At 66.3% G+C, this 54787-nt stretch carries 60 protein-coding genes (2 of these 60 cut by a window edge); 8 read left to right on the top strand and 52 right to left on the bottom strand.

Annotation, left to right across the window (positions count from 1 at the left end; all coding sequences use genetic code 11):
• The 5 genes in view from treZ to AC1ROX_RS16325 are tightly spaced (each overlapping or abutting the next) and all read right to left on the bottom strand, a layout consistent with a single transcriptional unit that may run on beyond the window.
• Window positions 1–1167, bottom strand: partial view of a malto-oligosyltrehalose trehalohydrolase gene (gene treZ / locus AC1ROX_RS16345; RefSeq protein ID WP_493126989.1) — the 5' portion only. 603 nt of this gene lie to the left of the window's left edge; 1167 of the gene's 1770 nt are visible here — the first part of the coding sequence; it begins with the start codon at window positions 1165–1167; its stop codon lies beyond the left edge, outside the window.
• A complete protein-coding gene (glgX, locus tag AC1ROX_RS16340; RefSeq protein WP_493126988.1) occupies window positions 1164–3272 on the bottom strand; it encodes a glycogen debranching protein GlgX in 2109 nt (702 codons plus the stop codon). The genes treZ and glgX overlap by 4 nt, the downstream gene beginning before the upstream one ends.
• Window positions 3273–5480, bottom strand: a complete 2208-nt coding sequence (gene glgB, locus AC1ROX_RS16335) for a 1,4-alpha-glucan branching protein GlgB (RefSeq protein WP_493126987.1) — start codon at window positions 5478–5480, stop codon at window positions 3273–3275. It lies immediately after the preceding gene.
• Entirely contained in the window at window positions 5477–8782 is a 3306-nt protein-coding gene (gene treS / locus AC1ROX_RS16330; protein WP_493126986.1) for a maltose alpha-D-glucosyltransferase, read from the bottom strand. Before treS ends, glgB begins: the two co-directional genes overlap by 4 nt.
• A complete protein-coding gene (locus AC1ROX_RS16325; RefSeq protein ID WP_493126985.1) occupies window positions 8779–11952 on the bottom strand; it encodes an alpha-1,4-glucan--maltose-1-phosphate maltosyltransferase in 3174 nt (1057 codons plus the stop codon). The genes treS and AC1ROX_RS16325 overlap by 4 nt, the downstream gene beginning before the upstream one ends.
• A 97-nt stretch (window positions 11953–12049) precedes the next feature.
• Here AC1ROX_RS16325 and AC1ROX_RS16320 point away from each other — a divergent pair, with 97 nt between their 5' ends.
• A complete protein-coding gene (locus tag AC1ROX_RS16320; RefSeq protein ID WP_493126984.1) occupies window positions 12050–13303 on the top strand; it encodes a hypothetical protein in 1254 nt (417 codons plus the stop codon).
• Here AC1ROX_RS16320 and AC1ROX_RS16315 read toward each other — a convergent pair.
• Entirely contained in the window at window positions 13295–13807 is a 513-nt protein-coding gene (locus AC1ROX_RS16315; RefSeq protein ID WP_493126983.1) for a gluconokinase, read from the bottom strand. The two genes, AC1ROX_RS16320 and AC1ROX_RS16315, sit on opposite strands and share 9 nt — an antisense overlap.
• Window positions 13808–13859: 52 nt before the next feature.
• Between AC1ROX_RS16315 and gnd the strand changes: the two genes are divergently transcribed.
• Window positions 13860–14837, top strand: a complete 978-nt coding sequence (gene gnd / locus AC1ROX_RS16310; protein WP_493126982.1) for a phosphogluconate dehydrogenase (NAD(+)-dependent, decarboxylating) — start codon at window positions 13860–13862, stop codon at window positions 14835–14837.
• On the opposite strand, the gene AC1ROX_RS16305 is transcribed toward gnd, so the two are convergent.
• From AC1ROX_RS16305 to AC1ROX_RS16295, 3 genes are read right to left on the bottom strand one after another with little or no spacing between them, the layout of a single operon-like run.
• The gene (locus AC1ROX_RS16305; RefSeq protein ID WP_493126981.1) at window positions 14838–15431 is read right to left on the bottom strand and encodes a glutathione S-transferase family protein; all 594 of its coding nucleotides are present in this window, start codon (window positions 15429–15431) and stop codon (window positions 14838–14840) included.
• Entirely contained in the window at window positions 15431–16162 is a 732-nt protein-coding gene (locus tag AC1ROX_RS16300; protein WP_493126980.1) for an SDR family NAD(P)-dependent oxidoreductase, read from the bottom strand. Before AC1ROX_RS16300 ends, AC1ROX_RS16305 begins: the two co-directional genes overlap by 1 nt.
• Before the next feature lie 3 nt (window positions 16163–16165).
• On the bottom strand, window positions 16166–17011 hold the full coding sequence (locus AC1ROX_RS16295) for an SDR family NAD(P)-dependent oxidoreductase (protein ID WP_493126979.1): 846 nt from the start codon (window positions 17009–17011) through the stop codon (window positions 16166–16168).
• Between the two features lie 57 nt (window positions 17012–17068).
• On the opposite strand from AC1ROX_RS16295, the gene AC1ROX_RS16290 reads away from it, so the two are divergent.
• Window positions 17069–17941, top strand: coding sequence for an S-methyl-5'-thioadenosine phosphorylase (locus tag AC1ROX_RS16290; RefSeq protein WP_493126978.1), 873 nt, complete (start codon window positions 17069–17071; stop codon window positions 17939–17941).
• A 3-nt stretch (window positions 17942–17944) separates the two neighbouring features.
• Here the strand turns inward: AC1ROX_RS16290 and AC1ROX_RS16285 are convergent, their stop codons facing one another.
• Genes AC1ROX_RS16285 through AC1ROX_RS16275 form a run of 3 tightly spaced genes read right to left on the bottom strand, consistent with a single transcriptional unit; the run spans window position 17945 to window position 20810 of the window.
• Complete coding sequence (locus AC1ROX_RS16285; RefSeq protein WP_493126977.1) at window positions 17945–18700, bottom strand: IclR family transcriptional regulator; 756 nt, start codon at window positions 18698–18700, stop codon at window positions 17945–17947.
• Between the two features lie 14 nt (window positions 18701–18714).
• Window positions 18715–19698, bottom strand: coding sequence for a Bug family tripartite tricarboxylate transporter substrate binding protein (locus tag AC1ROX_RS16280; RefSeq protein WP_493126976.1), 984 nt, complete (start codon window positions 19696–19698; stop codon window positions 18715–18717).
• Between the two features lie 32 nt (window positions 19699–19730).
• Window positions 19731–20810, bottom strand: a complete 1080-nt coding sequence (locus tag AC1ROX_RS16275) for an LLM class flavin-dependent oxidoreductase (protein WP_493126975.1) — start codon at window positions 20808–20810, stop codon at window positions 19731–19733.
• A 103-nt stretch (window positions 20811–20913) separates the two neighbouring features.
• Here AC1ROX_RS16275 and cysQ point away from each other — a divergent pair, with 103 nt between their 5' ends.
• The 4 genes from cysQ to AC1ROX_RS16255 are packed head-to-tail and all read left to right on the top strand — an operon-like array spanning window position 20914 to window position 25644.
• The gene (gene cysQ, locus AC1ROX_RS16270; protein WP_493126974.1) at window positions 20914–21711 is read left to right on the top strand and encodes a 3'(2'),5'-bisphosphate nucleotidase CysQ; all 798 of its coding nucleotides are present in this window, start codon (window positions 20914–20916) and stop codon (window positions 21709–21711) included.
• A complete protein-coding gene (locus tag AC1ROX_RS16265; RefSeq protein ID WP_493126973.1) occupies window positions 21708–22685 on the top strand; it encodes an L-threonylcarbamoyladenylate synthase in 978 nt (325 codons plus the stop codon). Before cysQ ends, AC1ROX_RS16265 begins: the two co-directional genes overlap by 4 nt.
• 24 nt (window positions 22686–22709) lie before the next feature.
• A complete protein-coding gene (locus AC1ROX_RS16260; RefSeq protein WP_493126972.1) occupies window positions 22710–24179 on the top strand; it encodes an FAD-binding oxidoreductase in 1470 nt (489 codons plus the stop codon).
• A complete protein-coding gene (locus AC1ROX_RS16255; RefSeq protein WP_493126971.1) occupies window positions 24172–25644 on the top strand; it encodes an FAD-binding oxidoreductase in 1473 nt (490 codons plus the stop codon). Before AC1ROX_RS16260 ends, AC1ROX_RS16255 begins: the two co-directional genes overlap by 8 nt.
• 43 nt (window positions 25645–25687) lie before the next feature.
• Here the strand turns inward: AC1ROX_RS16255 and AC1ROX_RS16250 are convergent, their stop codons facing one another.
• The 6 genes from AC1ROX_RS16250 to AC1ROX_RS16225 all read right to left on the bottom strand — a co-directional run bounded on the left by AC1ROX_RS16250 (window position 25688) and on the right by AC1ROX_RS16225 (window position 31245).
• Entirely contained in the window at window positions 25688–25984 is a 297-nt protein-coding gene (locus AC1ROX_RS16250) for a hypothetical protein (RefSeq protein ID WP_493126970.1), read from the bottom strand.
• Window positions 25981–26847, bottom strand: a complete 867-nt coding sequence (locus tag AC1ROX_RS16245) for an isocitrate lyase/PEP mutase family protein (RefSeq protein WP_493126969.1) — start codon at window positions 26845–26847, stop codon at window positions 25981–25983. Before AC1ROX_RS16245 ends, AC1ROX_RS16250 begins: the two co-directional genes overlap by 4 nt.
• 115 nt (window positions 26848–26962) lie before the next feature.
• Window positions 26963–27514, bottom strand: a complete 552-nt coding sequence (locus AC1ROX_RS16240) for a YMGG-like glycine zipper-containing protein (protein ID WP_493126968.1) — start codon at window positions 27512–27514, stop codon at window positions 26963–26965.
• Window positions 27511–29415: a serine/threonine protein kinase gene (locus tag AC1ROX_RS16235; RefSeq protein ID WP_493126967.1), complete on the bottom strand. Its 1905-nt coding sequence runs from the start codon at window positions 29413–29415 to the stop codon at window positions 27511–27513. The genes AC1ROX_RS16240 and AC1ROX_RS16235 overlap by 4 nt, the downstream gene beginning before the upstream one ends.
• Window positions 29416–29430: 15 nt before the next feature.
• Window positions 29431–30315: an FHA domain-containing protein gene (locus AC1ROX_RS16230; protein WP_493126966.1), complete on the bottom strand. Its 885-nt coding sequence runs from the start codon at window positions 30313–30315 to the stop codon at window positions 29431–29433.
• A gap of 159 nt (window positions 30316–30474) precedes the next feature.
• Complete coding sequence (locus AC1ROX_RS16225; protein ID WP_493126965.1) at window positions 30475–31245, bottom strand: enoyl-CoA hydratase/isomerase family protein; 771 nt, start codon at window positions 31243–31245, stop codon at window positions 30475–30477.
• A gap of 73 nt (window positions 31246–31318) precedes the next feature.
• Here AC1ROX_RS16225 and AC1ROX_RS16220 point away from each other — a divergent pair, with 73 nt between their 5' ends.
• Window positions 31319–33109 (top strand): acyl-CoA dehydrogenase, encoded by a 1791-nt coding sequence (locus tag AC1ROX_RS16220; RefSeq protein ID WP_493126964.1) that lies wholly within the window; start codon window positions 31319–31321, stop codon window positions 33107–33109.
• On the opposite strand, the gene AC1ROX_RS16215 is transcribed toward AC1ROX_RS16220, so the two are convergent.
• The 34 genes from AC1ROX_RS16215 to rpoC all read right to left on the bottom strand — a co-directional run.
• A complete protein-coding gene (locus tag AC1ROX_RS16215) occupies window positions 33060–34217 on the bottom strand; it encodes an MFS transporter (RefSeq protein ID WP_493126963.1) in 1158 nt (385 codons plus the stop codon). The two genes, AC1ROX_RS16220 and AC1ROX_RS16215, sit on opposite strands and share 50 nt — an antisense overlap.
• Before the next feature lie 76 nt (window positions 34218–34293).
• Window positions 34294–34758, bottom strand: a complete 465-nt coding sequence (locus tag AC1ROX_RS16210) for a GNAT family N-acetyltransferase (RefSeq protein ID WP_493126962.1) — start codon at window positions 34756–34758, stop codon at window positions 34294–34296.
• Window positions 34759–34909: 151 nt separating this feature from the next.
• Window positions 34910–35332: a 50S ribosomal protein L17 gene (gene rplQ / locus AC1ROX_RS16205; RefSeq protein WP_296323143.1), complete on the bottom strand. Its 423-nt coding sequence runs from the start codon at window positions 35330–35332 to the stop codon at window positions 34910–34912.
• 21 nt (window positions 35333–35353) lie between these two features.
• Complete coding sequence (locus tag AC1ROX_RS16200) at window positions 35354–36370, bottom strand: DNA-directed RNA polymerase subunit alpha (RefSeq protein ID WP_493126961.1); 1017 nt, start codon at window positions 36368–36370, stop codon at window positions 35354–35356.
• A 98-nt stretch (window positions 36371–36468) separates the two neighbouring features.
• Window positions 36469–36870 carry a 30S ribosomal protein S11 gene (gene rpsK / locus AC1ROX_RS16195; RefSeq protein WP_068188031.1) on the bottom strand — a complete coding sequence of 134 codons (402 nt, stop codon included), beginning with the start codon at window positions 36868–36870 and terminating at the stop codon, window positions 36469–36471.
• Between the two features lie 15 nt (window positions 36871–36885).
• Window positions 36886–37263, bottom strand: a complete 378-nt coding sequence (gene rpsM, locus AC1ROX_RS16190) for a 30S ribosomal protein S13 (RefSeq protein ID WP_493114580.1) — start codon at window positions 37261–37263, stop codon at window positions 36886–36888.
• A gap of 121 nt (window positions 37264–37384) precedes the next feature.
• Complete coding sequence (locus AC1ROX_RS16185; protein ID WP_493126960.1) at window positions 37385–38035, bottom strand: adenylate kinase; 651 nt, start codon at window positions 38033–38035, stop codon at window positions 37385–37387.
• On the bottom strand, window positions 38032–39378 hold the full coding sequence (gene secY, locus AC1ROX_RS16180) for a preprotein translocase subunit SecY (RefSeq protein WP_493126959.1): 1347 nt from the start codon (window positions 39376–39378) through the stop codon (window positions 38032–38034). Before secY ends, AC1ROX_RS16185 begins: the two co-directional genes overlap by 4 nt.
• 59 nt (window positions 39379–39437) lie before the next feature.
• Window positions 39438–39917, bottom strand: a complete 480-nt coding sequence (gene rplO, locus AC1ROX_RS16175; protein WP_493126958.1) for a 50S ribosomal protein L15 — start codon at window positions 39915–39917, stop codon at window positions 39438–39440.
• 33 nt (window positions 39918–39950) lie between these two features.
• Complete coding sequence (rpmD, locus tag AC1ROX_RS16170) at window positions 39951–40139, bottom strand: 50S ribosomal protein L30 (protein WP_493126957.1); 189 nt, start codon at window positions 40137–40139, stop codon at window positions 39951–39953.
• 11 nt (window positions 40140–40150) lie between these two features.
• The gene (rpsE, locus tag AC1ROX_RS16165; protein WP_295135295.1) at window positions 40151–40741 is read right to left on the bottom strand and encodes a 30S ribosomal protein S5; all 591 of its coding nucleotides are present in this window, start codon (window positions 40739–40741) and stop codon (window positions 40151–40153) included.
• 14 nt (window positions 40742–40755) lie between these two features.
• Entirely contained in the window at window positions 40756–41118 is a 363-nt protein-coding gene (gene rplR, locus AC1ROX_RS16160; RefSeq protein WP_493126956.1) for a 50S ribosomal protein L18, read from the bottom strand.
• 13 nt (window positions 41119–41131) lie between these two features.
• Window positions 41132–41665 (bottom strand): 50S ribosomal protein L6, encoded by a 534-nt coding sequence (rplF, locus tag AC1ROX_RS16155; protein WP_493126955.1) that lies wholly within the window; start codon window positions 41663–41665, stop codon window positions 41132–41134.
• Window positions 41666–41667: 2 nt separating this feature from the next.
• Window positions 41668–42066 carry a 30S ribosomal protein S8 gene (rpsH, locus tag AC1ROX_RS16150; protein ID WP_068188017.1) on the bottom strand — a complete coding sequence of 133 codons (399 nt, stop codon included), beginning with the start codon at window positions 42064–42066 and terminating at the stop codon, window positions 41668–41670.
• Window positions 42067–42082: 16 nt separating this feature from the next.
• Window positions 42083–42388, bottom strand: coding sequence for a 30S ribosomal protein S14 (gene rpsN / locus AC1ROX_RS16145; protein WP_493126954.1), 306 nt, complete (start codon window positions 42386–42388; stop codon window positions 42083–42085).
• Between the two features lie 14 nt (window positions 42389–42402).
• Window positions 42403–42945 carry a 50S ribosomal protein L5 gene (gene rplE / locus AC1ROX_RS16140; RefSeq protein WP_493126953.1) on the bottom strand — a complete coding sequence of 181 codons (543 nt, stop codon included), beginning with the start codon at window positions 42943–42945 and terminating at the stop codon, window positions 42403–42405.
• Window positions 42946–42956: 11 nt separating this feature from the next.
• Entirely contained in the window at window positions 42957–43280 is a 324-nt protein-coding gene (rplX, locus tag AC1ROX_RS16135) for a 50S ribosomal protein L24 (protein WP_295135278.1), read from the bottom strand.
• 2 nt (window positions 43281–43282) lie between these two features.
• Window positions 43283–43651 carry a 50S ribosomal protein L14 gene (gene rplN, locus AC1ROX_RS16130; protein WP_068188012.1) on the bottom strand — a complete coding sequence of 123 codons (369 nt, stop codon included), beginning with the start codon at window positions 43649–43651 and terminating at the stop codon, window positions 43283–43285.
• Between the two features lie 18 nt (window positions 43652–43669).
• Entirely contained in the window at window positions 43670–43918 is a 249-nt protein-coding gene (gene rpsQ / locus AC1ROX_RS16125; protein WP_298313447.1) for a 30S ribosomal protein S17, read from the bottom strand.
• Window positions 43919–43928: 10 nt separating this feature from the next.
• Window positions 43929–44120 (bottom strand): 50S ribosomal protein L29, encoded by a 192-nt coding sequence (gene rpmC / locus AC1ROX_RS16120; protein ID WP_493114597.1) that lies wholly within the window; start codon window positions 44118–44120, stop codon window positions 43929–43931.
• 11 nt (window positions 44121–44131) lie between these two features.
• Complete coding sequence (gene rplP, locus AC1ROX_RS16115) at window positions 44132–44551, bottom strand: 50S ribosomal protein L16 (protein WP_216961714.1); 420 nt, start codon at window positions 44549–44551, stop codon at window positions 44132–44134.
• A 6-nt stretch (window positions 44552–44557) separates the two neighbouring features.
• Window positions 44558–45277, bottom strand: a complete 720-nt coding sequence (gene rpsC, locus AC1ROX_RS16110; RefSeq protein ID WP_493126952.1) for a 30S ribosomal protein S3 — start codon at window positions 45275–45277, stop codon at window positions 44558–44560.
• A complete protein-coding gene (gene rplV / locus AC1ROX_RS16105; RefSeq protein WP_020695011.1) occupies window positions 45277–45663 on the bottom strand; it encodes a 50S ribosomal protein L22 in 387 nt (128 codons plus the stop codon). The genes rpsC and rplV overlap by 1 nt, the downstream gene beginning before the upstream one ends.
• Window positions 45664–45669: 6 nt before the next feature.
• Window positions 45670–45948, bottom strand: coding sequence for a 30S ribosomal protein S19 (gene rpsS / locus AC1ROX_RS16100; protein ID WP_304847675.1), 279 nt, complete (start codon window positions 45946–45948; stop codon window positions 45670–45672).
• A gap of 10 nt (window positions 45949–45958) precedes the next feature.
• Window positions 45959–46789: a 50S ribosomal protein L2 gene (gene rplB, locus AC1ROX_RS16095; protein ID WP_493126951.1), complete on the bottom strand. Its 831-nt coding sequence runs from the start codon at window positions 46787–46789 to the stop codon at window positions 45959–45961.
• A 16-nt stretch (window positions 46790–46805) separates the two neighbouring features.
• On the bottom strand, window positions 46806–47129 hold the full coding sequence (locus tag AC1ROX_RS16090) for a 50S ribosomal protein L23 (RefSeq protein WP_493126950.1): 324 nt from the start codon (window positions 47127–47129) through the stop codon (window positions 46806–46808).
• Entirely contained in the window at window positions 47126–47746 is a 621-nt protein-coding gene (rplD, locus tag AC1ROX_RS16085) for a 50S ribosomal protein L4 (protein ID WP_493126949.1), read from the bottom strand. The genes AC1ROX_RS16090 and rplD overlap by 4 nt, the downstream gene beginning before the upstream one ends.
• A gap of 10 nt (window positions 47747–47756) precedes the next feature.
• On the bottom strand, window positions 47757–48479 hold the full coding sequence (gene rplC, locus AC1ROX_RS16080) for a 50S ribosomal protein L3 (RefSeq protein ID WP_295135244.1): 723 nt from the start codon (window positions 48477–48479) through the stop codon (window positions 47757–47759).
• Between the two features lie 29 nt (window positions 48480–48508).
• Entirely contained in the window at window positions 48509–48823 is a 315-nt protein-coding gene (gene rpsJ, locus AC1ROX_RS16075; RefSeq protein ID WP_068198221.1) for a 30S ribosomal protein S10, read from the bottom strand.
• A 34-nt stretch (window positions 48824–48857) separates the two neighbouring features.
• The gene (gene tuf, locus AC1ROX_RS16070) at window positions 48858–50048 is read right to left on the bottom strand and encodes an elongation factor Tu (RefSeq protein WP_493126941.1); all 1191 of its coding nucleotides are present in this window, start codon (window positions 50046–50048) and stop codon (window positions 48858–48860) included.
• Window positions 50049–50076: 28 nt separating this feature from the next.
• The gene (gene fusA / locus AC1ROX_RS16065; RefSeq protein WP_493126948.1) at window positions 50077–52182 is read right to left on the bottom strand and encodes an elongation factor G; all 2106 of its coding nucleotides are present in this window, start codon (window positions 52180–52182) and stop codon (window positions 50077–50079) included.
• Between the two features lie 35 nt (window positions 52183–52217).
• The gene (rpsG, locus tag AC1ROX_RS16060) at window positions 52218–52688 is read right to left on the bottom strand and encodes a 30S ribosomal protein S7 (RefSeq protein ID WP_425065024.1); all 471 of its coding nucleotides are present in this window, start codon (window positions 52686–52688) and stop codon (window positions 52218–52220) included.
• Between the two features lie 15 nt (window positions 52689–52703).
• Window positions 52704–53075 carry a 30S ribosomal protein S12 gene (gene rpsL / locus AC1ROX_RS16055; RefSeq protein WP_295145785.1) on the bottom strand — a complete coding sequence of 124 codons (372 nt, stop codon included), beginning with the start codon at window positions 53073–53075 and terminating at the stop codon, window positions 52704–52706.
• Window positions 53076–53506: 431 nt separating this feature from the next.
• Window positions 53507–54787, bottom strand: the final stretch of a protein-coding gene (gene rpoC, locus AC1ROX_RS16050; protein WP_493126947.1) for a DNA-directed RNA polymerase subunit beta'. Its footprint extends 2892 nt past the window's final position; the window shows 1281 of its 4173 coding nt (coding positions 2893–4173); its start codon lies beyond the right edge, outside the window; the stop codon is at window positions 53507–53509.

Below are 54787 nucleotides of genomic sequence, written 5' to 3'. Positions count from 1 at the left end.
CGGCCGGTTGCCGATCTGGTCGTGGTTCTGGAGGAAGAGCACGAAGGCGGTTGGCGGCAGATCGTTGCTGGGCGTTCCGCGCGCCTCGCCCTTGCGATAGGCCGAGGGATCGCCCTGGTAGACGAATCCCTCTGCAAGCGCCCGCGCCAGCCGGTGGGCTGGCCGGTCGGCATAGTCGGCGTAGTACCCGTCGTTCTCGCCCGTCAGCATTGCATGCAGGACGTGGTGGGCGTCGTCGTTCCATTGGGCATCGAAATCGCGCCGCAGGTGGTCGGCCACGTTGCCGTCATGCTCCAGCACGAGATGCACATGACGGCCGGGCTCGACTGAACGGCGGACTTCGGCCGCCATCTCGTCCAGCCAGTCAGCCTCGGAGATCGCATGCACGGCGTCGAAGCGCAGCCCGTCGAAGCGATATTCCTGCAGCCAGTAGAGGGCGTTCTCGGTGAAGTAGCGACGGACCTCGGGGCGGCGGAAGTCGATCGCGGCGCCCCACGGCGTCGCGATATCGTCGCGGAAGAACCGGGGCGCATAGGCCGAGAGATAGTTCCCGTCGGGCCCGAAGTGATTGTAGACGACGTCAAGGAACATCATCAGCCCGATGCCGTGCGCCGAATCGATCAGCGCCTTCAACTCGTCGGGCGTGCCGTAACTACGGTCGGGCGCGAACGGGAGCACGCCGTCATAGCCCCAGTTCCGCCGGCCCGGGAAATCGTTGATAGGCATCAATTCGATCGCCGTGACGCCGAGTTCGGCTAGGGCCGGCAGCGCCGCCTGGACGCCTGAAAAGCCGCCGAAGGCCCCGACATGCAACTCGTAGAGAACCGTCTCGTGCCACGGCCGGCCGCGCCAGCCAGCGTGCCGCCAGCTGTAGCCGCGAGGGTCCACGACGAGACTGGGCCCGTGCACATCCTCCGCCTGGGCGCGCGACGCCGGATCGGGGACAGCGAGCCCGTTTTCGAGGCGATAGCGATAACGGACGCCGGGACCGCAGGAGACTTCGGCCTCGAACCATCCGCCCTCGAGGGCTTTCATCGACACCGGTGAAAGGCCTTCGACCTCGACACTCACCTGCTTTTGCGCCGGCGCCCAAAATCGGAAGCGCGTCGCGCCGGACGGGAGCAACGCCGCGCCGAACGGGAGATCACGCACGAACCAGTTCTTCATTCCTTCGCCTTGGTGGCCAGTGCCAGCACGACGCTACGCGGTCCGACCACAATCTCTTCTTCCTCGAGGTCGCGCTCGGCCGCGTCGGGCACGGCGCTATCCAGCACAATGCGCGTCGGCCAGCGTGGTTCCGGCAGCAGGAAATGGCAGTCCGCGCTGCCTGAGTTGAAGAAGGCCGTCACCAGGGTCACGGAGCCATCGTCGTTGGGACCCGCGCGCCTCAAGGCAAGGCAGCGATCCTCGGCGTTGTTCCAGGATTCCTCCGAGATGATCTGGCCGGACGCATCGAACCAGGCGATGTCGGGAACGCCCTCGGCCGGGTACTCCCTTCCATGCAGGAAGTACGGAGACCGAAGCACGGGATGGCGATGGCGCAGCGCCACGAGCCGCGCGACGAAGTCCATGAGAGTCTTACCCTCAGGTTTGTCGAGCAGGCTCCAGTCGATCCATGAGGTCTCGTTGTCCTGGCAATAGGCGTTGCTGTTGCCGTTCTGTGTTCGGCCGAACTCGTCGCCACCCAATAGCATGGGCGTTCCCTGGGCCAGGAACAGCGTGGCCAGCATCGCGCGCTGTAGCCGCCGGCGCGTGTCGAGGATCAGAGGGTCCGTGCTCGGCCCCTCCTCGCCCCAGTTGCTCGAATAGTTCTCGCCGTGTCCGTCCTTGTTGTCCTCGCCATTGGCTTCGTTGTGCTTTTCGACGTAACTCACCGTGTCGAGCAGCGTGAAGCCGTCGTGACAGGCCACGTAATTGATCGATGCCCAGGGGCGCCGATGCCGGCGATCGAACAGGTCGCTCGATCCAGCGAGGCGCGCGGCGAAGTCGGCGCGCTGGCCCGGATCGCCGCGCCAGTAGCGTCTCACCCCGTCGCGGAACCGGTCGTTCCATTCGGCGAAGCCCGGCGGATGGTTGCCGACCTGGTAGCCGCCCGGCCCGATGTCCCATGGCTCGGAGATGAGCTTCACCTTCTGCAGCACCGGATCCTGCCGGATCGCGTCAAAGAAGCCCGATCCCGGATCGAAGCCATGCGCCTCGCGGCCCAGGGTCACGCCAAGATCGAAGCGGAAACCGTCGACATGGAACGCCGTCACCCAGTAGCGCAGCGAGTCCATGACCATCTGCAGGACGCGCGGCGTCGACAGGTTGAGCGTGTTACCGGTGCCGGTGTCGTTGATGTAGTGGCGCGGATTGTCCGGCAGCAGCCGGTAGTAGCTGGCATTGTCGAGGCCGCGAAACGACAGCGTCGGTCCCATCTCGTTGCCCTCAGCCGTATGGTTGTAGACGACATCGAGGATCAGCTCGAGTCCCGCCGCATGCAGGCGCCGCACGGCGATGCGCAACTCGTCCAGCGTGCCGTCGGAGAGATAGCGCGGCTCCGGCGCAAAGAAGGCGAGGCTGTTATAGCCCCAGTAGTTACGCAGCCCCTTTTCCAGCAGATAGCGATCCTGCACGAAGGCGTGGATCGGCAGCAGTTCGACCGTCGTGACGCCGAGGCGCCGCAGATGGTCGATGAACACCGGATCCCCCAGGGCTGCGAAGGTGCCGCGCTCGTTGGGCCGAAGGTCCTGACGCATGACGCTGAGGCCGCGGAGATGGGCCTCGTAGATCACGGTGTCCGACCACGGCACGGCCGGCGGCCGGTCGTCGGCCCAGTTGAAGCTCTCGTCGGCGACCACCGCCTTCATGACGCCCGGGGCACTGTCGCGCCGGTCGAATGACAGGTCGGCGCGCGGGGAGTTGATGCGATAGCCGTAAAGCGCATCGGCATTGCGCATCTCGCCGGTGAGGCGCCGCGCATAGGGGTCGATCAGCAGCTTGTGCGGATTGAAGCGATGGCCGGCCTGCGGCTCGTAGGGTCCATACGCGCGATAGCCGTAGGCCAGGCCCGCACGGGCGTTCGGCAGATAGCCGTGCCAGACCTCGTCGGTGCATTCCGGCAGATCGAAGCGGGCAAGCTGCCGACGGCCTGAGGGATCGAACAGGCAAAGCTCGATACGGGTCGCGTGCGCGGAGAAGACCGCGAAGTTGGTGCCGAGACCATCCCAGGTCGCGCCGAGCGGGTACGACGCGCCCGGCAACAGCCGATCGGGCCAGGGGGACGCCGCCACTTAGTCCTCGCCGCGTAGGATCACTGTCGCGAGCGGCGGCAAAGTGAGTTGAACCGACTGGGAATGCCCGTGCGACGGCGTGTCTACCGCCGTCACGCTTCCGTCGTTGCCGAGGTCGCTGCCGCCGTAGAAGCGTGAATCCGTGTTGGCCACCTCGCGCCAGCGGCCGGGCTTCGGAACGCCGATTCGATAGGCGTGACGCGGCACCGGCGTCATGTTGCAGACGACAAGCAGCGGCTTGGCCGTGCCGCATGTGCGGAGGAAGGCGTAGACCGAATTGGCGCGATCGTCGCCCACGATCCAGGCAAAGCCCGCCGGGTCGGTGTCGGAGCCATGCAGCGCCGGCTCGGCCGCGTAGAGATGGTTGAGATCGTGCACCAGCCGCTGGATGCCGGCATGAGCGCCGTCGTCGAGCAGGGACCAGTCCAACTCGGCATCATGGTTCCACTCGCGCTCCTGGGCGATCTCGCTGCCCATGAACAGGAGCTTCTTGCCGGGATGCGCCCACATGAAGCCGAAATAGGCGCGGAGGTTGGCGAAACGCTGCCAGCGGTCGCCCGGCATCTTGCCCAGCAGCGATCCCTTCCCGTGCACGACCTCATCGTGAGAGATCGGCAGCACGAAACGCTCGGAGAAGGCGTAGATCAGGCCGAAGGTCATCTGGTCGTGGTGATAGGCGCGATGGATCGGCTCGTGCTCGATGTACTGGAGCGTGTCGTGCATCCAGCCCATGTTCCATTTGAAGGAGAAACCGAGACCCTCCGGCAGCGGCGCCGAGACACCGGGCCAGGCCGTCGACTCCTCGGCGATCATGATCGCGCCGGGACAACGCTCGGCGACAACGGCATTCAGGTGGCGCAGGAAGCCGATCGCCTCGAGATTCTCGCGCCCGCCGTAAATGTTGGGGATCCACGCATCAGCCGGCCGGCTGTAGTCGCGATAGAGCATGGAAGCGACGGCATCGACCCTCAACCCGTCGACATGGAAGCGCTCCAGCCAGTGCAGCGCGCTGGCGATCAGGAAACCCTGCACCTCGCGCCGCCCGAAATTGTAGATGTAGGTGTTCCAGTCGTGATGGTAGCCCTCACGCGGATCGAGGTGCTCGTAGAGCGCCGTGCCGTCGAAGCGGGCCAGACCGTGAGTATCGGTCGGGAAATGCGCCGGCACCCAGTCGAGCAGCACGCCGATGCCCGCGCGATGCGCGGCATCGACGAAGCGCGCGAAGGATTCGGGCGGTCCAAAGATCGCGGCCGGCGCGAAGAGACCCAAAGGCTGGTAGCCCCAGGAGCCACCGAACGGATGCTCCGTCACCGGCAGCAACTCGACATGGGTGAAGCCCATCTCCTTGACGTAGGGGATCAGCCTCTCCGTCAGGAAATCCCAGAGGGGCCGGTCCCCTGCTCCGGTACCGTCCTTCTGCCGCATCCAGGAGCCGGCATGGACCTCGTAGATGGAAATCGCCGCCTTCGCCGACTGCCGCTCGGCACGGCCGGCCATCCAGGCTTCGTCATGCCAGCGCAGGTTCGCGGCGGGTGCCGCAACGATCGACGCCGTGGCGGGCGCCAGCTCCGCCTGCTGTGCAACAGGGTCGGCCTTGTCCGGTAGGCGCGCACCACCGGGTCCAACGATGTCGAACTTGTAGCGAGTCCCCGGGCCGAGGCGCGGGATGAAGATCTCCCACACGCCCGCCGCGGGCCGCAGGCGCATCGGGTGCCGTCGCCGGTCCCAGGAATTGAAATCACCGATCAACGCGACGCGCTGGGCATTCGGCGCCCAGACGGCGAAGCGCACGCCCTCTACGCCGTCCATCGACAGGACATTGGCACCCAGCGCTTCGGCCAATTCGAAGTGCCGCCCCTCGTTGAAGAGGTGCAGGTCGAGATCACCCAGCGCAGGACCAAAGGCGTAGGCGTCTTCCGTCTCCTGCACCGCGCCGGGCCACTGGATGCGCAGCAGGTAGGCACCCGATTGCTCGACGGGTCCCTCGAAGAGGCCGGCGGCGAGGCCGGGCGTCAGCGCGCCCCACGGCCGGCCGTCGTCGCGGCCGACTACCTCGACCGCCTGGGCGCCCGGCACGAAGACCCGAACGATGCGGCCGGCCTTGCTGTCATGCGGTCCCAATACGGCGAACGCGTCGAGCGGGCGGCCCGCCTCCAGCGCCTCGGCCGTCTCGCGATCGAGCCGGCCGGCAGGCGTCACCGCGTTCATGTGCTCTCCTGCGGCGGCGTTTCCCGCAGCAGCCGCGCCGTCAGCCGCGACAGGCCCGACAGCGGGATCGGCACCCAACTCGGCCGGTTCGCCGCCTCGTAGCAGATCTCGTATGCGGCCTTTTCCGCCAGGAAGAAGTCGAGCAGCTCGCCGTGGTCCATGCCGGGCATGCCGACCGTCGCCTCGCGATAGGTCTTGAGGAAAGCGCGCTGCGCGCCCTTGCGCAAGCGGGTCACGAGCGTGAGGCGGCGCACCGGCGGAATGCGGTTGACGATCAGGTTCTTGGGATCGAGCGTCGCGGCCGCCGCATAGTCGAGCGATCGCAGCAGGCCCGCCACATCACGCATCGGGCTGGCCTTGCGCCGCCGTTCCTCCATCGGCCGCGCCGGCTCGCCTTCGAAGTCGATGATGTAGGCGTCGGCGCTGGCAATCAGCACCTGGCCCAGATGGAAGTCGCCATGGATGCGCGACACGATCGAATCGAGGCCGCTCTGCGCGAGCTGTTGCAGTAGCGCGGTCAATGCCTCGCGCCGGTCGACCAGGCGCTTCGCGTCGGCGGCCGCAGCGTCGCTGTCCCAGCTCTTGATGCCGGCGATCGTATCGATTGCCCGCGAAAGCAGAGACGTCGCCCTTTCGGTCCAAGCGGCAATATCGTCGGGTGTAGCGCGACGCGGCGAGAAGGCTTCGTCCGAGGTCTCGCGCGCCAGGACCTGGTGCATGGCGCCGAGCTGGCGGCCGATCGTGCCGGCGAAGGCGTGATAATCCTCGATATCGTCGTCGCGCGACTCGGCCGTGGCCTCGCGGCTGGCGAGATTGTCTAGGGCGCGGTTGAACTGGCTCAGGGTCCAGGTCCAGGCATCGCCCTGGTTGCGCACGAAGGCCTGTGCCACAGCCAGCGCATGGCGCTCGCCGTTCGGCGCGATGCGGGTCACCTCGCCCAGCAAGGTCGGCGCATTGGCGAAGTTGTGGCTCGTGAGATAGCGGCTCATCTCCGCCTCGGGATGCTCGCCCGCCTGGATGCGGCGGAAGATCTTGAGCATCACCGCCTCGTCGACGACCAGCGAGCTGTTGGACTGCTCGGCCGACAGCCAGAAGACCTGCGAATCGGCCGGCCGCTGCAGCAGCTCGACCTTGTCCGCCGTCGGTTCGAAGACGATCTTGCCCTCCGGCCCTTCCAGCGTGACGCCCGCCGCCATCGCCGCCAGCATCTCGCGGGCGAACTCCGGCACAGCGAAGGCATCGGTCAGGAGACCGATCCGGCGCCCGCGTCGTACCCGCGCCAAGGCGAGCTGTGCTGGCAGCGCGGCGGCTTGCTCATCCTCCCAGCTCATCGACAGAGGCAGCAGCCAGCGGCTCGTCTCGTCGCCTGCCGTCACCTCGACCTCGCTCAGCAGCAGGTCTCGTGTGCCGCCCCCGGGGAGTCGCGCCAGATAGGCGAAGCGCGCCGTTTTCAGCACCTTGTCCTTGGCGCCGAACCAGCGGCGTTTGGCGAGGTACGGCGGCAACGACTCCCGCTCCAGCATCGGCGCCGAAGCCTGTACACCCTCGCCCAACGGTCCACGCAACACGACGGTGACATAGTCGGGCAGCGGCTCGGGCGCGGGCGTATGCCACGACGGCGCCTCGGTCTCGCTGGCCAGGATGAACCAGTAGAAGCCGTAGGGCGGCAGGGTCAGCAGGTAGGTCAGCTGTCCGACCGGTGGGAACAGCGAGCCGCCGTTCAGCTCGACCGGCACGCGGCCCGCGAACTCCGAGAGATCGAGTTCGACCGCCTGAGGCGTGCGCGAGACGTTGGCGACGCAGAGGATCACCTCGCCGTCGAGCTCGCGCAGATAGGCCAGCACCTTGCGGTTCTTTGGGTAGAGGAAGCGCAGCGTGCCGCGGCCGAAGGCGCCATGAGTGCGCCGCACCGCGATCATCTTCCGGGTCCAGTGCAGGATCGAATGGACATCGCGCGTCTGGGCCTCGACGTTCACCGTCTCGTAGCCGTAGAGCGCGTCCATGATCACCGGCAGCGCGAGTGCCGCGGGATCGGCACGCGAGAAGCCGCCATTGCGGTCGGGCGACCATTGCATCGGCGTGCGCACGCCGTCGCGGTCACCGAGGCGGATATTGTCGCCCATGCCGATCTCGTCGCCGTAGTAGATCACCGGCGCCCCCGGCATCGACAGAAGCAGGCAGTTCATCAGCTCAATACGGCGGCGATCGCGCTCCAGCAATGGTGCCAGACGACGGCGTATACCGAGGTTCAGCCGCGCGCGCCGGTCGGTGGCGTAGGTCTCCCACAGATAGTCGCGCTCGGAGTCCGTCACCATTTCGAGCGTCAGCTCGTCGTGATTGCGCAGGAAGATCGCCCACTGGCAATTGTCGGGAATCTGCGGCGTCTGGCGCATGATGTCGGTGATCGGAAAGCGATCCTCGCGCGCCAGCGCCATGTACATGCGCGGCATCAGGGGGAAGTGGAACGCCATGTGGCATTCGTCGCCCTGACCGAAATACTCCTTGGTGTCCTCGGGCCACTGGTTGGCCTCGGCCAGCAGCATGCGGCCAGGATAGGCGCGGTCGATCTCGGCGCGGATGCGCTTCAGCACCTGATGCGTCTCGGGCAGGTTCTCGTTGTTCGTGCCCTCGCGTTCGACCAGGTAGGGCACCGCGTCGAGCCGAAGCCCGTCGATGCCCATGTCGAGCCAGAAGTGCATCACGCCCAGCACCGCTTCGAGCACGGCGGGATTGTCGAAATTGAGGTCCGGCTGGTGCGAATAGAAGCGATGCCAGAAATAGGCCTTGGCCTCCGGGTCCCACGTCCAGTTGGAGCGGATGGAATCGATGAAGATGACGCGCGTGCCGTCGTATTTCTGGTCGGTGTCGGACCAGACATAGAAGTCGCGCTCGGGCGAACCCGGCGGCGCCAGCCGCGCGCGCTGGAACCAGGCATGCTGGTCCGATGTGTGGTTGATCACCAGCTCCGTGATGACGCGGATGCCGAGCTTGTGTGCCTCCTCGATCAGCCGCTTCACGTCGTCGAGCGTGCCGTATTCGGGATGCACCGCGGTGTATTCCGCGATGTCGTAGCCGTCGTCGCGGCGCGGAGACGGATAGAAGGGCAGCAGCCAGATCGTGTTGATGCCCAGCTCTGCGATATACGACAGCTTCGAGATCAGGCCGGGGAAATCGCCGATGCCGTCATTGTTCGAATCGAAGAACGACTTCACGTGCAGCTGATAGATGATCGCATCCTTGTACCACTGCGGATCGGTCGCGACCGGCAGGGTGGCGGGCGTCTCGGCGACGGGGGCGTTCATGCGGCGCTCCGGGGCGACAGGCGCCAGATGGCGAAGGGAAGGACGGACGGATCGAGGCGGAGATGCTGGTTCTTGCCGTGCCAGGTGAAGCGGTGACCGTCGACCAGGTCCTCGACCTCGATGGCACCGTCGTCGGGCAGCTTCCATTCCCACAACGGGATCTCGAAGCCGGTCTCCTGGGGATGGTGGGGATCGAGGCTGACCGCGACGAGCACCATGTCCTCGGCACCCGGCACCCGCTTGCCATAGACCAGCATCTGGTCGTTGCCAGCATTGTAGAAGGTGATGCCGAGATGGCTCTGCAGCGCGGGATGCGCCCGGCGCAGCCGGTTGAGCATCGTAACCTCTGCCACGATGTTGCCCGGCGCCGCGAAGTCGCGCGGCCTGATCTCGTACTTCTCCGAATCGAGATATTCCTCGCGTCCCGGCAGGGCCGCCGCCTCGCAGAGTTCGAAGCCGGAATAGACGCCCCACAGGCCCGAAAGGGTCGCGGCAAGCGCGGCGCGGATCAGGAAGCCGCCGCGGCCGGAGCTTTGCAGGAAGATCGGATTGATGTCGGGCGTATTGACGAAGAAGTTCGGCCGGAAATAGTCGGCGACCTCGGTCGTCGCCAGCTCGCGCATATAGTCCATGAGTTCCTGCTTGCCGTTGCGCCAGGTGAAGTAGGTGTAGGACTGCGAGAAACCGACCTTGGCCAGGCGGTACATCATCTTCGGCCGGGTGAAGGCCTCCGACAGGAACATCACGTCGGGATAGCGCCCGCGGATGTCGCCAATCATCCAGTGCCAAAATGGCAGCGGCTTGGTGTGGGGGTTGTCGACGCGGAAAATGCGGACGCCCTCTTCCACCCAGTGCAGCACGACGTCGCGCAACGCCAGCCAGAGCGCGGGTACGGCGCCTTTGGCGTAGAAGTCCACGTTGACGATGTCTTCGTATTTCTTGGGCGGATTCTCGGCGTACTTGATCGTCCCGTCGGGCCGCCGCTTGAACCAGTCCGGATGCTCGCGCAGCCAGGGATGGTCGAGCGAGCATTGGATGGCGAAGTCGAGCGCGATCTCCAGCCCCTGCTCTCGTGTCGCCGCCACCAGCCGGCGAAAATCCTCTGGCGTGCCGAGCTGGCTGTGGATGGCGTCGTGGCCGCCGCCCTCGCCGCCGATCGCGTAGGGGCTGCCGACATCGTCAGGTCCCGGCGTCAGCGTGTTGTTGCGGCCCTTGCGGTTCGTCTTGCCGATCGGGTGAATGGGCGGGAAATAGAGAACGTCGAAGCCCATTGCGCGCACGCGCGGCAGGGCGGCGATCACATCGTCGAATGTGCCGTGCTGTTTGGCATCGTCCGTCAGCGATCTCGGAAACAATTCGTACCAGGACGCGAACTCGGCCTGTGGCCGTTCTACATCCACCGCGAAGGGGCCCACATCGGTCCGGAAGCTGCGCTCGGCTGTGGCGGCAACCGTCGCGCGTGTGGCGGCCGACGTCAGCAGCGCGACCGCTGCCTCCACTTCCGGTGCCTTAGCCTCGGCCAGCAGGGCCTTGATCCGCGGCTCCTTCTCCAACTCCCCGAGGAAGATCGCCGCCTCGGTCAGCTCCACCGTCACGTCGATGCCGGCGCGATGCTTGACCTCGAGCCCGTGCGCCAGGCTGCCATACTCGTCACGCCACGCCTCGACCGAGAAGTAATGCCGCCCGATCCGGTCCGGCGTCACCGTCGCGCGCCAGCGATCGTTGGCGATATGCGTGAGCTTCGCGGCCTTGCGTTCGTCGTCGTCGGCCGACCACCACAGGACTTCCGCGCCCAGCAGGTCGTGTCCGTCGGCGAAGATGTCAGCCTCGATCACCAGCGGCCTTCCGACAATGTGCTTGGCAGCGAAGTCACCGCCGTTCACCGAAGGGCTCACCCTTTCGATGACGACGGGCGATTCTGCCGCCGCGGCATTGGCTTCGCGCTTGCCGGACTTCTTGCCGTTGCGTACGGGCTGGCTTGGCGTCACATCGAGCACGCGGACTTCTCCCGGTTCCAGGGTGGCGCACGACCCGGTACCCGTGACACCCAACGCGGCGCCTGCCGCGGGCGGCAGGATCGCGGGGTCGAAGGGCAGATCGCGTGCGCGAAAGGGATCAGTGTTGAGGGCGACGACCGCGCTTCGCCTGGCACTGCGGGCATCGGCTCCGTCCGTGCGCAGCAGGACGGTCACCGTCTCCGCGGGACTGGTGAGCGAGCGCAAGCCGCCGCCAACGCTCTTGCGGGCCATCTCCTCCGCCAGTGCCGCCGCAGACTGCAGTGAACTGTCGTCGCTCATCCCATGTGGCACGAAGAGGCCGTCTGAGGTGGCGGCGGCCAGCATCAAGGACCGGGCCGATACAGCCGGGGGTGCCGACTGAGCGTCGAACGGTATGCCGGCCACGCCAAGCACGGGCGCGATCCGCCGCAGCGATTCATGTTCGTCGATGAACCAGGAAGCCCGGCCGTCCCACCACGAGGTCGACGCAAAGACAGCCGAAAGATCCGCGCCCACAAGTTCGCCGTGCCGCGACCAGAGCAGTCCCGGGGTCCAGCCCCAGAACGCGCAGGCGGTCTTCGCCTTTGTGCGGTCGACGATCCGGCGCAACGCCTGTGGCGGCAGGTCGGCAAGACCAAGGAGACGAAAGCCCTGCGCTCCCGCCATGACCAGTTCAGAGAGACGTTCAGCCCACCAATGCGCGGCAGCTTCCTCGGCGCCGTTGCGGAGCAGAGCCGACGTCGCATCGCGCCGGGCGAGCCGGGGATCGAGCGGATTGAGGCCCGGCTGGCTGTCATAGACGCCGCCCAGCGCCTGCGCCGACGGGCCGCCCAAAGCGACGCGGTCGAGGACGATATCGACGAATAAGGCGAGCCCCGCCTTCTCGCAGGTCTGGCGCAAAACCTTGATCAGGTCCGACGGCATCCCGACGGAGGCCAGATTCGCAATCGAGCGATCGTGATTGGAAACGAGAAGAGGATCGGCGCCCTCACCGAGGTCGAAAACCGGTCCGACGCAGAGGTGATTGAACCCGGCAAGAGCCGCTTCATTCGCGATGTCTTCACACGCGGAAAGGTCGCGCAGTCGGCGCAGATCGACATGCAGCACCTTTATGGCACGGCCTTTCACCGTGGCCGGCACGACGGGCGCCGCCGAAATCGATCTCTCCCTCATGGGAATGAAACCCCGCACCTGCGAAGAGGTTGCACTGCGAAGGGGCCGGCCTGCTGCATCTCATGGAACAGTTATTGCCGATGCTCGTTCGACGCCCATGCACAAGCCCCCCTCGGAAATCCGGCACGACCGGCAGGACTTGCAATCACTTGCCGAACGGACGGGCATCGCCTGGCATCCCGACGCCCAGGACGATCTGGATGAGGCGGCACTCAATTTGCGCCGGGAATGGCTTGCCAAAGCCCACCGCCCAGCCGATGCGACGCTCAAGAGTCCCTGCGAAGGCGAAGTCTCACGCCTTCCCGATGGACAGGACATTCACTTCGGTTACGAGCGTGAACTCGACGCCGGCCTGCTGGAGGGCCGCCAGCCGCTTTGCTACCCGGTACCGCCTGGATGGCAGTCGCTGCGCGTCCTGTGCCGCAGCGGGCAGGCTGCCCTCTCGTCCCTTCTCCACCTCATCGCCCACAAAGCGTCTTCCCAACCGCTCACGATCCATCATGCCGGCCGCTATTTCGAAACGGCCGCGCTGATTGACCTCTGGCCCCGTCACGTTCTCGAACGATCGGATGCCGAGGCGCCACATGTAGATGTGCTGCTCGGCGAACCCGTTCACTGCGACGGCCAGTTCGGCCTCTCCGACCCAGCCGTCCTGCCCCGCGCTCGGCGGGCCTTGTTGCTCGACACGACCATGGTCGGCCTACGGGTCGACCTGGCGCCCTGGCTGGAGAGATGCGACGGGTTTGCCGCCATTTTCCGCTCCGGCCTGAAGCTCGACCAGGCGGGACTGGAACTGGCCAACGTCGGCATCGTGCAGCTTTTCACGCGGGAGGGCTCGGACAGTGACCCGGCATCACTGAAAGCGGAGCTGGAGCGCATCCGCGCACTCACGGGAGGCGGCCTCACCCTCGACGAACTCGCGGCCCTGTCCGCACCCTGGTTCCTCGATCGCGCCTATCTCGAGCAATACACAGGCCGCGTGTTCGCCAACAATGAAGCCCTTGCGCAGGCGATCGGCGTGGGTTCGAAGCTGTTCGATGACCGGTGTCATCCCTCCCTGCTTTCCTCTCAAGCCGTCGCTCCCTTCTGCGCGATTAGATTGCGGGACGGCGATGCGGCGGCTCACCGTCGCCTGCTGCGTCGCGTGGAAACGGAAATCGCCCGCCGCGGCCTGGCGCTCGCCAAGGGCGGCTCCTTTGGCTTTCGTGGCGACCGGTACGAGCTGATCGAACCCGATCCTCAGGCCGGCCGACCGTTCCTGCGCGTGGCGATGGGCTATCGCGGCGACGAAAACCGCCACCGCATCATCGGTCTCTTCCGCGAGCTTGCGGCCCTGCCGGCCCTAGCCTGAGCCCCGCACCGCCAGCCTGCACACGATCTCGCTCACGATCTGCGACGGCTCCGGACCGATATCGACGACGATCGGTCGTTCGTCTTCCCCCGGCTCCTGCAAGGCAGCGAACTGGCTGTCGAGCAGGCCAACCGGCATGAAATGCGAGGTCCGGGCCATGAGACGCCCGTGGATCAGCGCCTGCGTGCCCTTGAGGTAGACCAGAGCCACGTCGCGCCGCTCTCCGACGAGGATGTCGCGATAGATCCGCTTCAGTGACGAGCAGGTGACGACGCCCGCCTGTCCCCTCTCCCGCCAGGCATCGATGTGGCGGCCGATCGCCCGCAGCCACGGGAAGCGGTCGGCATCGGTGAGCGGGGTGCCGCTCCGCATCTTCTCGACATTCTCGGGCGGATGCAGGTCGTCGCCGTCCTGGAACGCGCAGCCGAGCCCGTCGGCCAGCAAGCTGGCGACGGTGGTCTTGCCCGATCCCGAGACGCCCATCACGACGACGATGGTCTTCATTGCCGTCCAGCTTATCATGCGGCCGGGATCAGGAAACGAACGGGAGAGACGGATGCAGCTCGGCATGATCGGCCTGGGACGGATGGGCGCCAACCTCGTGCGCCGGCTGGTGCGGCAGGGCCATGACTGCGTCGTCTTCGACCAGAACCCCGAAACGGTCGCGGGCCTCACCGGGCAGAGCATCACCGGTGGCGCCGATCTCGGCGATCTGGTCGCGAAGCTCAGCCCGCCGCGTAACGTCTGGGTCATGCTGCCGGCGGGCGAGATCACCGAACAGAACGTGGCCGAGCTGGGACGGCTCCTGGAGCCCGGCGACACGATCATCGACGGCGGCAATGCCTTCTTCCAGGACGATGTGCGCCGCGCCCGCGAGATGAAGGAAAAGGGCATCCACTATCTCGATTGCGGCACCAGCGGCGGCGTGTGGGGCCTGGAGCGCGGCTACTGCCTGATGATCGGCGGTGACAAGGAGGCCGTCGAACGGCTCGATCCGATCTTCAGCGCCCTCAGCCCGGGTGAAGGCACGATCCCGAAGACGCCCCGTCGCGAGACGCGCGATCCCAGGGTCGAGCGCGGCTACCTCCATTGCGGACCGAGCGGCGCCGGCCATTTCGTGAAGATGGTGCACAACGGCATCGAGTACGGGCTGATGCAGGCCTATGCCGAGGGATTCGAGATCCTGCGCAAGGTTTCCTCCGAGGCAGTTCCGGCGGAACGCCGCTACGACCTCGACCTCGCCGACATTGCCGAGGTCTGGCGGCGCGGCAGCGTCGTCAGCTCCTGGCTGCTCGACCTCACCTCCGCGGCGCTGGCCGAAGACCCGGCTCTCTCGAAGTATTCGGGCTTCGTCGAGGATTCCGGCGAAGGACGCTGGACTATCAACGCCGCCATCGAGGAGGCCGTACCAGCCGACGTCCTGTCCGCAGCGCTCTACGCCCGCTTCCGCTCCCGCGACCGCGAGGGCACGGCCAACAAGCTCCTGTCCGCCATGCGCCACGCCTTCGGCGGCCATGTCGAACCGAAGAAGTAATCAGGGAATACCGTTGCGGCCGTGCGTGAGGAACGCCGGCCTTTGGCTCAGCCGGTCGTAGTAGGCTGCGACGGCCGGAAAGACCGGCTTGTCCATCGGCGTCATGAACCAGCGGTTGACGCTGAGCCCGATGGGAATGTCCGCCAGGGTGAAGCCGTCGCCCGCGACATAGCGGTGCTTCGACAGCACCTGATCAAGGATGCCGACCATCCGCGCCCAGTCGGCCTTCGAACTCTCGATCCAACGACTATCGTTGAAAGCGGGGTTCTTGCGCACGAGTGCCGAGAAGGCATAGCGCCAAGCGGTGTTGAACTCCGTCGCCTGCCAGTCGATCCAGCGCTCCACCTCCGCCCGGGCTCGCGGCTCGGTCGGCAGCAGCGAGGTCGCGGCCCATTTGTTGGCGAGATAGCGGAGGATCGTGTTGCTTTCCCACAGCACGAAATCGCCATCGACGATCACCGGCACGAGCCCGTTGGGATTGCGCGCCATCTCCGGCGCGCTGTCCTCGCGCGTGTAGGAGATACCGATCTCCTCGCAGGCCCACAGGACCTTGCGCACGTTGATCGAGCTCGCCTTGCCAATGATCCTCAGCATCAGAGGAACGAGAGCCCCCCACTCAGAGCGACGGTCTGTCCTGTCATGTAGGCATTGCCGATGACCATGAGGACCGCCTGGGCGCATTCCTCCGACGTGCCGAACCGGCCGAGCGGAATGCGGTCGGGCGACGAAGCGACGCCGCCGCGCACCATGTCGGTCTCGATCAGCGAGGGCGCCACCGCGTTGACGGTGACGCCGTCCTTCACGACCCGCGCGGCATAGCCTCGCGTCAACCCTTCCATGCCGGCCTTGGAGGCATTGTAATGCGGGCCGATACCGCCCGCGCCCCGCGCCGCGCCCGACGAGATGTTGACGATGCGGCCCCACTTGCGCGCCCGCATGCCGGGCAGAACGGCCTTGGTGCACAGGAAGGCCGACTTCAGGTTGACCGCGATGGTGCGGTCGAACTCCTCCTCGGTGAGGTCGTCAATGCTGCTCATGATGGCGAGGCCGGCATTGTTCACCAGCACGTCGACCGGTCCCAGCTCGCGCTCCACGGCCGCGATCATGCCTGCGACCGCCGCGCCGTCCGACACGTCGGCCGCAACAGCCATTGCCTTCCCGCCGGCCTTCCTGATGGCGGCCACCACCTCGTCCGCGTCGGCCGCCCGTTCGCGATAGTTGACGGCGACGGCAGCGCCCTCCTGAGCGAGCGACAGCGCCACCGCACGACCGATGCCGCGCGACGCGCCCGTCACCAGCGAGACCTTGTTGGCGAGCGAAGCCATGGCTCAGATCTCGTCGACGCCGAAGGCCTGGCGCATCGCCTTCACGCCTTCCTGGTGCGGCGTCCATAGGCGGCCGCCGACCAGGCCGCCATCGACCACGAGGTCGTGGCCGTTGATGAAGGTCGAATCGTCCGAGGCCAGGAAGATGGCGGCCTTGGCGATGTCGTCGACGATGCCGGCGCGCGGGATCGGCTGGTTCTTGGCCATGCTGGCCTTCATCGCCTCGGCATAGGAATCGGCCTTGTCCGGCGGCAGGCCCAGCGCCTTGGCGAAGATGCCGGTCGCGATGCCGCCGGGCGAGATCGAGTTCACGCGCACGTTCTTTTCGCCGAGCTGCATGGCGGCGCACACGGTGAGATGGTTCACCGCCGCCTTGGCCGCACCATAGATCATCGAAGTCGAGTAGCCGGCCCGGCGCGCCGCGACGCTGCCATTGTTGATGATACTGCCCGAGCCCTGCGCCATCATCAGCGGCGCGGCGTGCTTCATGCCGAGCATGACCGACCGCACCAGCGTCGCCATCGCCGCGTCGAATCCCTCGACCGGCACGGTCTCGATGCCACCGACCGGCGCCGGCCCGCCGGCATTGTTGAACAGGCAGTCGACTCGGCCCCACTTGGAGAGGCAGGCGTCGAACATGCGTTTCACGTCGTCCTCGCGCGTGGCATCGGCCGTCACGAAAATGCAATTGTCCTTGCCCAGCGACGCTTCGAGCGTGCGGCCCAGCTCCTCGCGCCGCCCCGTGGCGACGACCTTGGCCCCCTCCTGGGCGAACAGCTCGACCGTGCGCCGCCCGATGCCGCTGGTCGCCCCCGTAACGATGGTGATCTTGCCGTCGAGCTTGCCCATGCCTCTCTCCCCTTTGCCGAAGGGGGATGATACACCACCGCCAGCGAGGAGAAGCATATGACGGTGTTGGGTATTCTCGGCGGCAGCGGCGTCTACGACATGGCCGGTCTCAAGAACGCGGAATGGCGCCGGGTCGCCTCGCCGTTCGGTGAGACGTCCGACGAGTTCCTGTTCGGCGTCCTGGACGGGCTGGACGTCGTCTTCGTGCCCCGGCACGGCCGCGGGCATCGCCATTCGCCCAGCTCGATCAACTACCGCGCCAACATCGATGCGCTGAAGCGCTCGGGCGTCACCGACATCCTGTCGCTGTCGGCCTGCGGCTCCCTGCGCGAGGACCTGCCGCCGGGCCATTTCGTCGTCGTCGACCAGTTCATCGACCGCACCTTCGCCCGCGAGAAGAGCTTCTTTGGCGAGGGCCTGGTCGCGCACGTCTCGATGGCGCAGCCGACCTGCAATCGCCTGGCCGAGGTCGCCTACGACTGCGCCCAGAAGGCCGGTTTTCCGATCAGGATGGGCGGCACCTACATCGCCATGGAGGGCCCGCAATTCTCCAGCCTGGCCGAGTCGAAGCTCTACCGGAGCTGGGGCTGCGACGTGATCGGCATGACCAACATGCCGGAGGCCAAGCTCGCCCGCGAGGCCGAGATTTGCTACGTGACCGTCGCCATGGTCACCGACTTCGACTGCTGGCACCCCGACCACGACCATGTGCAGGTCGCCGACATCGTCCGCGTGCTGCTCGAGAATGCCGAGAAAGCCAAGGCGCTGGTCGCCATGATCGCCCCGCGCCTCAAGGAAACGCGGCCCCTGCCCTGCCCGTCCGGCTGCGATCGCGCGCTCGAACACGCGCTCATCACCTCGCCCACGGTCCGCTCCGAGGAGCTGGTGGCCAAGCTCGACGCCGTCGCCGGCCGCGTCCTGAAGAAGTAAGCCTCAGCGCGCGCGAGGTGGTGCGCCCAAGAGGCGCGAAATCTCATCCGCCGCTGCGGTCAGCAGCGGGATGTAGCGGTCCATCACCTCGGGCTTGAGCCGCTCGACCGGGACCGTCAGGCCGATCGCAGCGGCCGCGCGGCCGCCATGGTCGTAGATCGCCGCCGCAGCGCCGCCCACCTGCTCGCGCCATTCGCCGACATTTGTCGAGTAGCCGTCGAGCCGGATCTTCTCCAGCGCCGCCAGCAGGTCGTCGCGCCGGTAGAGCGTGTGCTGCGTGAAGCGCTGCAGTTCCTCGGGCAGCGCCTGCAGAGCCTCGGGCGACTGCACCGACAGCAGCGCCTTGCCGGTGGCCACGCAATGCGCCGGCGTGCGCTGGCCGATGCGCGAATAGGCGCGCACCGGCTGGGTGCTCTCGACATTGTGGATCGAGACGACCTCGCAGGCGGCCATGTCGAGGATCGAGAGATGCGCCGTTTCGTCGACCTCGGCCACGAGACGCTGCATCACCGGCGTCGCGACCTGCGCGACGTCCAGCCGGCCGATGATCATCGCGCCCAGCTCCCACAGCCGAGTGGTGACGGTGTAGCGCTGCTCGACCTGGGTGACGTAGCCCCGGCTCGACAGGGTCTGCAGCAGCCGGTGCACGTTGCTCTTCGACAGGCCGAGCTTCATCGCAAGCTCGGTGACGCCGAGCGGTGTTGCGCTGGAAGCCAGCGCTTCCAGCACCGTCAATGCCTTGACGACCGTCGTATCCATGCTTCTCCTGCCCGTCAGTCGAGCGTGATGTTCAGCGAACGGACCAGCGGCTCCCAGAGCGCACGGTCTCTCGCCATGTACTTGTCGGCCGAGCCCGGCTCCTGCGGACCGGGGATCACGATTGCCAGCGGCTCGAAGCGCGCCTGCAGGACACCCGACGCCAGGATCTTGTTGATCGCGGTCTCGATGCGCGTGACCACGGCGGCCGGCGTCGCCTTGGGAACGGCCAGTGCGTACCAGCCCAGCGCCTCGAAGCCGGGATAGCCGCTCTCGGCCACCGTCGGGATCGACGGCTCGACGGCCAGGCGCTTGGCGCTGGTGATGGCGAGCGGCACGACGGCCTTCTGGGCGATCTGCGGCAGCGCGCCCGAGACCACCTCGGAGAACATCTGCACCTCGTCGGCCAGCAGGGCGCGCATGGCGCCGGCGCTGCCCGGGTACGGGACGTGCGTGATCTTGATGCCGGCGCGCTGGGCGAACAGCTCGGCGGCGAGATGCAGCGAGGAGCCGAGACCCGAGGAGGAGAAGTTCACCTTGCCCGGATTGGCCTTCGCATAGGCCACGAACTCCGCCAGCGTCTTGGCCGGGAACTTCGGGTTGACGATGAACACCACCGGGACCTCGGCGATGATCGACACCATCTTGAAGTCGCGGTCGGTGTCGTAGGCCAGGCCCTTCTTCAGCAGCGGGTTCAGTGTGTACGTCGTGCCCGTGCCCAGCAGCATCGTGTAGCCGTCGGCCGGCGCATTGGCAGCCGCCGTCGCACCGATCGCGGTGGCGGCGCCGCCCTTGTTGTCGACGATGACGGGCTGGCCCAGCTCCTTGGCCAGCGGCTCGGCCAGCACGCGCGCCAGCAGGTCGTTGGTCGCGCCCGGCGGATAGGGCACGATCAGCTTGACCGGCTTGTCGGGATACTGCTGCGCCGACACGGCTCCGGCGAAGCCGAGCGAAAGGGCCACGGCGCCCGCGAGAGCGACGCAAAACTGCTTCCTGAACACGTTTCCTCCTGTTTGATCGTTTGTCTTGTGAGTTAGGCTGCCGCCGCTGCGAGTTCGCGATCGATGTCGAGAGCGCCCGCCTTGAGGCGCGGGATCAGCTCGCGACCGAAGTCGGTGACGTCGCCCAGCGGGTCGAAGCCGCGGATCAGGAACGAGGCGACGCCCAGCCGGTAATATTTCAGCATCGCCTCGGCGACCTGCTCCGGCGTGCCGACGAGGCACGACGTGTTGCCCTTGCCCGCAGCAGCGCCAGCAACCGGCATCCACAGCCGCTCGTCATGCACGTCGCCGCGCTTGGCCAGTTCGACCAAGCGCTCGGCCGACTTGTCCTGCGCCTTGGTCGGCATCGTGCCGCTCGACTTCAGGTCCTCGAGGATCTTCTTCGCCTTGTCCCAGGCCTTGCCCTCGGTCTCGGCGACGATGGGGCGGAACGAGACGTTGAAGCGCGGCGTGCGGCCGAACGGCTGGGTCATGCGGCGGAACTCGGCCATCCGCTCGGCCGTCTCGGCCAGCGGCTCGCCGAACATCGCGAAAGCATCGCAATGCCGTGCGCCCATCTCCATCGCACCCGGCGAGGAGCCGCCGAAGAACAGCGGCGGATAGGGCTGCTGGAAGGGCCTGGCTTCGGAGAACACGTCCTTGAAGCGGTAGAACTTGCCCTCGTAGTCGAACGGCTTGGTCGAGGTCCAGACCTTGCGCATCACGTCGAGATACTCGGCGGCGCGCACGTAGCGCTCTTCCTTCGGGGAAAAGTCGCCCTCGCGCTGCTGATCGGCATCGCTGTTGCCCACGATGATGTGGAGCGCCAGACGGCCGCCGGAGAGCTGGTCGAGCGTCGCGGCGGCACGGGCCGCGATGGTCGGCGCCACGACGCCCGGGCGATGGGCGATCAGGAAGGACAGCGTCTTGGTCTGGCAGGCCGCGTAGGAGGCGACGTTGAAGCCCTCGGCCGAAGAGGCGTAGTAGCCGACCAGCACATAGTCGAAGCCGGCCACCTCGTGGGCTTGCGAAAATTCCCGGAGAAATGTCGGCGAGATGCCACCTGCGATCACATGCAGGGCGGTGCCCTGCGGCGGGGCGACGCCGATCATCCCAATGACATTCACCGGCATGCTTTCCTCCGTTTGTTCTACATATTGAAACGTTGTTCCAACATACTTATGTGCACGAAGTTTGCTGTCAAGCCGAAGCCCCCGCCGCGTATAAGGACCGCCCATGACCCATGCCCTGCCCCCCCTCGAGACCCTTCGCGACGCCTGCACAACGATCGCCGAAGACGCCGCGCGCGAGATCATGCGCATCTACGCCGGCGACCACGGCGCCCGCGCCAAGGACGACAAAAGCCCCGTTACCGATGCCGACCATGCCGCCGAAGCGGTCATCCTGGCCGGCCTGCGCAAGCTCACGCCCGGCACGGTGATCATCGCCGAGGAGGAGATGGCCGCCGGACGCGTCCCCTCGCTCGTGGACGGACAGCCCTTCTGGCTGGTCGACCCGCTCGACGGCACCAAGGAATTCATCAAGAGGAACGGCGAGTTCACGGTGAACATCGCCCTGATCGAGGACGGCCGTCCGACGCTGGGCATCGTGCTGGCGCCGGCTACCGACACGCTGTGGCGCGGCGCCAAGGGCCTGGGGGCCGACAAGCGCGAGGACAAGGGCGCCTTCACGCCGATGTGCACGCGCACGCCGCCCACCGGAGGCCTGACCGCCTGCGCGAGCCGCAGCCACGGGACCTACAGCGATCTCGACATCTGGTTCCGCAACAACAACCTCACCGTTTCCGACCGCGTCGAGGCCGGTTCCTCGCTGAAGTTCTGCCTGATCGCCGAGGGCAAGGCCGACATCTATCCGCGCTTCGGACCGACCATGGAATGGGACACCGGAGCGGCCCAGGGCGTGCTCGAGGCGGCCGGCGGCGAGGTGATCACGGTCGACGGCCAGCCCCTGCTCTACGGCAAGCCGCGCTTCGCCAACCCGCACTTCATCGCCCGCAGCCTGGCGGCGCGATGAGCGTGGTCGAGGCGACGGCACAGTCCATCGCCGAGGCCGCCCGGACACTGCGGGAGGGCGGCCTCGTCGCCTTCCCGACCGAGACCGTCTACGGGCTGGGCGGCGACGCCACCAACGAACGCGCCGTGGCGGCGATCTTCGAAGCCAAGGGCCGCCCGCAGTTCAATCCGCTGATCAGCCACGTCCTCGATGCCGCCGCCGCGCGCGCCTTCGTGCGCTGGAGCGACACGGCCGAGAAACTGGCGGCGCGGTTCTGGCCAGGACCGCTCACGCTGGTGCTGCCGCGCTCGGAAGGTTCGCCCATTGCCCTGCTCGCTACCGCCGGACTCGACACGGTCGCCATTCGCGCGCCCTCTCATCCGATCGCCCAGGCGCTGATGCGCGCGACCGGCCGGCCGATCGCCGGTCCCTCGGCCAACCGCAGCGGCGAGGTGAGCCCCACGCGACCCGAGCATGTCGCGCAATCGCTCGGAGAACGTGCGCCGATGATCCTCGACGGCGGCCCCTGCCTCGTGGGTGTCGAATCGACGGTGCTCGATCTCTCGACGGACACTCCCATCCTGTTGCGTCCCGGCGGCGCGACGCGCGAAGAGATCGAGGCCGTGATCGGCCCGATCGCGCTCAGCGACGCAATCCCGAGCGGCGACGCCGCGCGCAAGTCACCCGGCCAGCTCCACAGCCACTATGCGCCATCGCGGCCCGTGCGACTGGAAGCAACTTCGGTTTCGGCCGATGAGGGGCTGCTGGCCTTCGGCGACACCGTGCCGACGGGCGCCATGCTGACGCTCAATCTCAGCCCGACCGGCAATCTCGGCGAGGCCGCGGCCAACCTGTTTGCGATGATGCGATCGCTCGACCGGCCGGGCATCGGCCGCATCGCCGTCGCACCCATTCCGCACACCGGGCTCGGCCTTGCGATCAACGACAGGCTAAGGCGGGCCGCCGCGGATGACGGCTCCAACCGGCAGCGCTAGTCTGCCCAAAAGCTTGAGGAAACAATGCCCGATACCGCCATCACCCCGACCATTCCGACGGCCCCCGTCACGCCCGCGATCCTCGAAAGCCTGCGCGCCATCGTGGGCGACAAGGGCCTGATCGCCGACGACCAGGGCAAGCAACCTTTCGTCACCGACTGGCGCGGCTCGATCGTGGGTAACGCTGCTGTCGTGGTTCGGCCGGCGAATGTCGAGGAAGTCTCCAGGGTCGTGAAGCTCTGCCACGACAACGGCATCGCCATCGTGCCGCAGGCGGGCAACACCGGCCTGATGGGCGGCGCCACGCCCTGGCCCACGCACACCGGCATCGTCCTGTCGGTCGGCCGCATGAACAAGGTCCTGAACGTCGATCCGGTCGGCTACTCGATGACCGTCGAGGCGGGCTGCGTGCTGCAGACGCTGCAGGAGACCGCGGCCAGCCATGACCGCTTCTTCCCGCTGTTCCTGGGCGCCCAGGGCTCCTGCATGATCGGCGGCAATCTCTCGACCAATGCCGGCGGCGTGCAGGTGCTGCGCTACGGCAATGCGCGCAACCTCGTCATGGGCCTCGAAGTGGTGCTGCCCAACGGCGACATCTGGAACGGCCTGCGCGCGCTCAAGAAGGACAATACCGGCTACGACCTCAAGCACCTTTTCATGGGCGCCGAAGGCACCTTGGGCATCATCACCAAGGCGGTGCTGAAGCTGTGGCCCGCCGCCAAGGACACCGCCACCGCCTGGCTCGCCATCCGCGATCCGCAGGCCGCCATCGAGATCCTGTCCGAAGCCCATGCCGCGTCGGAGGACAATGTCGGCTCGTGCGAGCTGATGAGCCGGACCTGCACCGACATGGTCCTGCGCAACATCCCCGGCACGCAGGATCCGTTGAAGGCCGACACGCAGTGGTTCCTGCTGCTCGAATGGACCTCGGCGCGCCCCAAGGTCGAAGGCACCGAGGGCATGTCGGAGAAGATGGAGCAGTTCCTCGCCGACCAGATGGAAGCCGGCCGCGTGCTCGATGCCGTGATCGCCCAGAGCGAGGCGCAGGCGCGCAACATGTGGGTGATCCGCGAATCGGTCGCGCCGGCGTCGCGCGCCGAAGGGCCGGGCCTCAGCTACGACATTTCGGTCTCGATCTCGAAGGTGCCGGAGTTCATCGAGCGCGGCCTCAAGGCCGCGCTCGACATCCTGCCCAGCATCCGCCCCTACCCGCTCGGCCATATCGGCGACGGCAACATCCACTTCTCCTTCATGGGACCGAAGGGCATGGACCGGCCGACGCTCAGCCAGTATTCGCCCGCCATCACGCGCGCGGTGAACGACCTGGTGACGAGCCTCGACGGATCGATCTCGGCCGAGCACGGGATCGGCATCGACAAGCTCGACGAGCTGGCTCACTACCGGAGCCGGATCGAGCTCGACACGATGCGCACCATCAAGCGCGCGCTCGACCCGAAGAACATCATGAACCCCGGCAAGGTGCTGCGTGTCTGAAACCGATTTCGTTGAAAAGCTGCGCGCCGTCGTCGGCGACAAGGGCCTGATCACCGACGAGCAGGGCAAGCATCCCTACGTCACCGACTGGCGCGAGAGCTTCGTCGGCAACGCGCTGGCCGTCGTGCGCCCGGCGAATACCGAGGAAGTCGCCGCTATCGTGAGGCTCTGCGCGGCTGAGAAGGTCGCTGTGGTGCCACAGGGCGGCAATACCGGTCTGGTCGGTGGCGGCACGCCCGACGAGAAGGGCCGCGAGATCGTGCTGTCGCTCAACCGCATGACGCGCATCACCGACATCGACCTGATCGGTTACTCGATGACAGTCGAGGCCGGCGTCATCCTGAAGACCATCCAGGAGACGGCAGCGGCGAACGATCGCCTCTTCCCGCTGTCGCTGGCGGCCGAGGGAAGCTGCACCATCGGCGGCAATCTCTCGACCAACGCCGGCGGCGTGCAGGTCCTGCACTACGGCAACGCCCGCCAGCTCGTGCTCGGCCTCGAAGTCGTGACGCCCCAGGGCGAGATCTGGAACGGTCTGCGGGCGCTCAAGAAGGACAATACCGGCTACGACCTGCGCGACCTCTATCTCGGCGCCGAAGGCACGCTGGGCATCATCACCCGCGCGGTGTTGAAGCTTTGGCCCAAGCCCAAGGACGTCGCGACCGCCTGGGTCGCCGTCCCCTCGCCCGAGGCCGCCGTCGCCCTGCTGAGCGGCGCGCATGCCGCCTCGGAAGACAACGTCACCTCCTGCGAGCTGATGGGCCGCCAGGGCATCGACCTGGTGCTGCAGCATATTCCCGGCGCCACCGATCCGCTGTCGGAGAAGCACGACTGGTACGTCCTGCTCGAATGGTCTTCTACGCGCGCACGCCGCGAGGGCGAGAATGCGGGTGGCTTGCGCGAGAAGATGGAAGCCTATCTCGGCGAGGCGATGGAACAGGGTCTCGTGCTCGACGCCACGATCGCGCAGAACGAGACGCAGGCCCGCGCGCTGTGGGCCCTGCGCGAAAACCATACCGAGGCCTCCAAGAAGGAAGGCCCCTCGGTGAAGCACGACATCTCCGTCGCGGTGAGCAAGATCCCCTCCTTCGTCACCGAGGGACTGGCGGCGATGAAGAAGGCGCTGCCCGAATGCCGGCCGGTCACCTTTGGCCATGTCGGCGACGGCAACCTCCACTTCAACTGCCAGGCACCCGCCGGCTGGGACAAGGCGCGCTTCCTGCCGCACACCCATGCGGTGAACGCCGCCGTCTACGATCTGGTCGTGAGCTACGGTGGATCGATCTCGGCCGAACACGGGATCGGCCTGCTCAAGGTCGACGAGCTCGCCCACTATCGCAGCAAGGTCGAGATCGACACGATGCGCACCATCAAGCGCGCGCTGGATCCGCAGAACCTCATGAACCCGGGAAAGATCGTCCGGTCTGACTCATTGGAGCGCGCCACTCCAGTGGCGCAATCATGAGCGCCACTGGAGTGGCGCGCTCCATTGATAAACCGAGTCCGCTTTAAGGCCGCGGTGTCCTGTCGTTGGTACGGTCGACGATCTCGTATTGGACGTCGATCACCTTGCCGTCGTGATGGCGGGCCGGCGGTGCGGGCTCCACGTCGCGGCGGAAGAAGCTCAGGATCCAGCGCTTGGCCTTGAAGGCAAGCAACAGGACGAGCGCGACCGCGGCGAAGCCCGCGATCACGGCAAAGCCCAGGACCGCCAGCACGACGAAGCCGATCAGGCCGAGGACCAGCTGGATCCAGACACGAGCCGGCAGGCGCGACAGCAATTCGAGAATCTGCTTTCCGTTCATGTCGCCCAGCGCTTCTCGAAGTCCCAGACCTCGGGGAAACCCATCAGGCCGTGGATGTCCTGGTACTGCGGCAGCGGGTCGCCGACGCTGGTGCCGGCATCCTTGAGATGCGCATAGGCCAGACGCATCGCCTCGGCGGCGACACTCAAGCCCAGCACCGGATAGATCGCGAGGTCGAAGCCCCACTTCTTCAGCCGGTCGACCTCGGCGCGCGGTGTCTTGCCGAACTCGACCATGTTGGCGAGCAGCGGCTTGCTCACTTCCTTGCCGATCCGCTCCAGCTCCGCTTCACTCTCGGGCGATTCGACGAAGATGATGTCGGCGCCGGCCTCCTCGTAGAGCCTGGCGCGGCGCAGCGCCTCGTCGAGGCCCAGCGCCGTGCGCGCATCGGTGCGCGCCACGATCAGCGTCTCCTCGTGCCGACGCGCATCCGCCGCGACCCGGATCTTGAGCGCCATGTCCTCGGCCGGCACCACGCGCCGCCCCGGTGTATGGCCGCACTTCTTGGGCATCTCCTGGTCCTCGATCTGGATCGCCGCGACACCCGCCGCCTCGTAGCCGCGGATCGTGCGCTGGACGTTCAGAAGCCCGCCATAGCCCGTGTCGGCATCGGCGATCAGCGGCGTCTCGACCACCGAGCAGATCATCTCGGCCCGGCCCAGCATGTCGGAATAGGTCGCGAGGCCCGCGTCCGGCAGGCCCAGCATCGAGGCCGTGGCGCCGTAGCCCGTCATGTACAGCGCGGGAAAGCCCATGCGGTCCGCGACCCTCGCGGAGATGCCGTCATAGATGCCCGGCGCCAGGATGAACTCGCCCCGCGCCAGGAGGTCCCGCAGCTTCGCTGCCTGTCGATTGCCTGCCATGTCTCTCTCCTCGCTCAGGAAAATGACCGAGTTGTGTCGGACGGACCAGTCTCCGCATACGAAAATGGCCGGCGATCAGGATCGCCGGCCATTCGTTCATGAAAGTGTCAACCGATCAGACGGAGACGGGCTTCAGTTCCGACGATCCCGCCGACTTGCAGAAAGTCGTGGTCTCGGTCGTGGTCTGGCCGTTCTTGGTCGCCGTCAGTTCGATCGGACGGCAGGTGCTGCCGTCGGCGCGGCTGGTCGCCGGCGCAACCGGCTTGGCGCTCACGACCGTCGGCGGCGCCGACGTCGAGGACGACGAGGAGGTCTTGGTCGGCTCGACCGTGTAGGTGGTCGGCACGTTGTTCTCGGCGACGAACGCATACTGCGTGGCCTCGGCCAGGCGACGACGCTCCTGGTCGTCGAGCGCGCGGCCCACGAGGTTGCCGGCCAGGCCGCCGACCAGAGCACCACCGACCGCACCGCCGACCGATCCGAAGGCCAGGCCGCCGACGACACCGCCCAGCGCCGCACCCATGACGGTGCCGGTCGTCTGGTTGTTCGGCTGACCGCGATCGTCCGTGCAGGCGGCCACGAGCCCGAGGGCCGCGATCACGCCTACGATCCGGACGACGATCTTCCTGCCGGAGAAGAAGGCCGTGTCAGCAGTCACTGCAGTCATCTGGTGCATCTCCTTTTGTAATCAGGGACATTTACTCTACTCCAAAGGTACTGCTTGCTGCCACGCGCATCGTCCTCCGCGTCCGCATAGGAACGCGGCGCATCGCACGAGGCCAGCAGCAGGCCGGTTCGAACCAGAACCAAGGCAAGATCGTCGCGGTCGGAGTCCGGGATGTCCGCCAGGCCGTCCTTGGCGGTGCGTTTGGTGATCAGGCAGCGATAGAGCGGCGTGCCGTCGGTCAACCGGTCGGTCTGCCGGCAGCGCAGGTTGCGCGGCTGCGCGGCCAGCGAATCGGCAGCGAGCTTGTGCAGCGCGGGATCGTCGACGCTGTCGACGCCCTGCAACCTGATCTCGGTCGGCCGGTCCTTGAGGCCGATCAGCATCAGCGTCTTGCCGAAGTGATCGAAGTTGCCGGCGACGAACTCGGTGGCCTTGCGCGCGTCCTCGATCGCCTTCTGCCGCGCGGCGGCTTCCTCGGTGGCCTTGCGCTGCGCTTCCTCATCGGCGCGCTTCTTCTCGGCGATCTCGGACTCGATCTTGCGGCGGGTATCCTCTTCGAGCTGGCGCCGTGCCGCCTCGGCCTGCGCCTTCTGCTGCGCCTCGAGATCGGCCCTGGCCTTGGCATCCTGCTCGGCCTTCGTCTTGGCCTCCTGATCCGCTTTGGCCTTGGCCTCCTGCGCGGCCTTCTCGGCGCGCAGCTGTTCGGCTTCTTCGGCGGCCTTGCGCCGTGCTTCTTCCGCCGTTTCCGCCGCAGCGCGCGCCTTCACCATCTCCGGATCGGGTCCGCGCGTCGCCATCGCGTAATAGCCGCCACCACCGATGGCCAGCAGCAACACCGCAGCGATGCCCGCCCACAAGCCCGTCTTACTCTTGCGCGGCGGCACGGGGTCGGCCGAAACGGACGGCGCCATCGTCGCGGGTCCGAGAACGGACACCCGTCCGGCCGGCGCATCATCGGCCTTGCCCATGACCATCGTCGCGCCGGGCTCGGGCGCCGACGTCATGCCGAGGATCGGCCGCCAGCCGGCAATCGACTGCGGCCGGTCGCGCGCCGCGACGGTGAGGCCGGCATCGACGCCCGCAAGGATGCCCGGCGAGAAGCCCGGAGGCGCCAGCTTGCCGAGCGGCTCGTAGCCGTCATCCAGCATACGGTCGAAAGCGTTGGGCGGCGCCTTGCCGGCGATCGCGTGATAGATCGTGGCGGCAAGGCCGTAGATGTCCGTCCACGGCCCCTGCTTGGCCGACGTCATCTGCTCGGCCGCGGCGTAGCCCGGCGTGAAGATCGCCGTCATCGCCGCCGTGCGGCCGACCATGGCCGCGCGCGACGCGCCGAAATCGATCAGGGTCGGATTGCCGGCGGCGTCGAGAAGGATGTTGGCCGGCTTGATGTCGCGATGCAGGAAGCCCGCGGCATGGACCTGCTCCAGCCCATCGAGCAGCGGCCACAGGATGCGATCGACTTCCTCGGCCTTCAGCCGGCCGCCGGTGGTGATGCGGTCCTCGAGCGTGGCGCCACTCAGCAGTTCCATCACGATATAGGCCGTGCCGTTGGCCTCGAGGAAATCGAAGACCTGCACGATCGCCGGCACGCGATGCAGGCTGGCGAGCGTCCGGCCCTCGGTGACGAAGCGGTCGCGTCCCCAGCCGAAATCGTCGGCCATCTTGGTGGTGCGCGGCAGCACGGTCGAACCGTCCTGGCGCACGGCCAGCGCCGACGGCAGGTATTCCTTGATCGCCACCTCGCGGCCGAGCTGCACGTCGCGGGCGCGATAGGTGATACCGAAGCCGCCCTGGCCCAGCACCGACACGATCTCGTAGCGGCCGATCAGCTGGCCGGCCTTCAGCGAGACATAGTCGACCTCGGGCGGCGTGGCGCCGGACATGGTCGTGGGCTCGTTCATGGGCGGTTCACGCCGCTAGGTATGATGAACGATCAGCTCGACATCGCCGAGCCGCAGCTTTGAGCCCGCCTGCAGGGCGATCGGCGTGCCGGCCTTGAGCACCGTGCCGTTGACCGCCGTGCCGTTCGTGGAGCCAAGATCCTCGACCTGCAGCGCCTCGCCGGCGACGCTGAGCTTGGCATGCCGGCGCGACACGGTCGGATGCGGCACGACCAGCTCGCACTGATCGGCGGCGCGGCCGATGCACATGCCCTGCGACTGGCCGACCAGCTTTTCCATCGACACTTCGAACGTGTGCTTGCGGCCCGCCGAGTCCGGCCCTTCGAAACGCAGCGTGATCTGCGGCACCATGCGCGTCGTCGTGCCCGGCGACACGAGCTTCGCCTGACGCACGTGGAAGACCTGGACCGAGCGGCTGACGTTCTTCAGCTGGTGCTCGCCGCCGTCATGGAAGACGTACTCGGTGCGCAGTTCCACGAGATCGCGCACGGCGCGCGATACGGCGATGCCGCCCGGCTCCGCCAGGGTCTGGATGCGCGCGGCGAGGTTCACGCCGTCGCCGAAGATGTTCTGGTCCTCGTCGTCGATGATGACTTCGCCGAGATGGACGCCGATGCGGAACAGCATGCGCTGCTCTTCGCTCAGCGCATCGTTGAATCGGCCCATCCGCTCCTGGATGTCGATCGCCGCAGCGACCGCCGATACCGCCGAGCCGAACTCGGCCAGCATGGCGTCGCCCGCCGTGCCGACCAGGCGGCCGCGTCCGGAATCGATGGCCGGCCGCCAGACTTCGATCTGGGCCGACTTGAGGTGGCGGAACGTACGGGTCTCGGCGCCCTCCATCATCCGGGTGAACCCGGCGAGGTCGGCGTGGACGATGGCGGCTAGGCGGCGTTGCATGGTCTCTTCGGTTCAGCGGCCCTATCCCGATCTACCGCCCGACTGCAAGATACCTCGCCCGGCGGCCGTCGGCACGGCCCCAATTCTTGCCGGCATCCTGCATTGAATCGCGGCAATCTTGCGACCAACGGCACCATCAAGATGCCGCCGTCCTGCCCGTCAGCGGCCTTTGAAGGAGGGCGTGCGACGCTCGCCCAGCGCGGCCAGCCCCTCTTTCAGGTCGTCCGAAGTCGCGCAGGCGCGCTGCGTCTGGCGGATCGAGGACATGTCGGGCGCCGCCTGGGCGAACTGCTCGATGGCGCGCTTCATGCCCGACATCGACAGCGGCGCCAGGCCTGCGAGGCGCGCGGCCTTCTCGGCGACCTTGTCCTTGAACTCCGCGCGCTCGACCAGCCAGTCGAGATAGCCGACGGCCAGCAGCTCGGTGTCGTGGAAATCCTCCGACAGCAGGAAGGCGCGCTTGGCGAAGCTCGGGCTCACCTTCTGTGTGTAGCGGCGCAATCCGCTCGGATAGTAGTGCAGGCCGAAACGCGCGGCCGGCATGAAGAAGCGCATGCCCTTCACGCCGAGGCGGAAGTCGCAGGCCAGCGCGAGATCGGTGGCGCCGCCATAGACGCCGCCGTTCAGTGCGCAGAGCGTCGGCATGCGCATCGCCTCGATGCGATCCATGACGACTTCGAAGGTGTTGTCGCCGCCTTCGTCCTTGCGCTCGCCGGCCGGGATCGAGCCGAGGTCGTAACCGGAGCAGAAGGTCTTGTCGCCGGCACCGGTGATCACCGTGGCGCGCACGGCGGGATCGGCGTCGGCCTTCTCGACCGCTTCGCGCAGCAGCTTCAGACCCTCGGGGTTGAGGCGATTGTGCTTGGCCGGATCGTTCAGCGTGATGGTGGCGATGGGGCCGTCGATCGACAGCAGGACTGTGTTTGTCATGTGGCCTCCAAAATAGCCGAGCCGGTCGCCAAAAGCGACCGACCACGGCATATTGCGGCCCGGAGGAATTCACATGACTTACACTGCCCCGCTGGCCGACATGCGTTTCGCCCTGCGCGAAGTCGCCGGCCTCGCCGGCGTCGCCGCCCTGCCGGGTTACGAGCATGCGACGGACGACACGATCGACGCCGTGCTCGAGGAAGCCGCCAAGCTGGCCGGCAACGGGCTCGCCCCGCTCAACCGCGAGGGCGACAAGGTCGGCGCCAAGCTGGAGAACGGCGTGGTGCGCACAGCGCCCGGCTTCGCCGCCATCTATAAGGAATTCGTCGAGGGCGGCTGGAACTCCCTCCCCTTCGATCCGGAATTCGGCGGCCAGGGCATGCCGTGGCTGCTGGCGACCACCGTGCAGGAGATGTGGCAGGCCGCCAACATGGGCTTCGGCCTGGTGCTGCTGCTGAACCAGGGCGCGATCGATGCCATCCATCATCATGGGTCGGCGGAGCAGAAGGCTGCCTATCTGCCCAAGATGATCTCCGGCGAATGGACCGGCACGATGAACCTCACGGAGCCGCAGGCCGGCTCCGACCTCGGCCAGCTCAAGAGCCGAGCGGTGAAGAACGGCGACCATTACCTCGTCACCGGCCAGAAGATCTTCATCACCTACGGCGAGCACGACATGGCCGAGAACATCGTGCACCTCGTGCTGGCGCGCACGCCCGACGCACCGGCCGGCGTGCGCGGCATCTCGCTGTTCATCGTTCCGAAATATCTGCCCAACGAAGACGGTACGCCGGGCAAGCGCAACGACCTGCGCTGCGTGTCGCTGGAGCACAAGCTCGGCATCCATGCCAGCCCGACCTGCGTGATGTCGTTCGGCGACGATGGCGGCGCGGTCGGCTATCTCGTCGGCGAGGAAGGCCGCGGCCTCTCCTACATGTTCACCATGATGAACAATGCCCGCCTCTCCGTCGGCATCCAGGGTCTCGCCATTGCCGAGCGCGCCTATCAGCAGGCCGCCGCCTTCGCGCGCAGCCGCGTGCAGTCGAAGGACGACGGCAGCCCCAAGCCCGCCTCGGTGTCGATCGTGCATCATGCCGACGTGCGCCGCATGCTGATGAGCATGCGGTCCCAGATCGAGGCGATGCGGGCGCTGGGCTACTACACCGCCGCCGGCATCGACGGCGCGCTGAAGCAGCCGGACAAGGAAGCCGGCCGCAAGATCCAGGACCGCGTCGATCTCCTCATTCCGATCGTGAAGGCCTGGTTCACCGACCTCGGCAACGAGATCGCCTCGACCGGCGTGCAGATCCACGGCGGCATGGGCTTCATCGAGGAGACGGGCGCCGCCCAGCACCTGCGCGACGCCCGCATCCTGCCGATCTACGAGGGCACCAACGGCATCCAGGCACGCGACCTAGTCGGCCGCAAGGTCGCCAAGGACGGCGGCGAGACCATGCTGGCGCTGGTCGCCGAGATGCGTGCCACGGCCGAGGAGATGAAGGCCGCACCGGGTGACGATCTCGAGGCGATCCGCACGGGCCTCGTGGCCGCCGCCGATGCGCTGGAGAACGCCACCAGGTGGGTCGCCCAGTCGGTGAAGGCCGAGCTGGTGAACGCGCTGGCGGGCTCGGTGCCCTTCCTGCGGCTGGCCGGCACGGCGCTGGGCGGCTGGCTGCTGGCCCGCAGCGCCCTGGTGGCCCAGACGAAGCTCGCCTCCCGCGACGGCGATCCGGCCTTCCTGGAAGCCAAGCTGGTGACGGCGCGCTTCTACGCCGAAGTCATCCTGCCGCCGGCGCTGGCCCAGCTCGGCCCGCTCAAGGCGGCGGGGCGGACGGTGTTCGTACTCTCGGAAGAGCAGTTCTGAGCGCGCACAGCGCCAGCGCCGCTCCGGCGATCAGCAGCGGCGCCCGGATCGACAGCCCGTAGAGGGCCGTGCCGCTCAAGGCGCCGCCGATCCAGCCCGCGGCCATGGCGGCGTGCAGCCGGCCCGCGACCAGTCCCTGCCGGTGCTCCCCGCCCAGCCGGGCGGCCTCGGTCATCAGGCCCGCCTGCGCCAGCCCGTAGCCGACACCGAGGACGGTGAACGAAGCGATCAGCACGTTCGGGCCTCTCGCCACCAGGGCGCCCGCGATGCCGGCCAGGCAGAGGACGAAGCCCAGGGCCATCATGTCCCTCGTCTCCAGCGCGAGGGCCCGCACACCGAAGGCCTGCATCAGGAAGGCTCCGGCGGCAAAGGCCGCGGACGCAAACCCCGTCGCGCGGATCGCCGCTTCGGTCTCGAGCCCGAAGCGATCCTGGACATAGAAGGCCGTGGTCGGCTGCATGGCACCGAAGCCCAGGACCATCACGAAGGCCAGCAGCGCGTAGGCCGCGAGACCGTCGACCGGTGCAGCGTCCGCCTGCGCCATCTCAGCCGGCCGCTTGCCTTCGCGGACGCCGGCCATCGCCAGGGCGGCCAGGGTGACCAACAGGGCGGCGGCGGCGACCGGCCAGGCGAAGCCGAGGCCCACCAGCATCGCCACGAAAGCAGGGCCCAGGACACTGCCGACACTCACCGCCGCGCCGATCATGCCAATGCCCGCCTGTCGGCGCTCGCGCGGCGACACATCGACCATCCAGGCAATCGCCGCCGGCTGGATGCCCGCGGCGAACAGTCCGTAGACGATGCGCGCGGCCAACAGTCCGAGAAAGGCGTACGGCAGGAGTGCCGCATAGAAGGCCGCGAACAGCGCGAGCGACAGCGCGGTCGCGACAAGTCCCGCGGCCATGACCGGCCCTCTGCCGAAGCGATCCGAGAGGCGGCCCCAGGACGAAGCAGTCAAAAAGAACAGCACGCCGGAGGACGCGAAGATCGTACCGACCTCGAACTCGCTGAGGCCGACCTCGCGGCCGAACAGGCCGAGCGTGGCGAATACGGCCCCGTTGGCCATGGTGGCCGTGAAGACGGCGAAAAGGACAATGGCTGCTTGCACGCGCGCAACCTCGATCAAACGCGCGCGGCAGGGAAAACACAAATGATTGCCGCGCGTTACCGATCGTTGCGGCGTGTTACAGCTTCTTAACCATATGCACGCGCATGTGCGCGTCCTTGCCATGGTCCGGCGGGCCGCGATGGACGATCTCGAAGCCGTGGCTGCTGTAGAGCTTGATGAGGTGATCCATCATCTCGGCCGTGACCAGCGACAGGGTACGGTCGCCTCGCTCGCGAGCGACCTCGTCGAGCCGCTGAAGCAGCCAGCGCCCAAGTCCGGTACCCTGTTTCACCGGATCGACGGCCAACCGGTCGAGAAAGAGCTCCGCTTCCCGTCGCTCGGTCGCTGCGACGCCCACGACCCGACCGCCCTCGTCCGCCACAAACACATCGCCACGCTCGATCGAGGCCGGCAGCCACTTGTAGTAGTCGACCGGGATCTCGCGCCCGAGCCTCGCGAGATAGGGCGTGAAGGCCGCGCGCAGGACCCGGTCGGCATCGGCGAATTCGGACGGCAGTGCCGTTCTGAAGGTGAAGGTCATAGGACAAGATTAGCTTCTTGCTGGGGGCGCGCCACTCCAGTGGCGCGTCATGATCATGAGAAGACTCGCCACTGGAGTGGCGCGCTCCCAGCAAAGAAAAACGCCCGGTCTTTCGACCGGGCGTTTTCAATTCGATAAGAGGAAAGAGGCTTTACGCCGCTTCCTGCTGCTCCGCCTTGTCGGCCGACGGACCGCTGTCCTGGCCCTTGGCCGAGGTGTCGCGCTCGACGAACTCGATCACGGCCATCTCGGCGGCGTCGCCGAAGCGATAGCCGGCCTTCAGCACGCGCAGGTAGCCGCCGTTGCGCTTGGAATAGCGCGGGCCCAGCGTCGTGAACAGCTTGTCGGCGACGTAGGGATCGCGCAGGAAGCCGATCGCCTGACGACGCGCATGCAGGCCGCCGCGCTTGCCGAGCGTGACCAGCTTCTCGACGATCGGACGCAGGTCCTTCGCCTTGTGCAGCGTGGTCGTGATCTGCTCGTGCTTGATGAGAGCACCCGCGAGATTCATGAACATCGCCTTGCGATGCTCAGCCGTGCGGTGGAACTTCCGGCCGCGATTATTGTGACGCATGACTTATTTCCTTCTACCGGCCTAGTACGGCTCTTCCAGCCGCTTGGCCATTTCCTCGATGTTGTCCGGCGGCCAGCCCGGGATTTCCATTCCCAGGTGGAGGCCCATGCCGGACAGCACTTCCTTGATCTCGTTCAGCGACTTGCGGCCGAAGTTCGGCGTACGCAGCATCTCCGCCTCGGTCTTCTGAACCAGATCGCCGATGTAGATGATGTTGTCGTTCTTCAGGCAGTTGGCCGAGCGGACCGAAAGCTCCAGCTCGTCGACCTTGCGCAGCAGGTTGCGGTTGAACGGGAAGTCGTCCTGCTGCTCTTCCTTGCGGACCTCGCGCGGCTCCTCGAAGTTGATGAAGAGCTGCAGCTGGTCCTGCAGGATGCGGGCGGCGAGCGCCACGGCATCGGCCGGCATCGTCGTGCCGTTGGTCTCGACCGTCATCGACAGGCGATCGTAGTCGGTGACCTGGCCGACGCGGCTGTTCTCGATCTTGTAGGAGACGCGCTTGACCGGGCTGAACACCGAGTCGACCGGGATCAGGCCGATCGGCGCATCTTCCGGACGGTTCGCCGAGGCCGGGATGTAGCCCTTGCCGGTGGCGACCATCAGCTCCATCGAGATCGAGGCGCCGTCGTCGAGCGTGCAGATCAGGTGCTTGGCGTCCATGATCTGGACGTCGCCCGGCAGCTCGATCATGCCGGCGGTGACTTCGCCGGGGCCGACGGCGCGCAGGTACAGACGCTGCGGGCGGTCGCCCTGCATCTTCACGGCCATCGCCTTGATGTTCAGCACGATGTCGACCACATCCTCACGGACGCCGGGGATCGACGAGAATTCATGCAGCACGTTGTCGATCTTGATCGACGTGACGGCAGCACCCTGGAGCGACGACAAGAGGACGCGACGCAGCGCGTTGCCGAGAGTGAGACCGAAACCGCGCTCGAGCGGCTCGGCGACGATGGTCGCGGTGCGACCGGGATCGACGCCGGCTTCGGTGACAAGCTTCTCCGGCTTGATCAGGTCCTGCCAGTTCTTCTGAAGCACGTGGGCTACCTCTCTAGACCGGTTCACGCGAGCCCCTCGGGACTCGCTAAATATTCCTCAAGAGTGGGCGGCGCCTAACGCGTCGCCTCCACTCGAAATCAGACGCGACGACGCTTCGGCGGACGGCAGCCATTGTGCGGGATCGGCGTCACGTCGCGGATCGACGTCACGGCGAGGCCGACGGCCTGCAGCGCGCGCAGCGCCGACTCGCGGCCCGAACCCGGACCGCGCACGAGGATCTCGATCGTGCGCATGCCGTGCTCCATCGCCTTGCGACCGGCGCCTTCGGCGGCCATCTGCGCGGCGAACGGGGTCGACTTGCGTGACCCCTTGAAGCCCTGCTGGCCCGACGACGACCAGGCAATCGCATTGCCCTGCGCGTCGGTGATCGTGACGATCGTGTTGTTGAACGAGGCGTTCACGTGAGCGACGCCCGCGATGATGTTCTTGCGTTCCTTGCGACGGGGACGCGCGGCGGCGGCGGCTGCAGCTTTTGCCATGACCCTGATCCCCTCTTACTTCGTCACTTTTTTCTTGCCGGCGATCGGCTTGGCCGGACCCTTGCGGGTGCGCGCATTGGTATGCGTGCGCTGGCCATGGACCGGCAGGCCGCGGCGATGACGCAGGCCGCGGTAGCAGGCGAGATCCATCAGGCGCTTGATGTTCATCGCCACTTCGCGACGCAGGTCGCCCTCGACCGTGTAGTCATGGTCGATGGTCTCGCGGATGCGGATGACCTCGTCGTCGCTCAGCGTGTTCACGCGGCGCGACTCGTCGATCCCAACTTTTCCACAGATCTCCTTGGCTTTCGCCGCACCGATCCCGTGGATGTACTGAAGCCCGATCACGACACGCTTGGCGGTCGGAATGTTCACACCGGCTATACGAGCCAAAGTCCCAACTCCTTCAAAGACTTATGGCGCGCTCGCGCGCGCCCGTCACATGTTCCGCTGGCCCCGGAAAAGCGCGCGATTATATGTATCCGCGCCCCCGAGTCAATGGAACTCACCCTTGTCAAGTCCCCGCCAATACTCCCGTGAGCTGGCGGTAAACCTCGTCCATCGCGGCCATCCCGTCGACCTTCCGCAGCACCCCGCGGGCGCTGTAGTAGGGCAGCAAGGGCTCGGTCTGAGCCCTATAGGCGGCCATGCGAGTCTTCATGGTCTCTGCATTATCGTCCTTCCGGCGGGTGAACTCGGTCGACCCGCACACGTCGCAGACACCGTCGACCTTTGGCCGCTTGAACTTGTCGTGGTAGCCGGTGCCGCACCTGGCGCAGGAGAACCGGCCGACGATACGCTCGGTCAGCGCCTTCTCGTCGACTTCCATCTCGACCACCCGGTCGAGCTTCTTGTTGGCCTCGGCCAGCATCTTGTCCAGCGCCTTGGCCTGGGCCTCGGTGCGCGGGAAGCCGTCCAGGATGAAGCCCTTGGCGCAGTCCGGCTGGCCGATACGGTCCTTGATCAGGCCGACCATCAGCTCGTCGGGAACCAGTTCCCCCCGCTCCATGATGCCCTTGGCCTTGAGGCCGAGCTCGCTGCCCGACGCCACGGCGGCGCGCAGCATGTCGCCGGTCGAAAGCTGGATCAGCCCCCGCTCCTGCTGCAGCCGCTGGGCCTGCGTCCCCTTGCCGGCGCCCGGCGGTCCCAGAAGGATGATGTTCATCGGCCCTTGCCCCTCAGGCGGGCCTTCTTGATGAGGCCCTCATATTGATGGGCGAGCAGGTGCGCCTGCACCTGGGTCACCGTGTCGAGCGTCACCGAGACCACGATCAGGAGGCTGGTGCCGCCGAAATAGAAGGGCACACCGCCGCGGGCGATCAGCAGCTCGGGCAGGATACAGACCGCCGAGAGGTAGAGCGCGCCGATCACCGTCAGCCGGTTCAGGATGTACTCGAGATACTCGGCCGTGTTCTTGCCCGGACGGATGCCGGGAATGAAGCCGCCGTTCTTCTTCAGGTTATCGGCCGTGTCGGTCGGATTGAACACAACGGTCGTGTAGAAGAAGCAGAAGAAGACGATCAGGCCGATATAGGCCACCAGATAGAGCGGCTGGCCGTGGCCGAGATAGGTTGAGATGGCCTGGATCCAGCCCGGCTCGCCGGTGCTGCCCTGGAACGACGCGATGGTCGCCGGGAACAGCAGCAGGGACGATGCGAAGATCGGCGGGATGACGCCGGCCGTGTTGATCTTGAGCGGCAGGTGCGAGGCCTCGCCGCCATACATGCGGTTGCCGACCTGGCGCTTGGGATACTGGACGACGATTCGCCTCTGCGCGGTCTCGACGAAGACGACGACCGCCACGACCAGCACGATGCCCACCACCAGGGCGATGATGAACAGCGCCGACAGGGCGCCGGTGCGGCCGAGTTCGAGGGTCTGCACCAGCGCGTCCGGCAAGGCCGCCACGATGCCGGCAAAGATGATCAGCGAGACGCCGTTGCCGACGCCGCGCGCGGTGATCTGCTCGCCGAGCCACATCAGGAACAGCGTGCCGCCGACCAGGGTGACGATGGTGACGAAGCGGAAGAAAACGCCAGGATCGATCACGACCGGACCGGCCGCGGCCACCTGGCTCTCCAGGCCCACCGCGATTCCATAGGCCTGGAAGGTCGCCAGGATCACCGTGCCGTAGCGCGTATACTGGTTGATCTTCTTGCGGCCCGCCTCGCCCTCCTTCTTCAGCGCCTCGAGCGACGGCACGACCGTCGTCAGGATCTGCATGATGATGGAGGCCGAGATGTACGGCATGATGCTGAGCGCCAGCACCGACATGCGGCCGATCGAGCCGCCGGAGAACACGTCGAGCAGGCCGGCGATGCCGCCGGCATTCTGCTTGAAGATCTCGGCCAGGGCGGCCGGATCCACACCCGGGACCGGGATATAGGCGCCGATACGGAAGACGACGAGCGCGGCTACGGTGAACCACAGCCGCTTCTTCAGCTCGGTCGCCCTACCGATCGAACCCCAGTTCAGGTTTGATGCAAGTTGCTCGGCGGCGGATGCCATGGAACCTCACGCGTGAACGACACCAGGGGGAAACGACGCCCCCGTTGACGCCGTCCGGCTCAGGCCGCTTCGGCCACAGGCTGGGGCGGCAGTTCGACCTTGCCGCCGGCCTTCTCGACCGCGGCGATCGCCGACGCCGAAGCGCCCGCAACCTTCACGTCGATCTTGGTCGTCAGCTCGCCTTTGCCAAGGAGACGAATGCCGTCCGCGGCATTCTTGATCAGACCCGCGGCGATCATCGCCTCGGCGTCGATCAGCTTGCCCGCGTCGAGCTTCTTGTTGTCGATCGCCTTCTGCAGCGAGCCGAGATTGACGACCTGGTAGTTCTTCTGGTGCGGCGGACGGAAGCCGCGCTTCGGGATACGACGGTAGAGCGGCATCTGGCCGCCCTCGAAGCCCTTGATGGCCACGCCAGTGCGCGACTTCTGGCCCTTGACGCCACGGCCCGCGGTCTTGCCCTTGCCGGAGCCGATACCGCGGCCGACGCGCATGCGACCCTTGCGGGCGCCCGGATTGTCGGAGATCTGGTTCAGTCTCATCGTAATCTACCTCCGCGCGGCGGCCTTTCGGCCTTAGCGCGCTTCCTCTTCGATGCGCACGAGATGCTGCACCTTGTTGATCATGCCGCGAACCTCGGGCGTATCCACGAGTTCGCGGGTGCGGTGGCGCTTGTTCAGCCCCAGGCCGATCAGCGTCGCGCGCTGATCGTCCGTGCGGCCGATATGGCTGCCGGTCTGGGTGATCTTGATGGTCTTGGCCATGGTCCGGTTCCTTAAGCCGCCGCCTCGGCGGTGGTCTCGTCGCGGCGGCCAAGCAGGTCACCGACCTTCTTGCCACGGCGCGTCGCGACCATGCGCGGCGAGTTGAGCTGATCCAGCGCCTTGAAGGTCGCCTTGATCATGTTGTGCGGGTTGGACGTGCCGACCGACTTGGCGACGATGTCCTTGATGCCCAGGGTCTCGAAGATGGCGCGCATCGGGCCGCCGGCGATGATGCCGGTACCGGCCGGGGCGGCGCGCAGCGTCACCTTGCCGGCGCCGAAGCGGCCCTTCACGTCGTGATGCAGCGTGCGGCCGTCGCGCAGCGGCACGCGGATCAGGCCGCGCTTGGCCGCTTCCGTGGCCTTGCGGATCGCCTCGGGAACCTCACGGGCCTTGCCGGCGCCGTGGCCGACACGGCCGCGCTGGTCGCCGACGACGACGATGGCGGCAAAGGCGAAGCGACGACCACCCTTCACGACCTTCGCGACGCGATTGATCGTGACCAGCTTGTCGGTCAGTTCATTTTCCTCGTCGCGGTCGCGGTCACGGGGCCGATCGCGATCGCGCGGGGAACGGCCGGAACCACCGGGTGAACGAGCCATAATCTAACTCCCGATCAGAACGACAGACCGCCCTCACGGGCGGCATTGGCCAGCGCAGCGACGCGGCCGTGATACGTGTAGCCACCGCGGTCGAAGATGACTTCCTTGACACCGGCCGCGACGGCGCGGGCGGCGATCAGCTTGCCAACTTCGGCGGCAGCGCCCTTGTCGGCGCCGGTCTTGAGCGAGCCCCGGACGTCCTTGTCGAGCGACGAGGCAGCAGCGAGGGTCAGGCCCTGACGGTCGTCGATGACCTGGGCATAGATGTGCTTGCCCGAGCGGAAGACGCTGAGGCGAGGACGGCCAGCGGCAGCCTGGCGCAGCGCGTAGCGCGTGCGCCGCTGGCGGCGGGCGAAAAGAGCATTGCGGTCGGACATGATTCTTTCGCCTTTACTTCTTCTTGCCTTCCTTGCGCCGAATCGTCTCGGTCGAGTACTTGATGCCCTTGCCCTTGTAGGGCTCCGGCGGACGCAGGCTGCGGATCTCGGCCGCCACCTGGCCAACTCGCTGACGATCGGAACCGGAAATCTCGATCTCGGTCGGCTTGACCGCCTTGATCTGGATACCCGCCGGAATGGGAATCTCGACATCGTGGCTGAAGCCGAGCTGCATCTTCAACAGCTTGGCATCGGCCGAGGCGCGATAGCCGACGCCGTTGATCTCGAGGTTGATCGTGAACCCGTCGGACACGCCGCGGACGACGTTGCTCGCCAGGTTACGGGCCGTGCCCCACTGCATGCGGGCGCGACGGCTCTCGGTACGCGGCTTGAAGACCAGCGCCTCGCCTTCCTTGGCGACGGAAACGTCGTCATGGACGACGAGCTGGAGCTCGCCCCGCTTGCCCTTGGCCTTGAGGTGCTGCCCCTTGAGCTCGATGGTGACACCGGCCGGGATGACGACCGGATTTTTGCCGACGCGCGACATGCTCAGAACACCTTGCAGATGACTTCGCCGCCGACATTGGCGGCCCGCGCCTCGGCGTCGGACATGACGCCGCGCGGCGTGGAGAGGATCGAGATGCCAAGCCCGTTGAAGTGGCGCGGCAGCTCGCGGATCTTGGAGTAGACGCGACGGCCCGGGGTGGAGACGCGCTTGATCTCCTTGATGACCGGACGGCCGTTGTCATACTTGAGCTCGATGCGGAGCTCCTTCACGCCGGGGCGCAGTTCTTCCTCGAACCAGCCGCGGATATAGCCCTCGCGCTGGAGCACATCGAGAACACTCGACCGGAGCCGCGAAGCCGGAGCGGTCACGCTGTCGAGGCGCGCCGACTGGCCGTTGCGGATGCGGGTCAGCAAATCGCCGACGGGATCTGTCATCGCCATGGTCTACGGTCCCCGTTTACCAGCTCGACTTCACGACGCCGGGCAGAGCGCCCAGCGACGCCAGCTGACGCAGCGCAACGCGCGACAGCTTGAACTTGCGGTACACGGCCCGCGGACGGCCCGTGAGTTCGCACCGATTGCGGACGCGCGTCGGCGACGAATTGCGCGGCAGGTCTGCCAGCTTGAGGCGGGCCCCGAAGCGCTCTTCCGGCGTCAACTTGTCGTCGACGGCCATCGCCTTCAGCTTGGCGCGCTTGGCGGCGAACTGCTTCGCCATCCTTGCGCGCCGGTTGTTCTTCTCGACCGAACTCGTCTTGGCCATGTGATTCTCCGGCCCTAGTTCACGAAGGGGAAGTCGAACGCGCGGAGAAGCGACCTGGCTTCCGCGTCCGTCTTCGCCGACGTGCAGATGATGATGTCCATACCGCGCACCTGGTCGACCTTGTCGTAGTCGATCTCGGGGAACACGATCTGCTCCTTCAGGCCCATGGCGTAGTTGCCATTGCCGTCGAACGACTTGCCGTTCAGCCCGCGGAAGTCGCGGACGCGCGGCAGGGCGATGTTCACCAGGCGATCCATGAACTCGTACATGCGATCGCGGCGCAACGTGACCTTGGCGCCGATCGCCATGCCTTCGCGAAGCTTGAAGGTCGCGATCGACTTGCGCGACTTGGTGACGACCGGCTTCTGGCCGGTGATCGCCGTCAGGTCGGCAACGGCGCCGTCGACGGCCTTGCGGTCATTGACCGCCTCGCCGACGCCCATGTTGATGACGATCTTCTCGAGCTTCGGCACCTGGAAGGGGTTCTGGTAGGAGAACTCCTTGATCAGCGCTTCACGCACGGTCTTGGTGTAGTGTTCTTGCAGACGCGCGGGCATGGCCCGTTCTCCTAACGGTCGATGGTCTCGCCGGAGGCGCGCGCAACGCGCACCTTGCGGCCGTCTTCCAGGAACCGGAACCCGACCTTCGTCGGCTTGTCCGATTTGGGATCCAGCAGGGCCACGTTGGAGACGTGGATCGTGGCCTCGCGTTCGATGATTCCGCCGGCTTCCGCACGGCTCGGCTTGGTGTGGCGCTTGATCATGTTCACGCCGGAGACCACGACGCGGTTCTCCTTCGGGAGCACGCGCAGGACGTCGCCCACCTTGCCCTTGCTGCCACCGGTGATGACCTTCACCCGGTCGCCCTTCTTGATCTTCAATTTCGTTGCCATGGCTAGAGCACCTCAGGCGCAAGCGAGATGATCTTCATGAACTTCTTGGCGCGCAGCTCGCGCGTCACCGGTCCGAAGATACGGGTGCCGATCGGCTCGTCCTGCTTGCTGATGAGCACGGCGGCGTTACGGTCGAAACGGATGGCGCTGCCGTCAGGGCGGCGCAGCGCGAACGAGGTGCGGACGACGACGGCGCGATGCACCTCGCCCTTCTTCACCTTGCCGCGCGGAATGGCTTCCTTGATCGACACGACGATGACGTCGCCGACGCTCGCATATTTGCGGCGGGAGCCGCCCAGCACCTTGATGCACTGGACTCGACGGGCGCCCGAATTGTCGGCGACCTCGAGGTTGGTTCGCATCTGAATCATGACTTATGCTCCGACCGCTTAAGCCTTCGCGCCTTCGACCAGAACTTCCCAGCTCTTGGTCTTCGACAGCGGGCGGCACTCGCGGATGCGAACGATTTCACCGATCTTGCCCTTGTAGGCATTGGCTTCGTCGTGCGCGTGGTACTTCTTCGACTTGCGAATGAACTTCTTGTAGATCGGGTGCTGAATGCGCCGCTCGACCTTCACGACGATGGTCTTGTCCATCTTGTCGCTGACGACGACGCCTTCCAGGATACGCTTCGGCATTTCGTGCTCCTTAACCGGCGGCCTTCTCGCCCTGCACCGTCTTGATGCGGGCGATATCGCGACGAATCTGGCGCGCGCGGGAAGTCTTCTGTAGTTGGCCCCCAGCCTTCTGGAAGCGCAGGTTGAACGCCTCCTTGCGAAGGTTGCCGAGCTCGTTCTTCAGCTCGTCGTTGGTCTTGGGGCGCAGATCGGTGGCCTTCATGTCCTTCTCCCTCAGCCTTCGGCGCCGACGCGGCTGACAAAGCGGGTCTTGATCGGCAGCTTCGCAGCGCCGAGCGCCAGGGCTTCCTTGGCGATGACGCCCGATACACCCTCGAGTTCGAACAGGATGCGGCCCGGCTTCACGCGCGCCGCCCAGAATTCGGGCGCGCCCTTGCCGGAACCCATGCGGACTTCCGCCGGCTTCTTCGACACCGGCACGTCCGGGAACACGCGGATCCAGACGCGGCCGGCACGCTTCATGTGACGCGTGATGGCGCGGCGGGCCGCCTCGATCTGGCGCGCCGTCAGGCGATCCGGCTCCATCGCCTTCAGCCCATAGGAGCCGAAGTCGAGGTTGAAGCCGCCCTTGGCAGCGCCGCTGATACGGCCCTTGAAGGCCTTGCGGTACTTGGTGCGCTTGGGTTGCAGCATGATAGTTTACGCGTCCCTCTGCTCGGAGCGCTCCACGCGCGCCGGCGTACGTTGCGGCGCGGCTTCCTCGGCGCGCTTGTCGTGCGCCATCGGGTCATGCGCCATGATCTCGCCCTTGAACACCCAGACCTTCACGCCGCAGGTGCCGAAGGTGGTGAATGCCGTGGCGGTGCCGTAGTCGATGTCGGCGCGCAGCGTGTGCAGCGGCACGCGGCCTTCGCGGTACCATTCCATGCGGGCGATTTCCGAGCCGCCGAGACGGCCCGAGCAGTTGATGCGGATGCCGAGGGCGCCCAGGCGCATCGCCGACTGCACGGCGCGCTTCATGGCGCGACGGAACGCGACGCGGCGCTCGAGCTGCTGGGCGATGTTCTCGGCAATCAGCGTGGCATCGATCTCGGGCTTGCGGATCTCGACGATGTTCAGGGCCACTTCGCCCTTGGTCATCTTGGCGAGGTCACCACGCAGCTTCTCGATGTCGGCGCCCTTCTTGCCGATCACCACGCCCGGACGGGCAGTGTGGATCGTGACGCGGGCGCGCTTGGCCGGACGCTCGATGATGATCTTCGCGACACCCGCCTGGGCGAGCCGCTCGCGCAGCACCTTGCGGATGTGGATGTCCTCATGGAGCATCTTCGAGTACTCGCCGCCTTCGGCGTACCAGCGCGAGTCCCAGGTCCGGTTGATACCGAGCCGCAGGCCGATCGGGTTGACCTTCTGACCCATTACTTGTCCTCCGCCTCGGCGCGCTCGCGCACCACGATGGTGAGATGAGCGAACGGCTTGACGATACCGGCCGCACGGCCGCGGCCGCGCGTCTGGAAGCGCTTCATGACCAGTCCCTTGCCGACCGACGCCTCGGCGACGACCAAGCGGTCGACATCGAGGTTGTGGTTGTTCTCGGCGTTGGCGATGGCCGAATTCAGGGCCTTCTTCACGTCGCGGGCGATCCGCTTCTTGGAGAAGGTGAGCTCGTTGACCGCGGTCGCGGCCTTCTTGCCGCGGATCGTGGCCGCGACGAGGTCGAGCTTGCGCGGGCTGATGCGCACGGCGCGCAGGACAGCTTTGGCTTCGTTGTCCGCCTCGCGGCGGGGAGCGGATGGCTTGCTCATCGCGCGTTAATCCTTCGACACTTTCTTGTCACCGGCATGGCCGGTGAAGGTGCGGGTCGGCGAGAATTCGCCGAGCTTGTGACCGACCATTTCCTCGGTGACGTTCACCGGGATGAACTTCTTGCCGTTGTAGACGCCGAACGTCAGGCCGACGAACTGCGGCAGGATCGTCGAACGACGCGACCAAGTCTTGATCACTTCGCTGCGGATGTTCCCGCGCGACTTCTCGGCCTTCTTGATCAGGCTGCCTTCAACGAAGGGGCCCTTCCATACGGAGCGTGCCACTGTCTATCTCCTAGCGCGTCGCATGCCGGCGGCGGATGATCATCTTGTCCGTCGCCTTGTTCTTGCGTGTCTTCTTGCCCTTGGTCGGCTTGCCCCACGGTGTCACCGGATGACGGCCACCCGAGGTGCGGCCTTCGCCGCCGCCGTGCGGATGATCGACCGGGTTCATGACGACGCCGCGGACGGTCGGGCGACGGCCGAGCCAACGCTGGCGACCGGCCTTGCCGATGACGATGTTCTGGTTGTCGGGGTTCGACACCGCGCCGACGGTGGCCAGACACTCGCCCGGCACCAGGCGCAGCTCGCCCGAGCTCAGCTTGATCTGGGCATAGCCCGCGTCCTTGCCGACGAGCTGGGCGTAGTTGCCGGCCGAACGGGCCAGCTGGCCGCCACGGCCCTTCTTCAGCTCGACGTTATGCACGATCGTGCCGACCGGCATGTTGGCGAGCGGCATGGCGTTGCCCGGCTTGACGTCGACGCGCTCGCCCGAGACGACCTCGTCGCCCGCCTTCAGGCGCTGCGGCGCCAGGATGTAGGCCTGCTCACCGTCGGTGTACTTGACCAGGGCGATGAACGCCGTCCGGTTGGGATCGTACTCCAGGCGCTCGACCGTCGCGGTGACGCCGAACTTGCGGCGCTTGAAGTCGATGATGCGCAGACGACGCTTGTGACCGCCGCCCATGTGATAGCTGGTGATGTGGCCGTGGTTATTACGGCCGCCAGTGTTGCTCTTGCCGCGCGTCAGCTCCTTTACCGGCTTGCCCTTCCAGAGGCCGGTACGGTCGACGATGACCAGCTGTCGCAGGGACGGCGTGATCGGCTTAAATGTCTTCAAGGCCATTGTTCTGTCTCCCGTCCTACAGGCCCGTGGTCACGTCGATCTTGTGACCCTCGACCAGCGAGACGATCGCCTTCTTCCAGTCGCTCCGCAGGCCCGGACGGCCGCGGAAAACCTTGCTCTTGCCCTTGACCGTGACGGTGTTGACCGCCTTGACCTTGACCTTGAACAGGCCTTCGACGGCCTGCTTGATCTCCGGCTTGGTCGCATCGGCGGCGACCTTGAAGGTCACCTGGCTGTGCTCCGAACCGTTGGTCGTCTTCTCGGTGATCAGCGGCGCACGAATCACTTCGTACATGCGCGAACGCGAGACGGTTTGCGGGATGTACCGCTTGGCGCTCATTGCAGACGCTCCTCGAGGTGCTTCACGGCATCCTTGGTGAGCACCAGCGTATCGCGGCGCAGGATGTCGTAGACGTTCGCGCCCTGCTGCGGCAGCACATCGACATGGGCGATGTTGGCCGCGGCGCGGGCAAAGTTCGTGTCGATCTCGGCGCCGCCGATCACCAGGACACTGGTGACGCCGAGGGCCCCGAAATGGCCCTTGAGCTTCGCGGTCTTCGGCTCGGCCAGCGCCGCCGCCTCGACCACGATCAGCTTGCCCTCGGCCGCCTTGGCCGACAGCGCGGTGCGCAGCGCGAGCTGGCGGACCTTCTTGGGCAGGTCGCTGGCATGGCTGCGCACGACCGGACCGAAGGCCTTGCCGCCGCCCCGGAACTGCGGAGCCGCCTCGTTGCCGTGACGGGCGCGACCGGTGCCCTTCTGGGCATACATCTTCTTGGCCGTCGCCGTGACTTCGGCGCGCCCCTTCGACTTGTGCGTGCCCTGCTGGCGGCGCGAGAGCTGCCACACGACGCAACGCTGCAGGATGTCCTTGCGGACGGGGACGGCGAACACGGCGTCGGCGAGATCGATCTCGCCGGCGCTGCCGCCTTCAATGGTCTTGACCGCGATCTTCATGACCTGATCCTTAAGCCTGCGGAGCGGCATCAGCCGCCGGAGCCGCCGCCTCGGCTGCAGCCTTGCGCAGGCCGGCCGGGTACGGAGCGTCCTTGTGACGGGCGCGCTTGGAAGCGTCCTTGACGATGATGTAGCCGTTGGCCGGGCCGGGAACGGCGCCGGACACCAGCAGCAGGCCCTTCTCGTCGTCGACGGCGACGACCTTCAGGTTCTGCGTGGTCACGCGCTCGCTGCCGTAGTGGCCGGCCATCTTTTTGCCGGGGAACGTACGGCCGGGATCCTGGCGGTTACCGGTCGAACCATGCGAACGGTGCGAGACCGAAACGCCGTGGGACGCTTCGAGGCCGTGGAAGTTCCAGCGGACCATCGAGCCGGTGAAGCCGCGGCCGATCGTGGTGCCGACGACATCGACGAACTGGCCCGGCACGAAGTGGCTGGGCACCAGCTCGGCGCCGACTTCGAGGACCGCATCCTTGGCGACCCGGAACTCGACGAGCTTCTTCTTCGGCTCGACCTTGGCCTTGGCGAAGTGACCGCGCATCGGCTGGGTCACGTTCTTAACCTTGGCCTTGCCGTAGCCGAGCTGCACGGCGACGTACTTGTCCTTCTCTTCCGAGCGGACAGCAACAACCTGCAGCTGATCCACCTTCAGAACGGTGACGGGCACATGCTCCCCGGCGTCGTTGAAGACGCGGGTCATGCCGACCTTCTGGGTGACGAGACCGCAACGCATGGTCTTCTTCCTTCTTTCCTGGTCCGCTCTTAGGCGCCGAGCTTGATCTCGACGTCCACGCCGGAGGCGAGGTCGAGCTTCATCAGCGCGTCCACGGTCTGCGGCGTCGGGTCGACGATATCGAGCACGCGCTTGTGCGTGCGGATCTCGAACTGCTCACGCGACTTCTTGTCGATGTGCGGCGAGCGGTTGACCGTGAACTTCTCGATCCCGGTCGGCAGCGGGATGGGCCCGCGCACCTGCGCGCCCGTCCGCTTGGCCGTGCTCACGATCTCGCTGGTCGACGAATCGAGCACGCGATGATCGAAGGCCTTCAGCCGGATCCGGATGTTTGTGTTGTCCATGGCCATGATATTCGCCTTGTCGCGTCCGTTACGTTTACTTTACGACTTTGGTGACGACGCCGGCGCCGACGGTGCGTCCGCCTTCGCGGATGGCGAAGCGCAGGCCCTCGTCCATGGCGATCGGCTGGATCAACTCGACCACCAGCCGCGCATTGTCGCCCGGCATCACCATCTCCGTGCCTTCCGGCAGCGTCACCACGCCCGTCACGTCCGTCGTCCGGAAGTAGAACTGCGGACGGTAGTTCGTGAAGAACGGCGTATGACGGCCGCCCTCTTCCTTCGTCAGGATGTAGGCCTCGGCCTCGAAGTTCGTGTGCGGCGTGATCGCGCCCGGCTTCGACAGGACCTGGCCGCGCTCCACGTCCTCGCGGCCCACGCCGCGCAGCAGCGCCCCGATATTGTCGCCCGCCTCGCCCGAATCCAGCAGCTTGCGGAACATCTCGACGCCCGTCACCGTCGTCTTCGTCGTGGCCTTCAGGCCCACGATCTCCACTTCCTCGCCCACCTTCACGATGCCGCGCTCGACGCGACCCGTCACCACCGTGCCGCGGCCCGAGATCGAGAACACGTCCTCGATCGGCATCAGGAACGGCTTGTCCTTGTCGCGCGCAGGCTGCGGAATGTACTTGTCCACCTCCGCCATCAGCGCCAGCACGGCCTGCTCGCCCAGTTCCGGGCTCTTGTCTTCCAGCGCCATCAGCGCCGAACCCCGGATCACCGGCAGGTCGTCGCCCGGGAACTGGTAGCTCTTCAGCAGCTCGCGCACTTCCAACTCGACCAGGTCCAGGAGCTCCGGATCGTCGACCATGTCGCACTTGTTCATGAACACGACCAGCGCCGGAACGCCCACTTGGCGCGCCAGCAGGATGTGCTCGCGGGTCTGCGGCATCGGGCCGTCGGCCGCCGACACCACCAGGATCGCCCCGTCCATCTGCGCCGCACCCGTGATCATGTTCTTCACGTAGTCGGCATGGCCCGGGCAGTCGACGTGCGCGTAGTGACGGTTCGCCGTCTCGTACTCCACATGCGCCGTCGAGATCGTGATGCCGCGCTCGCGCTCTTCCGGGGCCTTGTCGATCTGGTCGTACGCCGTGAACGTCGCGCCGCCCGTCTTCGCCAGGATCTTCGTGATCGCCGCCGTCAGCGACGTCTTCCCGTGATCGACGTGACCGATCGTCCCGATGTTGCAGTGCGGCTTGTTCCGCTCGAATTTAGCTTTGCCCATAGTGGTCTTCCTTACTTCAATCGGTTTGTTAGCCAGCCAGCTTGGCGACGACCTTGTCGGCCTCCGCCTGCGGCACGGCTGCATAGTGATCGAACGTCATGCTGTAAGCCGCGCGACCCTGCGTCATGGAACGCAGCGTATTCACGTAGCCGAACATGTTGGCCAGCGGCACCATCGCGTCGATGACCTGTGCATTGCCGCGGGCGCTCATGCCCTGGATCTGACCGCGGCGGCTGTTCAGGTCGCCGATGCAGTCACCCATGTAGTCGTCGGGCGTCACCACCTCGACCTTCATGATCGGCTCCAGCAGCTTGCACTGCGCCTTCGCCAGACCTTCCTTGAACGCCGCGCGGGCGGCGATTTCGAAGGCCAGCACGCTCGAGTCGACGTCATGGTAGTTGCCGTCGGTCAGCGTGACCTTGAAGTCGATCACCGGAAAGCCGGCGAGCACGCCGGTTTCGCGCGACGCTTCGAGGCCCTTCTCGACGCCCGGAATGAATTCCTTCGGGATCGAGCCGCCGACGATCTTGTTCTCGAACGAGTAACCCGACCCAGGCTCGCCCGGCTCGAAGGTGAGCTTCACGCGGGCGAACTGACCCGAACCACCCGACTGCTTCTTGTGGGTATAGTCGATGTCGGCCTTGCGGCCGAGCGTCTCGCGATACGCGACCTGCGGAGCGCCGACATTGGCCTCGACCTTGTAGGTACGGCGCAGGATGTCGACCTTGATCTCGAGATGGAGCTCGCCCATGCCCTTGATGACGGTCTGGCCGGTCTCCGCATCGGTCGAGACGCGGAAGGTCGGGTCTTCCTGGACGAGACGGCCCAGCGCCTGACCAAGCTTCTCCTGGTCGGCCTTCGACTTCGGCTCAATAGCGAGCTCGATGACGGGATCCGGGAAGTCCATGCGCTCGAGGATCACGGCGTTATCGGGGTCGCACAGCGTATCGCCGGTCGTGACGCTCTTGAGGCCCGCCAGAGCGATGATGTCGCCGGCGCGGGCTTCCTTCACGTCTTCGCGATCGTTGGCATGCATCAACAGCATGCGGCCGATACGCTCCTTGCGGTCCTTCGTGCTGTTCAGCACGCCGGTTGCCGATTGGAGAACGCCCGAGTAGACGCGCGCGAAAGTGAGCGAGCCGACGAACGGATCGGTCATGATCTTGAAGGCGAGCGCAGACATCGGCGCATCGTCGCTCGACGGCAGCGTGATCGGCTCGTCGGTGCCCATCTTCACGCCCTTGACGTCTTCAACGTCGTTCGGAGCGGGCAGATAGTTCACGACGGCATCGAGCATGGGCTGCACGCCCTTGTTCTTGAAGGCCGAGCCGCACAGGATCGGCACGAACGCGTAGTTGATCGTACCCTTGCGGATGCACTTGATCAGCGTGTCGTAGTCGGGCTCCTCGCCGTCGAGGAACTTCGTCATGGCGTCGTCATCCTGCTCGACCGCCATGTCGAGGAGCTTGGCGCGATACTCCGCGGCCTTCTCCTTCATGTCAGCCGGGATCTCGACGACCTCGAACTTCGCGCCGAGCGTCTCTTCCAGCCAGATGATCGCCTTGTTGGCAACCAGATCGACCAGGCCCTTGTATTCGCCCTCGGAGCCGATCGGGAGCTGCGTCACCAGCGGCTTGGCGCCGAGGCGATCAACGATCATGTCGACCGTGCGATAGAAGTTCGCGCCGGTGCGGTCCATCTTGTTGACGAAGCAAATGCGCGGCACGCCGTACTTGTCGGCCTGGCGCCACACCGTCTCGGACTGCGGCTCGACGCCGGCGACCGAGTCGAACACGCAGACCGCGCCGTCGAGCACGCGCAGCGAACGCTCGACCTCGATCGTGAAGTCGACGTGGCCGGGCGTGTCGATGATGTTCACGCGGTAGCTGACGTCCTTGTACGGGCCGCTCTCGACCCGCCAGAAGCAGGTTGTGGCCGCGGACGTGATCGTGATGCCGCGCTCCTGCTCCTGCTCCATCCAATCCATCGTCGCGGCGCCGTCATGGACTTCGCCGATCTTATGCGATTTGCCGGTGTAGTACAGGATGCGCTCGGTCGTCGTCGTCTTGCCGGCGTCGATATGCGCCATGATACCGATGTTTCGGTAGTCGGCGATGGGAGTAGTGCGAGCCATGGAGGTGAGCTTTCTCGAAAGGGCCTAGAGGTCGCTTACCAGCGGTAGTGGGCGAACGCCTTGTTGGCGTCGGCCATCTTGTGGGTGTCCTCGCGCTTCTTCACGGCGTTGCCGCGGCGATTGAAGGCGTCGAGCAGCTCGGCGGAGAGCTTCTCGGTCATGCTGTGGCCCGACCGGTCACGGGCGGCCTGGATGATCCAGCGGATCGCCAGCGCCTGACGGCGCTCCGGACGAACTTCCACCGGAACCTGATAGGTGGCGCCGCCGACGCGGCGCGAGCGGACTTCCACGGCCGGCTTCACGTTCTCCAGCGCCTCGTGGAAGGCCGGGACCGGATCCTGCTTCAGCTTGGATTCGACCTCGTCGAGCGCACCGTAGACGATGTGCTCGGCGACCGACTTCTTGCCACGTTCCATCAGCGTGTTCATGAACTTGCTGAGGACGATATCGCCGAACTTGGCGTCCGGCAGGACTTCACGCTTTTCGGCTGCGCGACGACGAGACATGTTTCTTCTCCCCGCCTACTTCGGACGCTTCGCGCCGTACTTCGAACGGCGTTGCTTGCGGTCCTTGACACCCTGCGTATCGAGGGTGCCGCGAATGATGTGATAGCGAACGCCCGGAAGGTCCTTCACGCGACCACCGCGGATCATGACCACCGAGTGCTCCTGCAGATTGTGACCCTCGCCGGGGATGTAGCTCACCACCTCGTAGGCGTTGGTGAGGCGCACCTTGGCGACCTTGCGCAGCGCCGAGTTCGGCTTCTTCGGCGTCGTCGTGTAGACACGCGTGCAAACGCCACGCTTCTGCGGGCAAGCCTCGAGCGCCGGCACCTTGTTGTGGGCCTTCAGCCCGTGGCGCTGCTTGCGGATCAACTGGTTAATAGTCGGCATTGATTTCCAATTTCCTTAACGCCGTCTCGGGTCCGCCCAACATCGACGCGTCGGCACAAAGCATAAGCGCGGGCATAGCGGCTAACGCACAGCCCCGCGCGAAATGATAGCTTTGTGGCCTAGTGGCCTGACTTGTAGCGGTCCTCGGCGTCAGGCTGCGTTTTGGCTCACGCCAACCACCAGCCCCTCGACGAGGTGGCGCGCTTATATGGCCGTCGTTCCTATGCGTCAAGCACGCTACGACGCTTTTCGCATTGATATCGTTGGTTATTTCTGAGTCGACCGAATCCGACTCGTTCCTGACTCGCATGCCGCGAGGCACGCAAGAATCTAACAACCATATCTGGTGGGATTGTGGCGTGGGAGCCACAATTGAAGAAGGCCGTCCCTTTCGAGGACGGCCTTCCCATTTTCACCGCTTTTCGACCGGATCAGTCGGCCGCGCGTTCTTCCTCCAGCGTCGGGACCGGCTGGTCCTCGCCGTCGATGCCGGCCGCCAGGATCGCCCGGTCGCGCTGCGCCGCAATGGCCTTCAGGCGGTTCACGACTCCGCCGGTACCCGCCGGGATCAGGCGGCCGACGATGACGTTCTCCTTCAGGCCCTGCAGCGTGTCGACGCGACCGCTGACGGCCGCCTCGGTCAGCACGCGGGTGGTCTCCTGGAAGGAAGCCGCCGAGATGAAGGACTTGGTCTGCAAGGACGCCTTGGTGATGCCCAGCAGCACCGGGTCGGCCTTGGCAGGCTTCAGCTTCTCCGCGAGGATCTTGGCGTTCTCCACCTCGAACTCCGCCTTGTCGACCTGTTCGCCGATCAGGAAGGTCGTGTCGCCGGCGTCGGTGATCTCGACCTTCTGCAGCATCTGACGCGCGATCGTCTCGATGTGCTTGTCGTTGATCTTGACGCCCTGCAGTCGATAGACCTCCTGGATCTCGTTCACCAGGTACTCGGCCAGCTTCTCGATACCCAGCACGCGCAGGATGTCGTGAGGCACCGGGTTGCCGTCGATCAGCAGGTCGCCGCGCTCCACGAAGTCGCCTTCCTGCACGGCGATACGCTTGCCCTTGGGGATCAGGTACTCGACCGGCTCCGCACCCTCGCCTTCCGGCACGATCAGGATGCGGCGCTTGCTCTTGTAGTCCTTGCCGAACTCGATGCGGCCCGAGATGTCGCAGATGATCGCGAAATCCTTGGGCTTGCGCGCCTCGAACAGCTCCGCCACGCGCGGCAGACCGCCCGTGATGTCGCGGTTCTTGCCGCCCTCGCGCGGGATACGCGCGAGGATGTCGCCGGCATTGACGTCCTGTCCGTTCTCGACCGAAAGCACCGAGTCGAGCGACAGCAGGTACCGAGCCTCCTGGCCGTTGGCCAGCATGATCGGGTTGCCGTCGGCATCGTGGATGGCAATGCGCGGACGCAGGTCGCCGCCGCGCGGCTGGCCCTTCCAGTCGACCACGACACGGTTCGAGATGCCGGTCGAGTCGTCGATCACCTCGCGCATCGACACGCCCTCGACGAGGTCGACATAGACCGCCTTACCCGCCTTCTCGGTGATGATCGGCAGGGTGTACGGATCCCACTCGGCGAGCTTCTGGCCCTTCGAGACGAGCGTGTCGTTGTCGACCAGCAGGCGCGCGCCGTAAGGCACGCGATGCTTGGCCCGTTCGCGATGCGAGGCGTCGACCAGCACCATCTCGGTGTTGCGGCCCATCAC

It is taken from the genome of Reyranella sp. GW821-FHT14A01 (genome assembly GCF_058803965.1).
Note: the sequence above shows the minus strand (reverse complement) of the source record. Positions and strands in the feature narration are given on the sequence as shown.

What these genes read in the sequence shown, in the direction of transcription:
- treS (WP_493126986.1), bottom strand. Translation starts at nt 8,782, where the DNA reads ATGAACGCCCCCGTCGCCGAGACGCCCGCCACCCTGCCGGTCGCGACC.
- AC1ROX_RS16285 (WP_493126977.1), bottom strand. Translation starts at nt 18,700, where the DNA reads ATGGATACGACGGTCGTCAAGGCATTGACGGTGCTGGAAGCGCTGGCT.
- rplD (WP_493126949.1), bottom strand. Translation starts at nt 47,746, where the DNA reads ATGAAGATCGCGGTCAAGACCATTGAAGGCGGCAGCGCCGGCGAGATC.
- AC1ROX_RS16240 (WP_493126968.1), bottom strand. Translation starts at nt 27,514, where the DNA reads ATGACTGCAGTGACTGCTGACACGGCCTTCTTCTCCGGCAGGAAGATC.
- AC1ROX_RS16320 (WP_493126984.1), top strand. Translation starts at nt 12,050, where the DNA reads ATGCACAAGCCCCCCTCGGAAATCCGGCACGACCGGCAGGACTTGCAA.
- rpsE (WP_295135295.1), bottom strand. Translation starts at nt 40,741, where the DNA reads ATGGCTCGTTCACCCGGTGGTTCCGGCCGTTCCCCGCGCGATCGCGAT.
- AC1ROX_RS16295 (WP_493126979.1), bottom strand. Translation starts at nt 17,011, where the DNA reads ATGGGCAAGCTCGACGGCAAGATCACCATCGTTACGGGGGCGACCAGC.
- rplR (WP_493126956.1), bottom strand. Translation starts at nt 41,118, where the DNA reads ATGTCCGACCGCAATGCTCTTTTCGCCCGCCGCCAGCGGCGCACGCGC.
- rpsC (WP_493126952.1), bottom strand. Translation starts at nt 45,277, where the DNA reads ATGGGTCAGAAGGTCAACCCGATCGGCCTGCGGCTCGGTATCAACCGG.
- rpsN (WP_493126954.1), bottom strand. Translation starts at nt 42,388, where the DNA reads ATGGCCAAGACGAGTTCGGTCGAGAAGAACAACCGGCGCGCAAGGATG.
- AC1ROX_RS16090 (WP_493126950.1), bottom strand. Translation starts at nt 47,129, where the DNA reads ATGAGCGCCAAGCGGTACATCCCGCAAACCGTCTCGCGTTCGCGCATG.
- rplN (WP_068188012.1), bottom strand. Translation starts at nt 43,651, where the DNA reads ATGATTCAGATGCGAACCAACCTCGAGGTCGCCGACAATTCGGGCGCC.
- AC1ROX_RS16300 (WP_493126980.1), bottom strand. Translation starts at nt 16,162, where the DNA reads ATGGCTTCGCTCGCCAACAAGGTCTCGCTGGTGACGGGCGCGTCGCGC.
- AC1ROX_RS16230 (WP_493126966.1), bottom strand. Translation starts at nt 30,315, where the DNA reads ATGCAACGCCGCCTAGCCGCCATCGTCCACGCCGACCTCGCCGGGTTC.
- glgB (WP_493126987.1), bottom strand. Translation starts at nt 5,480, where the DNA reads ATGAACGCGGTGACGCCTGCCGGCCGGCTCGATCGCGAGACGGCCGAG.
- fusA (WP_493126948.1), bottom strand. Translation starts at nt 52,182, where the DNA reads ATGGCTCGCACTACTCCCATCGCCGACTACCGAAACATCGGTATCATG.
- rpmC (WP_493114597.1), bottom strand. Translation starts at nt 44,120, where the DNA reads ATGAAGGCCACCGATCTGCGCCCCAAGACCAACGACGAGCTGAAGAAC.
- rplC (WP_295135244.1), bottom strand. Translation starts at nt 48,479, where the DNA reads ATGCGTTGCGGTCTCGTCACCCAGAAGGTCGGCATGACCCGCGTCTTC.
- rpsJ (WP_068198221.1), bottom strand. Translation starts at nt 48,823, where the DNA reads ATGGACAACACAAACATCCGGATCCGGCTGAAGGCCTTCGATCATCGC.
- rplO (WP_493126958.1), bottom strand. Translation starts at nt 39,917, where the DNA reads ATGAGACTGAACCAGATCTCCGACAATCCGGGCGCCCGCAAGGGTCGC.
- AC1ROX_RS16250 (WP_493126970.1), bottom strand. Translation starts at nt 25,984, where the DNA reads ATGAACGGAAAGCAGATTCTCGAATTGCTGTCGCGCCTGCCGGCTCGT.
- AC1ROX_RS16315 (WP_493126983.1), bottom strand. Translation starts at nt 13,807, where the DNA reads ATGAAGACCATCGTCGTCGTGATGGGCGTCTCGGGATCGGGCAAGACC.
- cysQ (WP_493126974.1), top strand. Translation starts at nt 20,914, where the DNA reads ATGACCCATGCCCTGCCCCCCCTCGAGACCCTTCGCGACGCCTGCACA.
- AC1ROX_RS16225 (WP_493126965.1), bottom strand. Translation starts at nt 31,245, where the DNA reads ATGACAAACACAGTCCTGCTGTCGATCGACGGCCCCATCGCCACCATC.
- AC1ROX_RS16290 (WP_493126978.1), top strand. Translation starts at nt 17,069, where the DNA reads ATGACGGTGTTGGGTATTCTCGGCGGCAGCGGCGTCTACGACATGGCC.
- rpsH (WP_068188017.1), bottom strand. Translation starts at nt 42,066, where the DNA reads ATGGCGATGACAGATCCCGTCGGCGATTTGCTGACCCGCATCCGCAAC.
- rpmD (WP_493126957.1), bottom strand. Translation starts at nt 40,139, where the DNA reads ATGGCCAAGACCATCAAGATCACCCAGACCGGCAGCCATATCGGCCGC.
- rplV (WP_020695011.1), bottom strand. Translation starts at nt 45,663, where the DNA reads ATGAGCAAGCCATCCGCTCCCCGCCGCGAGGCGGACAACGAAGCCAAA.
- AC1ROX_RS16185 (WP_493126960.1), bottom strand. Translation starts at nt 38,035, where the DNA reads ATGAACATCATCCTTCTGGGACCGCCGGGCGCCGGCAAGGGGACGCAG.
- rplB (WP_493126951.1), bottom strand. Translation starts at nt 46,789, where the DNA reads ATGGCCTTGAAGACATTTAAGCCGATCACGCCGTCCCTGCGACAGCTG.
- rplX (WP_295135278.1), bottom strand. Translation starts at nt 43,280, where the DNA reads ATGGCAACGAAATTGAAGATCAAGAAGGGCGACCGGGTGAAGGTCATC.
- rplF (WP_493126955.1), bottom strand. Translation starts at nt 41,665, where the DNA reads ATGTCGCGCGTCGGCAAAAATCCGGTCGTCATCCCGGCCGGTGTCACC.
- rplQ (WP_296323143.1), bottom strand. Translation starts at nt 35,332, where the DNA reads ATGCGTCACAATAATCGCGGCCGGAAGTTCCACCGCACGGCTGAGCAT.
- tuf (WP_493126941.1), bottom strand. Translation starts at nt 50,048, where the DNA reads ATGGGCAAAGCTAAATTCGAGCGGAACAAGCCGCACTGCAACATCGGG.
- gnd (WP_493126982.1), top strand. Translation starts at nt 13,860, where the DNA reads ATGCAGCTCGGCATGATCGGCCTGGGACGGATGGGCGCCAACCTCGTG.
- AC1ROX_RS16210 (WP_493126962.1), bottom strand. Translation starts at nt 34,758, where the DNA reads ATGACCTTCACCTTCAGAACGGCACTGCCGTCCGAATTCGCCGATGCC.
- rpsK (WP_068188031.1), bottom strand. Translation starts at nt 36,870, where the DNA reads ATGGCAAAAGCTGCAGCCGCCGCCGCCGCGCGTCCCCGTCGCAAGGAA.
- AC1ROX_RS16275 (WP_493126975.1), bottom strand. Translation starts at nt 20,810, where the DNA reads ATGCCGGTGAATGTCATTGGGATGATCGGCGTCGCCCCGCCGCAGGGC.
- secY (WP_493126959.1), bottom strand. Translation starts at nt 39,378, where the DNA reads ATGGCATCCGCCGCCGAGCAACTTGCATCAAACCTGAACTGGGGTTCG.
- rplE (WP_493126953.1), bottom strand. Translation starts at nt 42,945, where the DNA reads ATGCCCGCGCGTCTGCAAGAACACTACACCAAGACCGTGCGTGAAGCG.
- rpsG (WP_425065024.1), bottom strand. Translation starts at nt 52,688, where the DNA reads ATGTCTCGTCGTCGCGCAGCCGAAAAGCGTGAAGTCCTGCCGGACGCC.
- AC1ROX_RS16325 (WP_493126985.1), bottom strand. Translation starts at nt 11,952, where the DNA reads ATGAGGGAGAGATCGATTTCGGCGGCGCCCGTCGTGCCGGCCACGGTG.
- rpsQ (WP_298313447.1), bottom strand. Translation starts at nt 43,918, where the DNA reads ATGCCGAAGCGTATCCTGGAAGGCGTCGTCGTCAGCGACAAGATGGAC.
- AC1ROX_RS16245 (WP_493126969.1), bottom strand. Translation starts at nt 26,847, where the DNA reads ATGGCAGGCAATCGACAGGCAGCGAAGCTGCGGGACCTCCTGGCGCGG.
- AC1ROX_RS16260 (WP_493126972.1), top strand. Translation starts at nt 22,710, where the DNA reads ATGCCCGATACCGCCATCACCCCGACCATTCCGACGGCCCCCGTCACG.
- AC1ROX_RS16265 (WP_493126973.1), top strand. Translation starts at nt 21,708, where the DNA reads ATGAGCGTGGTCGAGGCGACGGCACAGTCCATCGCCGAGGCCGCCCGG.
- AC1ROX_RS16220 (WP_493126964.1), top strand. Translation starts at nt 31,319, where the DNA reads ATGACTTACACTGCCCCGCTGGCCGACATGCGTTTCGCCCTGCGCGAA.
- rplP (WP_216961714.1), bottom strand. Translation starts at nt 44,551, where the DNA reads ATGCTGCAACCCAAGCGCACCAAGTACCGCAAGGCCTTCAAGGGCCGT.
- AC1ROX_RS16305 (WP_493126981.1), bottom strand. Translation starts at nt 15,431, where the DNA reads ATGCTGAGGATCATTGGCAAGGCGAGCTCGATCAACGTGCGCAAGGTC.
- AC1ROX_RS16235 (WP_493126967.1), bottom strand. Translation starts at nt 29,415, where the DNA reads ATGAACGAGCCCACGACCATGTCCGGCGCCACGCCGCCCGAGGTCGAC.
- rpsL (WP_295145785.1), bottom strand. Translation starts at nt 53,075, where the DNA reads ATGCCGACTATTAACCAGTTGATCCGCAAGCAGCGCCACGGGCTGAAG.